The organism is Lentibacillus sp. L22 (assembly GCF_040812445.1).
Lineage (GTDB): Bacteria > Bacillota > Bacilli > Bacillales > Amphibacillaceae > Lentibacillus_C > Lentibacillus_C daqui.
Genome location: NZ_JBFNXI010000027.1, coordinates 1 through 43708, shown reverse-complemented (window position 1 = coordinate 43708; position 43708 = coordinate 1). Strand labels below are relative to the sequence as shown.

Sequence of the window (43708 nt, the reverse complement as noted above, 5' to 3'; positions counted from 1 at the left end):
ATAAAATGCAAGAATCCTGCTAAAAAGTAATTAATTTTAAATAATTTAGATTAAACTGTTTTGATACCCCGCTTTAGAAACTATCCTTCTATTTGCGCCACAAGATTCGCCATCTCAATTGCTGCCACAGCGGCATCTGCACCTTTATTACCAGCCTTGGTCCCGGCACGTTCAATCGCTTGCTCAATCGTGTCCGTAGTTAAAATTCCAAAGATAATCGGTTTGCCCGTTTCCAATGACACATTTGCAACTCCCTTAGCCGCTTCATTACAAACATAATCAAAATGGGCTGTTGACCCTCGGATGACCGCTCCTAAAGTAATGACCGTATCATAATAATTCGAATCTGCCATTTTTTTTGCAACAAGCGGGATTTCAAAGGCACCGGGTACCCAGGCAATATCCATGTTTTCTTCCAAAACGCCATGCCGCTTTAACGTGCCGATCGCTCCATCTAATAGATTACCCGTAATAAATTCGTTAAAACGTGCAATCACGATCCCAACTTTTAACTCCGTACCAACCAGACTTCCTTCGTATGTGTTACCCATTCGTTTCATCCCTTCTACATATGTTTGATACTGCATCGAGCCACTTTTTTTATCCATGCAGGCCCAATAAGTGACCCATCTTTTCCTGTTTTGTCTGCATGTATTTTTCATTTTCCACACGACGGCCGGCTTGCAACGGGATTCTTGCTTCTACCTGAACCCCATGTGCCGCTAAACACCCCATCTTCTCCGGATTATTGGTTAGTAACTCGACCCGATGCACACCCAAATCCAGTAATATTTGTGCACTTACATCATAGTCACGTAAATCGGGGGGGAATCCAAGCTGCTCATTCGCTTCCACTGTATCCATCCCATTTTCCTGCAGTTTATAGGCCCGAAGTTTATTAAGCAGACCGATGCCCCGGCCTTCTTGTCGCATATAAACCAGAACGCCTTGCCCTGCTTCATTGATTTTGTCCAGTGCTTCATGGAGCTGGTTTCCGCAATCACAGCGAAAGGAACCGAACACATCGCCAGTCAAACATTCGGAATGGATTCGCGTTAAGATTGGCTGATCGCCGGAAATTTCCCCTTTTACCAACGCGATATGTTCTTTATCATCAAGATCGTTCGAATAACCAATCACCCGAAATTCACCAAAGTCAGTCGGAAGTGTCGCTTCAACTTCCCGTTTTACATGTTTTTCATGTTTTTTTCGATAGGTTATCAGATCAGCAATAGTAATGATTTTTAATCGGTGTTGCTCAGAGACCTTCATTAAGTCTGGCACACGAGCCATCGTTCCATCCTCTTTAATTACCTCACAAATCACACACGATGGAAATGCTCCACTCAGTTCAGCCAAATCAACAGATGCTTCGGTATGCCCTGTTCGCACCAACACTCCACCCTCCTTGGCAATCAGTGGAAAAACATGACCAGGTTGCTTGAAATCGGCAGCACTTGCATCCGGATGCAGTAATGCTTGAATCGTTTGTGACCGTTCTACTGCGCTTATCCCTGTTCTTGTATCCTTATGGTCAATGCTCACGGTAAACGCAGTACCAAACGGGTCCGTGTTTTGTTTCGCCATCATGGAAAGACCCAGCTGTTTCGCTAAATTTTCCCTCATCGTTGTACAAACGAGCCCTTTCGCATGGGTAATCATAAAATTAATCATTTGCGGTGTGGCTTTTTCAGATAATGCAACCAGATCGCCTTCATTCTCCCGGTTTTCATCATCGACAACAATAATTGGTTTCCCTTGTTTTAAATCGGCAATTGCCTCATCAATGGAATGAAACATGCTTCTCGCCCTCTTTCTTTATTTGTTGATTCCATATGTTTTGTACATATTTCGCCAGCATATCGAATTCCAAATTAACACGATCGCCCGGCTCTTTATTACCCAAAACCGTTGCAGAGACGGTATGAGGAATCAATGATAAGGTAACTACTCCATCTTCTACCGCAAAAATGGTTAAGCTAATGCCATCAACAGCAATAGATCCTTTCACAAGTACATAAGTCTCGAATTCCTTTGGGATGGCAATATCATAGTAAATTGCGTTCGCTTGTCGTTGCTTTCCAATTATTTTTCCCGTACCATCCACATGTCCGGAAACGAAATGTCCGCCTATCCGGCCATTCGCTGGCAGGGAACGCTCCAAATTAACGTGTGATCCTGATTCAAGATGTTTGAGCGAAGTTGATTTGATCGTTTCCGGCATCACATCGACTTGAAAATCAGTAGTGGTAAAATTTGTTACAGTCAGGCAAATGCCATTAACGGCAATACTATCACCAACCTGCATATTAGCCGTCACTTTTTCCGCCCCAATTGTTAGTTGAACCGCCTGATCAGTCACACGATCCATTCGCTTGATCCAGCCTTTTTCTTCAACAATTCCGGTAAACATCGTCATCATCCTTTCGTGGAACAGCAGTAATTTTGATATCCTGACCAATCGTTTCTACCTGTTTAATTTCCAACTGCAATGCATCTTTTAGTCTTGCAAATCCCATCCCGGCAAATGATATTGGCGCATCTGCACCGCCAATAAGCTGGGGCGCCATGTACAAAATGAATTGATTGATCCGTTTTGCTGTTAAAAATGAGCCATTAACGGCAGCGCCACCTTCCACCAATACAGACGAGATTTGCCTTTCTCCCAAATACCGCAGTACATCGTCAATATGTACCTGTTCACTTTCCATCGTAATGACTGTCACTTGATCATGATTGGCAAATTGTCCTATTCGCTCGCTGGTTACATCGTTTCCGGTAAAAATAAGTGTTTCTGCTTGTTGATCGGTAACCACATTGGCATCTAAAGGAGTTTTTAATGTCGTGTCCAAGATGATACGGATGGGATTATTCCCATTATTGCCAATTCTTGTGGTAAGACTCGGGTTGTCCGCCAATACCGTGTTGACACCAACAAGAATGGCATCATGATTATTCCGATACAAGTGTCCATCCCGGCGTGCTTCTTTCCCGGTAATCCATTTACTGTTACCAGTGACGGTCGCGGTTTTTCCATCTAAACTCGTGGCTGTTTTTAAGGTTACATAGGGCATCCCCGTAGTTATATAATGAAAAAACACCTGATTCACCTGCTCTGCTTCAGCTTGTAATACACCAACATCAACAGTTATTCCGGCCCGGCGCAGTTTCTCAATCCCGCTGCCGGAAACCTGTTGATTTGGATCCGCCACGGCAATAACGGTCCGGCTGATTCCTTTTTCAATAATGTAATCTGCACATGGCGGCGTCTTGCCCGTATGACTGCACGGCTCCAGTGTGACATAAATCGTCGCACCGTTTGTTTTTTCCCCAGCCATATCCAGTGCGTGGACTTCCGCATGGGCTTCACCCGCTTTCAGATGGGCACCAAAACCAACAATCGCTCCATCGTTGACCACCACCGCACCAACAGGCGGATTCGGGCTCGTTTGTCCGGTTACTGCTTTAGCAAGTTGCAATGCAAATTCCATATAATCTTTATCCTGCAAAATAACGACCTCCCCTTTTTTCAAATACAAAAAAGCCTCTGAAATCAGCTTCAGAGGCGTGTTAGGGTGAATTTTAAATAAACAAGCACATGAATCTATCATGGTATGCAAAAAATGGCAAATAGAGATCACTGGATATACCAATAACCCGCTTGCAAGCATCAACCATTTTCAATCATGCTTGTTATCTAAATTCCTTCTCCCATCCAGACTTTAACTGTCGGTTCTGGAGTTGCACCAGATCCACCGTTTGGTTTTGACAACCGTACGGGTCACGGACTTAAAGCATACGACTGCTTCTTACCGTCGGTCGGGAATTACACCCTGCCCCGAAGGAACTCGCAATATGAACTTGTATGTTATTTATAACGCAAATTTAGAGAAACTGCAAGTATTTTATATGACTGGATTTGGGAGAGGTCTAACTGGAATCGAGAGGAAGAGAAAACATCCATTCACAGTGATGCGTGAGGGAGATATTCCACACGCCGCAAAGGTTCCGTGCATGGTGTTCGTTTGCGAAGATATCCGCTACCCATATAGCAGGAATGGACATAAAAAAACACCCTATCTTTCAGCAAAATAGGGTGTTTTTGTATCTTATAATCCAAGACTTAGGTTATTTCACATTACGGATTTTGTTCACTTCATCGGCAACAAATTGTACACTTGTTCCAACGATGACCTGGATACTGTGTTTTCCTACGACGTGAATTCCCGGAACACCTGTAGACTTGATTCTATCTTGATCCACCTTATCCATATCATTTACTTCAACCCTTAGGCGAGTTGTACAATAATCAACAGCATCCACATTTTCATCGCCGCCAAGTCCTTCATAAATTTTGGCAGCCATGACAGCGTATTTGTCATCTCCGTCTGTTGAGGCAACATCCTTTTCCTCCGCTTCCTCTGCATCATCTTCGCGCCCTGGCGTTTTCAGATTAAATTTTGTGATCAAGAAACGGAACAAGAAATAGTAAATAACTGCAAAGACGAGTCCTTGAACAATGAGCATATACGGCTTGTTGGCGATTGAGTTCATAAAACTTAATGTATAATCAACAAATCCAGCGCTGAACCCAAAGCCTGATGTCCAATGAAATGTAGCTGCAATAAACAACGATAGTCCTGTTAAAAGGGCATGGACAACATACAATGCTGGAGCAAGGAACATAAACGAGAATTCAACCGGTTCAGTAACCCCGGTAAAGAAAGCTGCAAACGCCCCTGCCATCATCAAAGATGCAGCTTGTTTCTTACGCTTGGTTTTCGCAGTATGGTACATAGCCAACGCTGCAGCAGGCACACCAAACATCATGATTGGATAAAATCCTGCCTGATACATACCGGTAATGCCTTTTGTTCCCTCACTAGCCAGGAACTTGCCGATATCATTAATTCCCGCAACATCAAACCAGAATACCGAATTCAACGCATGGTGCAGACCGGTTGGAATTAATAGACGGTTAAAGAAACCATACAGACCGGCACCAACTGCTCCCAAACTACTGATAGCTTTACCAAACGCAACAAGCCAGCCGAATACAACCGGCCAAACAAAGAATAAAACCGCAGCCACCACAACCATCGCGGCTGCCGTCATAATTGGCGGGAGTCTCTTTCCACTGAAGAACGCTAACGCATCTGGCAGCTTGACACCACTAAATCGATTATACATCATGGCAGCAATGACCCCGGTTAAAATACCGATGAACACATTATCATTTTGTTCAAAGGCCGGGTTGACGTCCGCTACATCTTTTCCTAATAAATCTGCAACAGAATCAGTTGAAATCAAATTGGTGACTACCAAAAAACCGACCAGACCACTCAATGCGGCGGCACCATGTTTATCTTTGGACAATCCAATGGCAATACCGACTGCAAAAAGCATACCCAGGTTGTCTAAAATGGATGTACCTGCGTTCGACAGGAATGTACCAATGACGTTACCTTCCCAAAAACCTAAAATCCAGTTCCCGAGTCCGGCTAAAATAGCAGCTGCTGGCAAAACGGCAACCGGCAGCATGATTGACCGGCCCAGGCTCTGTAAAGCTTTCATCATAACTGTTTCCCCCTTGGAATTTCAATATAATCGCTTTCAAAAAATATATGATGGTAGTGTACTTTACATTCGTTGCATTCGTTCGATATGAAGTGTAATATAGCCAAGTTCATCTTCTGGTAAATGAATATCATGCTTTGCAGCCAAAACATCAGCAACTTTTTTTGCACATTGATAGGCAACCGGAAATTTACTTGTGATCATCTTCAGCATGTCCGCATCCATGACATGATACTGTTCCCCTTTGCCACGGTCCAGTGCAAACCGCAAATGATAAATTAAACGTTCATAGGCAATATCATTGGATTCCACGTTAATCCCCAATGTTTGGTCGATTGTTTCAATCATTTCTTTTAATATCGATGTCTGCCTGACAAGTTCATGAAGATTGCCATCCTGAAGTTTCATCGAATGAATATGCAAAGCGATAAATGCGGCCTCGTCTGGTGGCATTTCCACTTGCAGTTTATTTTTAATATGATCGATCGCCCAAAGCCCAATATGAAATTCCTTCTTATACAAGACTTTGATCTCCGGAAGTAATTTATTTTTGATCCGGATCCCTTGTTTCTCCCGGTCAAGGGCAAAAGAAATATGGTCGGTTAATCCAATAAGCACATGTTCGTTTAATTTTGTTCCCAGATATTTTTCAGCATAGTCAATAATATCCTCCGAAATGAGAAAATGTTTCTCAGGGATACGCATCAGCAGTTCCTGTAGTTTCTTATTTTCTTTTAACACAAACAGCTTTTCAATTTTAGCGGTATTGACCATATCTTTTTTATGCTTGTTATATCCGACACCACCACCGATTGCGATTGTTTCTTCGTCCCCATCCATTACGACGACGGCATTATTGTTCAGGATTTGCTTTATCCGCATTACCCCACCTCCCTTGGCAAGTGTGGTAACAAGCTAAAATAATTTTAGCTTGTTATTTTTCGGTTGACGTGATGATGACTGTTTCTCCTGCCGTACCTGTTTTAGCATCGGTCATTTGATATTCCCTTCCACTGTCTTGACTATTGGTAATAATAACAGGCGTAACGATGTTGTCAGCATGTTCCCGGATATATTCCAAATCAACTTCAAGTACTAACTGGCCAGTGGAAACCTTATCCCCCTCCTTCACTTTTGCCGTAAATCCTTCTCCTTTCAATCCGACTGTTTCCAAACCAACATGAACAAGGATTTCACTGCCATCTTCCGCCTTGATGCCAATCGCATGTTTAGTATCAGGAAATTGAATCACTGTTCCTGTGACAGGAGACATAATTTTTCCGTCTGACGGAATCAAAGCAATCCCATCACCCATCATTTTTTGGCTAAATACTGGGTCTGGCACTTCTTCTATCGGTATAATTTCACCATTCACCGGTGCCTTGATTTCGACATTTTCTGCTTGTTTCTTTTTCTTGAATAGATTAAAAGCCATGATTTATCGCTCCTTGTCCTTTTTCATGGTAGTATTTGTCTTTTTACGTGATTTTACACAGCAAAAAAGGCATAGAGGTATGAAAGGCACATTATATTGTTCCTCATTTACCACTATGCCTTATCGGATAAGTAACATGTGATCATTATTCTATTGATAGTTTTATAGTACCACCAGAGAAATAGAAATGCAATAATTATACACGTATGCCTCATATCCATGATAACTAGCAAAGATGGAAGAAACTAGCGGATTTTCCAATTTGAAAAGAGATTGTATTCTCTCGTTAACATTTATGAAATATTTCTTTGTTATACTAGCCAATATTAGACATGAATCTACTTTTGTCTACATAGAATTTTAATTTAGGAGGATAAATCTTGGCTACAAAAAATCGTATGATAAAAAAGACACTCGTTTCTACTACTTTGATGACTTCATTGGCACTCTCTCCAATGATGACAGGTAACGTTTTTGCACATGGTGCCCCGGAGGCAGATGCAAATGCTCCCTCAGCCGAAGTAGGTTCCAGTGAAAGTACAGGCGTTGGTGTTGCCATTCTTTCGCAAGGTGATCAGGGTCAGGAGGTAACCGACTTACAACAGAAACTACAGGAACAGGGTTATGACATAAATACGGACGGAGTTTATGGACCAAATACGCAACAAAAGATAATTGAATTCCAATATGACCAAGGTTGGGATGCCGATGGAGTTGTAGATACTCCAACATTGAACGCATTGAATAATGGATCGGCAGCAGGAGGAAATGCTACTGGTAATAGTAATGCACAAGTTGCTGAACCAGTTAACGTATCGGTACAATCTCAAACGGTTAATGCATCCGGTGCAAATTCCGGAGACTCTGTTTCTATCGCACAAAGCTTGGTAGGTACTCCTTATGTCTGGGGTGGCACAGATCCTAGTGGTTTTGACAGCAGTGGTTTCATTAACTATGTGTTTAAACAACAAGGTATTTCACTCAGCAGAACGCATGCAGGTATGTGGGCAAATGACGGTGTACAAGTAGACAACCCACAACCGGGAGATGTTGTTTTCTTTGAAGGAACATATGGTAGTGGCGTTTCACACAGTGGTATCTATCTTGGAAATCACCAAATGATTCACGCTGGGACAGAAGCAACTGGTGTTGAGGTTACCTCATCTGATTCATGGGATTATTATTGGGGTAAACATTACATTGGTGCTAAACGGTTTTAACTAAGGTTTATAATAAGTCATTGTAAAACTATCACATGCTACTAAATATAATCGTAAGCTGCTCTAAAAAGTCTATCAATCTTTTTTAGAGCAGCTTTTTTTACACAAATCTTGTTCTTATTTGCAGATAACACCGTACAATTTTTTAGGTGAATTGTTTCGGTGCCTTTCCTGAATTTTGCTAGACTATAAGTAAATACATATAAAGGAGCACATACATAATGAATCTATCCAAAGGAAAATTCAATGGCATTACTGATGTCCAAGGAGTCAAAGTTGGCCATGTCACTTTATATGAAAAAATTGATGAACAAAATACTATTTGCACTGGGGTGACGGCCATTCTACCCCATGGTGGCAATCTATTTACCAAGAAAACCCGGGCGGCGAGTGCGGTGATTAATGGGTATGGCAAAACGGCCGGGCTTGTACAATTAGATGAACTCGGGTTACTGGAGTCACCAATTATGCTCACCAATACGTTTAGCGTTGGAGCTGTAATGCAAGGCACATTGCAATATATGCTGGAAACGAATAAGGAGATTGGCGATTCTACCAGTTCGATTAATATCGTTGTTGGAGAATGCAATGATAGCTATCTTAATTCAATGCGACTGCAAGCGGTGGAGCCAGAGCATGCAATTCAAGCGATTAAAGACGCGACAACAGGGCCAGTCGAACAAGGTGCGATCGGCGCCGGAAAAGGGATGGTTTGTTTTGGCTATAAAGGCGGAATTGGTACCGCATCAAGGATCGTCCGTGCTGGTGATGATAGCTATACTGTCGGCTGCCTGGTGCTCAGTAATTTTGGCAAACGGGAAGATGCCCTGTTCGCCAACTGGGATAACAAAAACATCGATACACCCGATGGTTCGATCATGATGATTATTGCTACTGATGCCCCACTTTATGATCGGCAATTAAAACGGTTGGCCAAACGCTGTGCCGCTGGACTGGGACGAACCGGCAGTATGATCGCTAATGGCAGCGGAGATATCGCGATTGCCTTTTCAACTGCCAATACATACATGCATGAAAGCGATCAGCATACAGAAACACTAACCCATATTCGCGATGACCATCCAGTGATGAATCACCTTTTTCAAGCAGTGGTAGAGGCAACCGAGGAAGCTGTGGTCCATTCGCTCAAATATGCAGAGACAACGGTAGGCAGAAAGGGGCGTGTGGTAGAGAAAGCTCCTTTTTAGTCAGATGAAAAGAGCAGCTATAAAAACATGCTGCTCTTTTTTGGATTGCTTATCGGTCTTTTTGTATAGTTCCCATCCATCACGTACGTCAGAATCAGTTAGAACCTGATATACTATATTAAACAGTCTCCTTCCACTTTCTTGAATTAACACATAGTTTTGTGTTTATTAGATAAAACGATGATATCTTAATGAAATATAATCCTCACTTTGAATGTTTCCATAACTCTCTTTTTCATATTTAAAGGTAAATCCTTTTGCTTCATAAAAGGGAATGCCTTTTTTGTTTCCTTTTGTTACAGAGACCCATTGCTCAGTGGCTCCCAAATCTTTTTGTTGCTTGGTAATAGCTTCAAGAATCATTGTGCCTATGCCTTCATTTCTTCGGTTGGGATTAAGATACAGTACAAATAGTTCACCAGTATTTTTTCCGATCATGCCACCTCCACCAGCCCCAATAACTTCTCCATCTTCCAAAGCCACTACGTAACCACCCCATTCTCGACCTGTACAGGTAATTTCATTTGTGATTCTTTCAATGTTATAAAACTCTTTAATAATCCTATTTATATATTCTTTTGGACGTAAATCAATATATGTTGCCCAATATCCATCTGTACATACTTTTGCAATTCCATCTATGTGTCGTTCATCTGCTTTTTTAACTTGAATTACTGATTCCATCACTTACCTCCGACCTTCAGAATTTTTATCAGTATTCTATACGCAATATCGCAATATTCTTTTACATGGCTTGATTAAGGAATATCTTTATTGCAAACAACTTTATTGTCACTTAACAAATGATTTGGCGGCATAGTCAGAGGAGTGTTCTTTCAAATAATTGTTTGTTTTGACTCCAGCCAACATAAACCCGCCGAAAATCATTGCTGAAAAGATATACCCACTAATTTTCCGATAGATCAACACCTGATCATATCCGTCCACACCAAATTTGTAAATCAGCCATGCCTTTAGTGTGTTTTGAAAGACCCCTTGAAGAACAAACAATAAGGTTACCAATTGATACCATTGGAAAAGTCCTTTTTTGGAAAATAAGGTCAAACTATCTTTGCGGCGAAACCCTTGCAAATAGGCCCAATCCACTGCAAAGTAAAGTCCCAGTGGCTTTCTTACCATCATTGACAATAGAAAAACAAATGCAAATCCATAGCCCAGATAGACTTGATTCCAAAGCATGTTTTCCGCGTTTCCCGATAAGAGATCAACAGTTGTTCCGATTAAAAGCGATCCAATAATGAATAGCCCTGCGATATTAAACTGCCGCTCCTTGGCAAAGCGGTAAACCGTATAGATGAATCCAGGAACTGTGGAAAGCAACATCGCCCAGTAATCACCAGTCAAATCACGGCCGTACCTCCAAATCAGAAACGGGATGGCCCCATAGCAAACTAAGTCAAGAATAATTAGTTTTTTATTCATAAATTCCCACCGCCGTTCTGTTCCTGGAATAAATGTTCACAGGCCTTGTTAATGAATGCCACCACTTCTTCATCAAAGTGATAGAATCCAAGGTTTTCTTCATCGTTCACCTGCCACACTTTATGGGCCAATTCCCGATCATCATCGAACATCTCATAGGCTAGATCCAGCCATCTTTTTGCCAGTTCCTGTGCCTTTGGAGATGCTGGGTCTGTGCCAAGAATGTTTCGAATGTCCTTCACGATATGGATCCATTTATTTATTTGTTCGATATCCTGTCCAACCTCTGGTAACCGTGCGATTTTATCCAGTTCTCCTTTTGTAAAATGACGATCCCATTTTTCGGCCATTTCTTGGGCGCTGACTTGGTTTGAGGAAACATAATCAACAAAATACTCCCAATCCTCCGTCCCTTCTAGTTCCATCATTTGAATTAAAAAATGGATTCTTTCTTTTGCCTTATCCAGACGCTGCTGCTCCAATTCAATTATATGCAAACGCATGGACAGCAAATCTTTCGGAGACTGCACTTGTTTTTCCATCATTTCATGGATTGTTTCCAGTGAAAAGCCAAGCTCCTTTAGCATAACGATAATCTGCAGTTTTGCCGCCGCTTCCGAGTTATAATAACGCTTACCAGCGCGATCCACACTATTTGGTGGCAGCAGCCCAATTTGATCGTAGTACCTCAACGTTCTGACCGTTATATCAGCCGTTTTTGCTAATTGACCAATTGAATACATACGACATCCCCCGTTACGTCTTTTCCTTTATTATACTGGATGACGTAACGTAAGGCGCAAGGGTTTTCTTAAATTTCTAATAGTTTTTTTGCCATTTTTAGAAAAGAGAACCTACAAGGCCGTAGATTCCTTTCCTTTACTTTACTTTCTTCCAAAACGACTTTGGCATTGCCGCTTCAAACCGCAGAAATTCCCCTGTCGATGGATGCCCAAACGCTAGTACTTTTGCATGCAGTCCCAGCCGTCCAATTGCATTTCCGGTTGACCCATATTTTTTATCGCCAACAACTGGATGGCTGATATCTTGCATATGCACGCGAATTTGATTTTTCCGTCCGGTTTCAAGCTGGACTTCCAGCAAAGAAAAATCCTTATTCGTCTTCATCACCTTGTAATGGGTTACTGCACGCTGTCCACCGTTTTTATTCGGACTGGAGTACATCAGGTGGGTACGGCTTTCCTTTAACCATGAGGTAATCGTCCCCTTAGGCTTTTCTACTTCCCCTTCCACCAGCGCAACATAAGTCCGTTCTTTGACACTATCCTTCCAGTTCGTTTGCAGGTTACGCTTTACCTTTTCACTTTTCGCAAACATCATCACACCAGATGTATCTTTATCCAAGCGGTGAACAACAAAAATACGATTCTGCGGATTATCTTGACGTACATAATCCATCAACTGATGATGTGCCGTTCGCGTCTTTTCCTTTTTGTCAGTGATCGACAGCAGCCCTGCATCCTTATTAATCACGATAATATCGTTATCCTCGTACAGAATCGACAAGCCAATGAATTCACTCTGTTTTACCGCCGTTTTATTTTTCAAGATCGTAACCGTTTGCCCTGATCGCAATGGATAGTTGTGTTTCGTTTCGACATGATCATTAACTGATACTTGTCCACGGGTGAGCATTGATTTCACGGAATTACGGCTGCGGTTGGATAACACTTTCAATAAAAATGGTAATAGCTCTGACTGTTCCTTGACCTTATATTCAAATGTTTTCTGTTCATTTTTACCATGCTTATGTTTAGGCTTCATGCTTTTCCCTCTAATCTTCATCTTTCACATCTATATCTTCCGGGATTGGTTCGCTTAGATATTCTTCAATCATCTTTTTGTACTTTTCCACTTGTTCAAAATAAGTCGTGAATTGGGTATTGTTAATCAGATATTGTTCGCCATCATGTACGGAATGAATCCGACCCTGTAAAACAAACGCCCTCACTCGCTGCTCATCAAGTGATAAATATTCTGCGGTTTCTTTTATGGTGAGATACACGGGAATGGTCCTTTCTGACTGGGTTTGTCGTTACCATTATAACCCGCTGTTCCCATTACAACCAGTGTGAAATACCATATATGATTTTCTGGCCGAATCCACCAAGTCCAGAAACACATTTGCGATTACTAAAGAATAGTGATCATGTCGTTCTGGCCATTGATGAACAACTGAATCAGGTTATTGGCTTTATTACTGCGATTAGCGACCATGTTCTTTCCGCCTATATTCCGCTACTTGAGGTGCTGCCTTCCTATCAAAGTCATGGGATCGGCAAGGAATTGGTTACACGAATACTAAATGAGCTGGATGACATTTGTATGATTGACCTGATGTGTGATGAGGATCTGCAACCATTTTATGAAAAAGTTAATATGATGAAATCGACTGGAATGATATTACGCAACTATCGGCAACAATCTGGTAAAGGATAAGGTTTGCCCGTGAAATGAGGAATATGCAACATTTATTGGAAAATGGATCGGGGCTGAGGTAAAAGTGAATCGCCGATAAAGTGCTGAAATCGCCGTAAAATAGTGAAAACCGCTGCCAAAAGCGCCGTTAAATTTCTACACTTTTTTAGCAGACAAGTGAACAAGGCACTGGCAGAAACAGCGATAGTTACTTTTAGTAGTCACGGAAATCGTTACCCTCCACTTAAATCGGTAAAGACCACGATAAAAAGTTCACCCGATCGGTTTCGTTCCTAACCCGATGATAGTCTGGCATCACTACACCACTCTATTTTTTTACTGTTCATACAGCACATCACGATAAGCCTGTGTATTCTTCAGCTTACCTTTCGCATAGGAACATTCAGGAATAAGTTTTTTATCTTCTTCCCTGGCATATTTCACCATTTGTTCAACCAATTGTTGCCCCACACCTTCCCCACGTAATTCATCGGAAACATAGGTGTAGTCAACAATCAGATTACCGTCATCAGCAGGCTTATAGGTGATTACTGCCAACGGATCTTTTTCATTTTCACCGACATAAAACTTGTTTTCCCCTTTTTTAATGGCAACCATCTTCATTCTCCTTTTTAAAAATCATAACCTTAGCTTTAACAACATGGCTTTTTGACATGCATGAAATGAAGTGAACCCTTCATACATACTTTCCACCAAAAAAACTTAATCTAAACAGGAAAGGAGTGAGATCAATGCCCAGAGAAACGGCAAATACCGGTGTAAATCCTGCACCCCATTTTGATGGCAGGCGGGAATCGGTTATTAACGATCAATCAGGTAGTGCACAAATGGGCGTGCGCGGTGACTTTGAAAATACTAAAAATGCCCATTATGTAAACAAGCTAAAGGATAAGGAAGAAGACAACACACAAAAAGGTTGATAAAAAACCAGGGGAAACGATATGCCTCCTCTGGTTTTTTGTTTCAATCCTATCTACGCCAGCTTTTACGATCCCGGAATGGTCACGACAATCATCAATAAAAACAGGATTGTTAAATAACTTAACGAGTAAATAAAATTTTTATGTGCCCATTGCCAGTCATCCTTGGCGGTAAACCCTCGGATCCCAAGGATAAGCCAGCCAATATTTAAAATCGAGGCAATAACCATAAAGATTGTCCCTAGCGATGCCAATAAAAATGGTAACGGTAATAGACAGGCAATATAGACAACCATCTGCCGTTTCGTAAACGCAAATCCGTGTACAACTGGTAACATCGCCACGTTGGCCGCTTTATATTCATCGTATTTTTTAATGGCAATCGAAAAGGTATGGGGAATTTGCCAAATAAATAAGACAAAAAATAGTACAATTGGGACAACATGGTATGCTGGTTCAATCGCTGCCCAGCCGATTAATGGCGTAACCGCACCGGAAACACTGCCGATCACCGTGTTTAATGTATATTTGCGTTTGGACCACATCGTATACAAAACTACATAGACGAACCAGCCAATAAATGCGTAAATGGCTGCTTCAAGCGTGGTAAACAACAAGATGACCATCCCAACGACTGACAATGCAATCCCCAATTTCAGTACGGCCTTTAGTGAAAAATTCCCTGTTACTGTCGGCCGGTTTTTCGTTCTGGCCATAACCGTATCAATATCCACGTCATACCAATTGTTCAGAACCAATGCGCCAGCCATCACAGCCATACTACCAACGATGGTCAGGATAAATACACCCCAGTTATCAGCAAACGATGCACCTGTAAAGTGTAGTGCCAGCCAAAATCCGGTAAATACCGGCAACACATTTGAAATTAACACAATGGCTTTAAACAACTCTTTTATGTCAGAAATGATTGATTTTGAATTCGTTAACCCTTTACTATTCACAGCCTTTTGTGATGAAAGGGTCCCCACTTTGTCCATTCCATTTCCTCCTTGAACGTGGAATTCATCCAAAAATTTTAGTGATATATTCCTATTGTAATGCTTTTAAGGAATTTATTTAAGTATAAAGAACTTGTGATAATAGTGGGAATATGGTGTATAGTTTGTGGCGTTTGCACGGAAGCATCGAAATCCCTTTACCTACCAGTGATTCATCTTGGTATCAAGATAATACATGAAAGCGTGCGTGAAAAATATGTTGTCCAGCCACTTCACCACAATTTCAACCGATAAGATGCATTATTTAACCGTTAAAGAAGTTGAAGCGATCAATCAATATATCATCTTAAAATATTCACCAAATGAACCAATCGGGTTGAAAGACCGTTCAATGCTCGAATCATCTGTTTACCGTCCTCAACAGTCGGCATTTGGAAAAGATGTATACCCAACGATTGAAACAAAGGCAGCTGCCCTTTTTGAATCATTGGCACAAAATCGTCCGTTTCACAATGCCAATAAGAAGACGGCATTTGCATCACTCACTCAATTTCTTTACTACAATGTTTTTGATTTTGAAATGCTGAATCAATGGGCACAAGCAGATTTTACCGTTGATGTCGTTAACCATAAAAACGATTTTGTGCAAATAGCTTCGACCATTAAGGAATATTCATTCCAGTTATAAATGGAAATCCTCGAAATTGGGGATTCTTTTTTATACGGATTTTATTTATTCAGAAGGTAGGACAACAAATTTCCGATTTCACCGATCATATTATTGCGTTTTTTTCATACTATTCACTCAAATGCTAATCGTCTAATAGATAATCGTCCAACCATAATTCTATTTCATCCATGTTCTCATCTTCTTCAAAATCATTGTTATCGATTTCCAATGTGTTTAGAAAGTCGACAAATGTTTCCGAAACAAGGTATATATTGTCCCAATATAAATCAATATTTTCTACACCGGCTACATCACCAATCATCAATCTGGCTTCAAGTTCATTTTCGTGATTCCAAAAATAAATCTTACCGTAGGATGTTCCATTTACGCCTATACAGATCAGGTTCCCTCCTGGACATTCGCCAACAGGAATTAAGTTGCCAGGAATTCGATTTTTATAATCATCTATTTGCTGATTTATATTGTTTTCACTCATTAATCCGTAAAACCCATCGAAATATTGATTACCGTCCTCTGTTGCTGTAGGTGGTGGCTCCAACGGTTTAAAAATTATATTCTTTTCAAAAAAGGTTTCACCGTACCACCTTAGAAACTGCTTATAATCATCCGGTATTATTATGTCGTATTTTTTTCAATAGTTATTAAACGTTCATTTTTTAATGCATCGGAATAAGATGTAGGTGAATCAACACCTAATTTTGATAAAGCTGTTTTTATTTGATTTCCATTGTTACTCAATTTAGTAACCTCCTCTTAGATCTGACGCGGATCCTATATGCGGTATTTTTGCCAACTGTCTTGGTGATTGTTCCCACAACTTTGTCCCAACCACCGATACGGCCACATTCCCCAACGCATATGTTACCCAATGCGAACGGCTCTCTGTATCACCATTGAACATATCACGTTTATATGACCCAGCTATAGCATGACTCAAGGATTTTGCGGTCATTTTTGGGTCAATCTCCATATTTGCCGTTGACTCGTCGGTGTCAAACGGTTGCATGACCGTGTTACCTAGACCAACTAACGTATCTTTTCCAAAATACCATTCGCCAATTACTACGTCTTTTCCCGCGTGGTATGGACATTTTCCAAACTTTACGGCGCCATCTTTTATCTTGATCCATATACCTGTTTCTTCTTCCCCTACAACAGGCTATCCGTACACTTCTTTTAAAATAACAGGAAGCGTTGTCAATTTTAGCGCCGATAACCCATTAAACGTTGTAATTGAATAATCGGAGGCAAAATTACTTGCCATCTCGTTTATGTATTGATTCAACAGCTCCAGGTTTTCTCCGACTTCACTTAATAACTTTGCTTTGTTCGTGATCCAGTTCATACAGCAATTCCAGATTGTTCTTCACTTTATTTTTCTCATATTTACTATGTCATGTTCGTATTAAAAACTATCTTCATCCTTGCGCGTAATAAGCCCTCTACATACCTTCTTTTAAAGGTGAAAAAACTGAAAGGCATTAGGCCAATCAGGGTTTTAATAATTGTTTACTCCATCCCGTTTAATTTTGTTGACCATAATTCTATAATCGTTTCAAGTTCATTTGTTTCAATGGTGCATTCTTCATCTTCTTCATCGCTATAATTATCAATTATTTTTGTAATGTGTCGTCGTATTTCTAACGTACAATTATTACCTGTACATTCTTCAAAATTCGAGTCACCATTTAGGACTTTGTGTATTAATTTCAACCAAGGTTGACTATTACTTTGAATATCACCCATTAATAGAATTGCAACAGGGGCAATGACATCTGGCACATCTACTTCTAAACCTCTGTCGCTCTCCTTAATAATAACTTCATATTTCATGTTTACACTCCTTAGTAGATTGGATATGCTGTTTTAATTTTATCATGAGGGTCCAGTCTCATTTGTATCTTCATGCCATTGGATAACGTACCTTCATATGGGAGATTAATTAAGTAATTCTTCTTCATGGCAGTTGCCCCGGAAAATCCCATCATCTATTTCCCTTTTCCGCCGAGATCATTAAAAACATCGGTCTTCGGTTCTCATCTTTCATTTCGGGATTACTTTTTAACATGTCTTCGGAAGGAAATGATTCCTTAACTGCATTTATCATGAAACCACTATTAATTAAGTCATTGATATATGTGGAAACTGTACGATGGTACTTGATAACAGACTCATTCAAGAATGTTGTTTCACGCAACCCCTCTATTTGATAGTTATCAACTGGCCAATGCAGGCGATTCCCCAGCTTGTCACAGTACCAATCTTGTTCATTGCGGGAGGTGAAAATTGGATGTTCAACGGAGAAAACGAAACTTCCACCCGGCTTTAAACAAGCATATACTTTTTCACAGATTGATGGAAACGATTGAATATAGTGAAAAGCCAACGAACTAATTACCACATCAAATTGCGAGTTTGCAAAATCGATGTCTTCAATCGGCGCTCTTATATAGGAAATGGAAGGATCATTCGTCATTTCGCAAGCCCTTTGAATCATTTTTTCGGATATATCTACACCTGTTACAGAGCTTGCTTGCTGCTCGCGGGCATATCGGCAATGCCAGCCAAAACCGCAACCCAGATCAAGTACAGTTTTATTTTTCAAATTCGGTATTAACGCTTTCAGTATATGCCATTCTCCAGCACCTTCCAGCCCTTTTACCGATCGTGGCATCTGTTCATACGCAGAAAAGAAATTTGGATCATCATATTTATTTTGTTTCAATTGTTAACACAACCCCTCACTAAAACAACCATCCTAAAATTAACATTAAAAAATCATGTAAACGTTAACCACTATTTCATACATTATAAAAGACCCTTTGAACAATGTGAAATTTAAACGTATTGCAATTTCATTTCAAAATCAAGAGTATAAAATGCGTGTATTTGAGCCCTATCACTCTATGCGTTATAATAATGTTCAGAATCAACATTTGATTTTTGATTTGGTTTGGTAATCCGGACTAATGATTAAATCAGAGGATACAATTTTACATAGAATACAAGGTTTACAACAAGATCAAACTTGAGGAGGTTTTTATATGAACCAACCAACAATCGCTGTAACTGGAATTGGGACAGTATCACCATATGGCGTTGGACTTTCAACATTTTGGGAAAATTTAATCGCCAATCATTCGGCGGTAAACAGGGTCGAGGATGACCAATTACGTAAATGGTCTCCAGTAGGGGCTCGTGTTCCTGATTTTGACCCATTGAATTTTCTCCCAAAAAGACTTGCCAAAAATACAGATCGTTTTACTCAACTTTCCCTTGTTGCGGCAAAAGAAGCATTAACAGATGCACAACTTTTAAAAAGTGATGGGGAGACGCTTGTACCTGAAGTTGATCCTGACCGAATCGGAACAGCAATTGGCACAGCATTTGGCGGTATTCAATCCCTTGAAGCTGGTTCTGAAAAATTAGCAACCGGAAGCGCCAAACGGGTTGGTCCACGGATGATTTCCAAGGCTATTCCCAATGCAGCATCGAGTACAATTTCTATGCAATATGGCTTCCACGGACCATCTGTGACCTACGTGACCGCCTGTGCAGCTTCGGCGAATTCTATTGGTGAGTCCACTTTCTGGTTCTTTCGTGATGACGTTGATTTCGTATTGGCGGGTGGGGCCGACAGTTTATGGTCAAATGTCTTCTTATCAGGATTGCGTGATGCTGGTGCATTAGCTACAAAAGGGCCGGATGATCCAACCACATGGTCACGCCCATTCGATGCCAATCGGACTGGGATGGTAATGGGGGAAGGATCGGCATTGTTTGTGCTTGAACCACTTGAACGTGCCAAAGCGCGTGGCGCACATATTTATGCCATTTTAAAAGGTTATGGCGCATCAAACGACGCCTATCATGATACTGCGCCAGATCCAGAAGGTTACAGTGCAGCATTAGCTATTAAACGGGCACTTCGCTCAGCACAATTAACAGCGGATGACATTAATTATGTAAATGCTCATGCAACCTCAACGCCTGCTGGTGATATTGCCGAAACAAAGGCATTACGATCCATATTTGGCGAAAAATTGGATACCATTCCTGTTAGCTCGATTAAAGGAGGCATCGGTCACTTACTTGGTGCTGCAGGTGCGATAGAAAGTGTCGCATCCATTAAAGCCCTGGAAACAGGAATTATTCCCGCTACATTACATTGTGAAACACGTGATGAGGAGGCGCCGCTTGATATTGTACCAAATACAAGCCGTAAACAGCGTATTACCACAGCAATGAGTAATTCGTTTGGATTTGGCGGCCAAAATGGAATTTTAATCTGGCAGGCTCCCTAATTTTTAGCGATGTTAGCTCTGATTGTTATCAATTACTGTCAAGGTGGAGGAAGATATGATGCAAAGAAATCAACAAACAACAATCCCTACCGTTCAGGAAAGACGGCAGGCTCTGGAATCGCAATTTCCTGTCTGGGAAAAACATACTATTGCCACCCATTTTAAAAGTCAATGTCAATTGTATCAGGAACGCCCGCTGATCATAATGCCGGATGATGTTGTTACTTATGGAGAAATGTGGAACCGGTCATTTTTATATGCTAAAGCATTCATGAAAGTGGGGGTCAAACGTGGGGATCATGTTGCTATCCTGATGGCCAATGACCCCGATTATATTGCTTTATTTATTGCGACTTCCATGGTTGGAGCGGTAGCAGTTCCATTAAACACACAGCTTCGGGATGAGGAACTAAACTACATGATTCGCCAATCAGATACGAATTGGCTTATTTTACATCAATCAGCAAGTAAACAAAACCATGCAGCAATCATAAGCAAGATTGTCGAAAACCTTAAAGCAGAGCCTGACAGTCGTTTGCAGCGTGCTATTTGTATACCAAATGCCAACGAACCCATTCCAAATGGCTTTATAGATTGGTCGAGTTTTATTTCTGAAGCGGACAAGGTTTCAGATGATGCAGTCCTTAAACGGTGGAAAGAAACAGATGACCCCGATGAATGCGCCGCGATTATTTATACATCAGGCTCAACAGGGTTGCCAAAAGGAGTTATGCTAACGGATGATATGATGTTACGTTCAGGGTTTGCTACTTGTTTGAGCCGGGCTTATGAAGATGGAAGACGTATTTTTGCCCCCTTACCTTTTTATCATGTCTATTTTCTCCAAGAGGGGCTTTTCGCTGTTTCGTTTGTTGGCGGGGCAATGGTTACCTGTCTAGGGTTCTCACCATTACAATCCTTTGAGTTGATGGAGAAGTATCGTGTCAACGACTTTCTCGCTGTTCCATCCATGCTTGTTGCCATGTTGAACCGACCCGAACGAAAAACGTTTCAACTCGAGTCTTTATTTGCCCTTTTATGTTGTGCCGCACCTTCACCGGTACCACTTTGGAAGCGTGCTGTCGAGGAATTGAAGGTCGAGGAAATTGGTACAGGATGTGGTGGAACTGAGGCTTCATCAACCACCATGCTAACTGAAATCGGTGATCCACTAGACATCATTTCAACCAAAGTCGGCAAAGTCAAATTGGCTGGTGTGGCAGGTCATCCAGAGTTTGGGGATGCAAGTGTGGAATATAAGGTGATTGACCCGGATACTGGAGCAGACTTACCAGCAGGATCAGTAGGTGAACTTGCAGTAAGAGGGAATGTTGTCACACATGGATACTACAAAAAGCCTGACGAAACCGCCTTTGCAATCGATCAGGATGGCTTTCTTCGTAGTGGGGATTTGGGTCAAATTGACGAACAAGGGTACATTCAGCTCTTGGGCAGGAGTAAGGATCTTTACAAAGTGTCTGGTGAAACGGTTGCTCCAAAAGAAATTGAAGATGTCATTTCGCTGCATGCTGCAGTTAACCAAGTATATATTGTTGGTGTCCCCGATCAACTTACAACAGAAACCGGTGCAGCCTTTATTGAATTGAAGCAGGGTGTTCCCTGTACAAAGCGGGAAATCAGAGAATGGTGCAGGAAACGCGTTGCCCGCTTTAAAGTCCCGCGTTATATTTGGTTTGTTACCGCAAATGACTGGCCGTTAACAGGAACAGGGAAGATTCAAAAATTCAAGCTGCAGGAGATTGCTGAGGAGAGATTGTCCAAACACGGTTAGGCCCGGGATTTTCATAAGGAATAAATCTCAATGAAAAGACTTTTAAAAGGTGATGTTTTAAAGCACATCACCTTTTATTGTTCGCAGAATGCCATATGCGCACCTATTGTTGAATGAAGAATTAACTCGTGCATGCTAGCGTTTCCTACTATAGGATGACGAGCTTGGGTATGCTTCCGGATCAACTTTATACCTGTCTCGATCAACTTTTATGTGTTCCTGATCAACTTTCCCCTCCGCTCGATCAACTTTTGCGTGTTCTCGATCAACTTTCCTCTACTCTCGATTAACTATGCATGGTAAATAGCACACTTTTAAAGCGGTCATTCCTACTTGTATTCTCTTGTAAACCTGGACTTCCATTTTAGCATATGAATGTAAAATGGGGAGGTGAGATGTTGAAAAAGGTGTTAACCGGACTTTTTTCATTTGTTTTTGTGTTCTTATTAGCAGGCTGTTTTAGTGATCCCATTCAGGACGACATACTTAGTTACTCAAATGAAGAAATGACTAAGGCACATGAGCTAGAAGATACTGCTGTTTCTGCCTACAACGAGGTTACCGGACAAAACTACACGGATGATGAGACGATGTATGCAACATTGGTCGATGATGTCATTCCTACTTACAATGAATTCATTAGTGAGTTAAACAATACACACGTTGAAACCGATGAACTTAGGGAGATCCATGAGCTCATTATTCAGGGAGCGGATACACAATACAATGCATTTGTCAAAATTGCGCATGCCCTGGAAGATCAGGATGCGGATGCGATTGAAGAGGCAAATGGCATGTTGGATGATGCCAAAAAGAATTTTCGCGACTACCAACATCAACTCGATAAACTGGCAAAAGAACATGATGTTGAATGGAAGGAAGAAAAATAATAACCTTTCCATCCCCACATTAAAACATTCTAATAAAACAAGTATGAGGCGGGAGTGCATATTACCACCTTCTGAGCCCTTGGTTTCCCCATGGTATAAAGAGCAATCAAACTAATAATTGTTTATCGAAAATAGGGTTCAGATTCTAGCACACTCCCCTACACACTTCTTCAAAAAATAATGTCATGCATGTCCATTCTGCTGCGCTGCTTTTCTCCTGTCCATCATTTTAAATATCAACTTCACCAATGGCGGGACAGCAAAATAAATAAAAAAAGTGCGAAACAGTTGATAGCCGGAAACCATCGACAAATCCGCATGAATCTCATGGGCAATGATTCCCATTTGATCCATACCCCCGGGAGCCAGGCTTAACAAGGCCGTTGCATTCGATACTGGATGAATTTTTGTTAATACGACACTCAAAACCAACGATCCCAGTAAAAGCATCAACCCGCTGCCAATCGCCAAACCAATTGTCCGCATTTTCCGCTGGATTTGATCGGTTTGCAGCATCAAGCCAACATGCATACCGATCATCAACTGTGACATATTAATAAGAACCGGTGGTAAATGCGGTCCCTCTATACCAAATGCCTGAAGAATGGCTGTACCAATTGCAGGCCCCAACAAGAAGGACGTTGGAAAGTGTATTTTATTTCCTACAAAAGTTAGTACAATACTTACTACTGCGAACAAAAGCAAACCGGGAAATAAACCGCTCCAACTCGCAGTCACTGTATTGACCGCAGTCGATGCGTTTCCTGCAGCTCCGTCGTTATACACTGGTAATGTAACCAGCAGCGGCATCATGATAATAATCATCATCAGCCGAATCACCTGTGTGACCGTCACCACTGCCAAGTTAATGCCTTCTGTTTCCTCTGCCAGCATAATTACCTGTGTCAGCCCACCCGGAATACTACCTAACAGCGTTGTATTATAGTCACTATCAGAAAGTTTCGATACGACATATGCAATCCCCGAACAAAAAAGTAACAAGATCACTGTCATACTCAGCATGGTAGGCAATTGAAGCGCCATGGCATGCAAAGCGACTGGTGTCATCGATAAACCGATCGTATAGCCAACAATCATCATACCTGCATCGCGAATACCAGTTGGCCAAAAATAATGTTGCTTCAATACATTGGTACCGATGAGCCCCGCCACCATTGGCCCAAGCAACCACGGAACCGGGATATGGAGCAATTTAAAAAGCGCACCGCCAATAACAGCGGTTATCAGCGTTAGGATGAAATGTTTTATTTTAATAGAATCATGATGTTGCATATGTTCCAACCTCCCTTTGGCAAAAAAATGATGCCGGCTGAACAACAAGCCCGCATATTGGGAGTTTTAAAAACCAATATATCCATTTTACCGCTGAGTGGTGGGAAGGACAAGGAAATCGTTTATCATTTCCGGTCTTGACAGCTCTTTTCAAACGCTGTATCCTAACATGCTGTATGCTAATTTAATGATATCTTTAAATCTCACATACAAACAAAACGCTACCGAATATAAAAAAGATGGGCAGTGTTTTGGGTTGTGAGATTTTTTTATTGTTTTATAGGATTACGATAAGCTGAAAACTAGGAGGATTAACTTTTGAAGAAATTAAGTAAGCATGATCAAGCAATGGATAAACCAGTATTATTTGTTAGTGGAGGTGCCTTGCTTGCTTTTGTGATTCTGGCATGGATCAATCAAGAGTTAGTAACGAATCTGGTGAACTATCTGTTTGACTTTTCCGCGAAATATTTTGGATCCATATACCAGGTGCTGATGATGGGAACATTTCTTATCGCCTTATTTTTGGGGTTTTCAAAATTTGGACGGATACGATTGGGAAAACTGGATCGACCGGAAATCGGCTATTTTAAATGGATTTCTATGATTATATGTACATTACTTGCAGCAGGTGGCGTATTTTGGGCTGCTGCTGAACCATTGAGTCACTTTATAACAGTACCACCTCATTTCTCTGGTATTGATGCTGGTAGTAAAGAAGCCGTCTCCCCAGCGTTGGCTTCCAGTTTTGTCGATTGGGGATTTCTTGCCTGGGCTATTCTTGGGACCCTTGGCACATTTGTCTTGATGTACGCCCACTATCACCGCGGGGCACCTTTAAAACCAAGAGCATTGCTTTATCCAATTTTCGGTGAAAAAATTATGCAAAAAAGCGCACTTGGAACGTTTATTGATGCCTTTTCCATTGTTTCCGTGGCTGCTGGAACGATCGGGCCAATCGGATTTCTAGGGTTGCAAGCAAGCTATGGATTGAGTACCTTGTTTGGAATGCCTAACAATATTTATATGCAAATGTTAATCATTGTTGTAGTCGTAGTGGCAGCCGGAGTATCTGCAGCAACCGGGATTCATAAAGGGATTCAAATTTTAAGTAGTTATAATGCTATTCTGGCAGTCATTCTTATGGCAGCAGTCCTGATATTAGGTCCGGCACTATTTATCTTTGATTCGTATCTGGAGTCATTCGGTCTATATATACAAAATTTTTTCCGACTGAATACCTTCCGCAGTGATGAAGCATGGCTTGGTAGCTGGACGGTCTTCTTCTTTGCCTGGTTTATTGGCTATGGGCCGATGATGGCCATGTTTGTTAGTCGGATCTCCCGTGGGCGGACCATCCGGGAAATCGTTACAGCAGTCGCAGTCATTGCCCCAATTATAACAACGTTTTGGTTCACTGTTGTTGGTGGAGCAGGAATTTTTGGAGAGATCACACACCCCGGTTCGATATCCGAAGCATTAAATAGTGATGGTCCACCTGCAGCAATGATAGCTATTGCAGATCAATTGCCGTTTGGAACCATACTAGGATTTTTATTCCTGTTAGCAACGATTGTCTTTGTCTTAACCACGACTGATTCCATCTCACTGACGATTTCAATGGCAATTACTGGAAACGGTGATCCTTCTAAAACGATGCGTGTATTTTGGGCACTGATTATGGGTCTTGTCGCAACTGTATTATTAACCATCGGCGAGGATAGTATTGACTCGCTGCAATCCTTTATTGTCGTGACGGCAGTGCCGGTATCCCTGTTAATGCTGACCACTTTCTGGACCGCCCCACATGTATGCCGGGAACTTGCCAAGGAACAGTTGGACACGGAAGAAGCGGAGAGTCATGCTGTTCACGAAAAGGCGCAATAGGATAAGCATCCCGTTTATTTCGGGAGCATTGAAAAAGCGGGGGCTCAATCCATTTGCGGATGCCCCCGGATAATTTTCACCCTTTCCTAAAACCGTTTAATCTTATATAATAGATTTAATAGAAGGTGGTGATAAATATGGAAGAATCAGGATTTCAAGAAATCATAAAAGCTCTGGAACTACACTCGGCACACATCGACAAAAAAATGGATCAGATGAAGACAGATTTGGAAAAACAAATGGATCAGATGAAAACAAATTTGGAAAAGAAAATGGATGACGGGTTTAAGCGTGTTGATAAACGCTTTGAACAAGTTGATAAACGCTTTGAACAAGTCGATAAACGCTTTGAGAACCTAGAAAAAAAGGTAGATGGTATAAGGGTTGATTTGACCGAAAACCAGGACACAACCGATCTCTTATCAACTAAGGTTCTCCAGCACGAAAAAAAACTTCGTAACTTGACCTTACAGCAATAAAAACTACCTCATGCTGTAAAATTTCCATGAAAGAAAAATAAGCCTCCACTTTCCTCGCAATGAGAACATAAGGAAAGTGAAGGCTTGATTTGTTTTATTTGGATTTGCTAGTTCCTGTTCCTTGTCATATATACCAGGGAACAGAAACAGAGGGCTTCTCCACCATCAAGGACCGTTCGACTGAATTCCTTGTGTTCAAAATTGATTTCGTTTCCAGCTTGAGCGGTTTTGCTCCATGCTCGAGCGATTTTCCTGTGCTCACGATCGATTTTATGCCCGGTTCGATCGGTTTTCCTCGTTCTCAATCGATTTCACGCCCCACTCGATCGAGTTTCCTGTTCAACCTAGCCTGTGCTATCCTAAATCATGACCTGTTACCAAAATATAAACAACGAGGAATACATTCAGTACGATAATCACTGCTGTACATATCCAGGCGAGTGTTTTTATCATGTTGCTGTTGGCAAACTGCCCCATTTTCTTTTTACTGCTGGTAAATAATACGAGCGGTACAACAGCAAATGGCAACTGCAGGCTGAGGACGACCTGACTCCACAGCAGCAAATCCGCTGTCCCGCGGGATCCGGCAATCCATGTGACGACAAAGGCCGGAACAACCGCAATCAATCTGGTAATCACCCGACGCAGCCATGGCGAGATCCGCATATGAACAAAACCTTCCATGACAATTTGCCCGGACAGTGTTCCGGTAATCGTGGAGTTTTGCCCTGATGCCAACAAAGCAACAGCGAATAATGTACTGGCAATCCCGATACCAACTGTTGGACTTAACAGCTTATAAGCCTCCTCGATTTCTGAAACCTGAATCCCGGTTCCGTGAAAGGCTGATGCGCCGAGAATAAGGATAGCCGAGTTAATTAAAAAGGCAATCGTCAAAGAAAAAATCGCATCGGCTACGGAAAATTTAATGGCTTCTTTCCTTCCTTTTTCCGTTCGTTTATATTGTCTCGTTTGCACAATCGATGAATGCAGGTAAAGGTTATGCGGCATCACTGTTGCACCCAAGATACCGAGTGAAATAAACAGCATATTAGGATTCACCACAATCTCGGGTTTTGGAATATAACCTCCAAGTAATGCCGAGATTTCCGGCTTGGATGCAATCACTTCAAATACAAAGATAAAAAAGATGGTGGCCATTAGTACAGTAACTATTGATTCAATAATCCGGAACCCTTTTCGCTGCAGTAACAGAAGCAATAAAACATCCAGTGTGGTAATCAAAATGCCCCATAATAATGGAATGCCAAACAATAAATTCAAAGCAATGGCCGACCCGATTACCTCCGCCAGATCTGTGGCAATAATCGCAAGTTCAGTTAACAGCCAAAGAATGGTCGCTGTTTTCTTGCCGGTTGCATCACGTGTCGCCTGGGCCAAGTCACGTCCAGTGACAATGCCAAGTTTAGCAGCCAGCGTTTGCAATAACATCGCCATTAAATTGGAAATTAAGATAATCGATAATAGTGTATAGCCAAATCGGGTTCCCCCGGCAATAGAAGTTGCCCAGTTCCCCGGATCAACATACCCGACAGCCACCAATGACCCCGGACCGGCAAACGCCAAGAATTTGCGCCAAAAGCCAGCATTTTCCGGAATAGAAACAGAATTATTAACTTCTTCCAAACTTATATTGGAACTGTGTTTTAACCATCCATGTTCATTAGACGAATTACGCGTTTTATCCATGTTAGTCACCTTTTAAAAACATGCCGTTAGTTAAGTAAGTTTACCAAGGGAAACAATTCACCAAAAAAATTATGATTCCTTTAAGTGCGTGTTCAAAAAGGAGGATAAAAAGGACCGAGAAGTTCTAGGCGGCGTAGCTTTGAGCACCGGAGTGTACATAAAAGGTACATGAGGAGCGGAAAAGCAAGCCAACGACGAAATTCGACGTGTCATTTTTACCGGACTTTTTGAACATCCTCTTTAAGAATCCTTACTATCCCCTATTTCCACAAACAAATGTATTCACCAACGATATGTTGAATGTAGAATTACACTTTCATTATTTTTTTATATTATACCCGGTAGCTGTTTTTTTTCAAGTATCTTACATTAGAAAGTTTTTTAGCTTATATTTTTATGAATACTCCATGATAAAAAGCCTCCGAAATTCCGGAGACTTATTCTTATCAAGTAAATTGAAATATAAAATTCAACAAAAATAAACCAGCAATGATATAGAACGCGGATGAAACTTTCCTTGCATGACCTGTTGCGAATTTTAAAACTGTATACATAATGAATCCAATGGCAATACCATCTGCAATGCTATACGTGAACGGGATCATGATCATAATGAAAATTGCAGGAAAGGCTTCTGTTAAATCACTAAAATCCAAATGCCTGATATTTTGCACCATTAAACCACCTATAATGATTAAAATCGGTGCAATCGCATTAGCAGGAACCATATGAATGTATGGAATGAAAAAAGTAGTGACTAAAAATAAAATACCTGTAGTGATTGTCGTTAGCCCTGTCCGTCCTCCCGCTGCAATGGCTGCAGTAGATTCAGCAGTTGATACCGTTGGACTGGTTCCGAAAATACCCGAAAGCATGACAGAAATACCATTTGCTTGAAATGCCTTTTTAAATTTCCGTGGCTGCTTAGCCAAAGCCAAATGCCCCGAAATGGTACCAATATTCTCGAACATCACAACCATCGTTATCGAAAAAACGGCAATGAGAAATGGTAATGATGCCTAATTTGCCAATGAAAAAGATCCAAATACTTCACGGTAGCCCCGCAGTGAAAAGGACCCATTCGACCCCGAAGGTATAATCCCAAACAAGGCTGCAATAATGATGCCAACAAAAATAGTCCAAAGAAAGTTTCCCTTCACATTCCGAATGAACAAAACCAAAGCAATGACTAATGTTAATATAGTCGCCAACACTTGAGGATCGCTAAAGTCACCCAGGGCAATGATGGATGTGCTACCCCGTTCAATGAGACGGCCATTTTCGAGACCAATAAACATTAGAAAAAATCCGATCCCAATATTAATTGCCTCTTTCAATGCATCCGGTATCGCATCACTAATCACTGTGGTCAATGAAGAAAATGAGATTAATATAAAAATCAGACCGGAGATGACGGTTACTCCCAGTGCTTCTTGCCAGGAAAGCCCCATAGATTCGACAAGTGTATAGGTAAACATGGCATTAATTCCCATTCCAGGAACGACCAGGATCGGTGCATTGGCCCATAAACCCATGATTAAGCATCCGGTAAAAGAGGTGAGAATGGTAGCCAACATCGCCCCTTTCAATGGAATGCCCGCCTCCGATAATATCAGCGAATTAACGACAATAATATAAACAATGGTGAAAAAGCCAATTAACCCAGCTGTTACTTCCTGTTTTACACTTGTCTCATGTTGCTTTAATTGAAACAGGTCTCCCTTCATGTTTATTCCTTCTATTCAGTTTTCCCTCGCCCGCCCCGCTCCTTATACGATTGGAGCCACATATAATCTATATTTTAGTAAAGAAAAACGTTTTGTCAATAGGTAAGTTTTTGTTTCTATTTGGAAAACCTTTATCACTGTTTCACTTTAAAAATCCAAACAAGGCGTAAACCCTATTCTTCCCGTTCAGGAAAAATCATCGTCAAATCAATCATCAGGTTATCCAAAACATGCACGGAAATGGAATCCTCTCTATTATATACGCTTTTTATCCTCCTTTTTGAACAAGCACTTGTAAGATTATTATATAACAAATTACCAGCCTATTCATGATGCTTTTACAAAGTCAACGGCCACATTTGATTATTTATAAAAAAACCGTGATGGCGCCATTGACCTGGCAAAAATCATCACAGTTTTTCTACCGTTTTATTATATTTTTTCAGCAGTTCTCCAAATGCAGCGCTTTCTTCGTCAGACCAACCTTCAAGCACCTTGCTGATGTGGTCTGATCTCGTTTTCTGATTTTCAACCAAAGCAATGGAACCTTGATCACTAATTTGGTAAAAATAAGATCTGCCATCAGACGGATTGGGCAATTTGGTGACAAGTCCCTTTTTTTCCATTCCCGCAGCTTGCCTGCTAACAGTGGAAACATCCAATTTCAAATCATCCGCTAATGTCTTAACACTGGATGGTCCCCGCTCTTGTAATAAACCAAGTAATATATATGTCGATCGATCCAACTCGTTATTACGTTTTTCCGATAAAACAATCCGGTGAACAAAAGTTGCAATCTCCCGCTGAATAATGTTAAATGTTTTTTCGTCCATGGACACACCCCTTAGCCCATGATACCCAGATTGGAGATGTTTCGCAAGTGTTTATTTCGTGTAACTCCAGGTATCTAGTTAGTGGACATTGTTTTCCCAATTGATGTTGTTCTCTTCCGAAAAGTATGTTGTTCCATCCCAACTTCCTGTCGCTTTCTTCCAATCTCATATGGTTTCCCCTCCGTCAATTCCTGCTTCTCCAGTCATCAAGCATCGTTCAATACTTCCCTTTCAAAATTCACACAATGGAAATTACACACCTTACAAATTTCTAAACTAATTGCACTATACAATTATTTAGTTGTATGTTACAATCAATTTTGTCACTTTTAATTTAACATAAGGAGTATGATTTATGTCAACAGCAACACAACAAGCAACGTTGGAAAAGGTCCCGGATATCGGTATCCAGGATGATCCTAGTCTTTTAAAACAGCCAAAAGCGGTTTGGGCTGTATTCTTTTCTTGTATTATTGCCTTTATGGGGCTTGGTCTTGTGGATCCGATTCTGCCCGCAATTGCCACACAGCTTGATGCATCAACCAGTCAAGTCACCTTGTTATTTACCAGCTATAATGCTGTGATGGCGGTGGCTATGCTTGTTACGGGCAGCCTGACATCGCGTATTGGCATGAAGCGTACATTACTTCTGGGTATTGTAATTATTGCGCTGTTCTCTGCACTTGGCGGAGCTTCAAGCGGTGTTTGGGAAGTCATCGGAATGCGTGGTGGCTGGGGACTTGGCAATGCCTTGTTTGTCGCAACGGCATTAACAGCTATTACTACTCTATCAAACAGTGGAAATGCTAAAGCGGTCATTTTGTATGAAGCCGCTATTGGACTTGGCATTTCGATTGGGCCGTTACTAGGTGGCTGGCTTGGTGCGATGTCCTGGCGCGGGCCATTTTTCGGTGTAGCTGTTTTGATGGTGTTTGCCTTCATTTTTTTGATAACCGTGATGCCCAAAACGCAACCAGCAACATCTAAGGGGCCGGCTAAAAAAACATCGCTTGCTGATCCGTTTCGGGCCTTGAAACATCGTTCATTGCTCGTATTTGGCACATCGGCTGCATTATATAACTTTGGCTTTTTCACATTATTGGCATATGCCCCATTCGTCCTTGGATTGGATGAACATGGATTAGGCTTTGTATTCCTGGGATGGGGTATTTTATTGGCGATCACCTCTGTATTCACGGCGCCAAAATTGGAACAGCATGTCGGTACAGTCAAATCATTGTCCCTCGTGCTTCTACTTTTCGGTGTTTTGCTTGCGGTAATGGGAATATTCACATCGACGCAATGGCTGTTAATCACATGTGTCATCATCGCTGGTGCTTTGTTGGGAAACAATAACACATTGATCACAACAGCTGTTATGAATGCAACGGATGTAGAGCGTTCAACTGCATCAGCCGCATACAGCTTCCTGCGTTTTTTGGGTGGTGCGGTTGCTCCGTTTTTAGCAGGAAAACTTTCCGAGATTTTCAATCCACATGTACCATTTATTGTTGGTTCTGTGTTTGTATTTTTATCTGTGTTGGTTATTGTATGTAATTATAAGCATATTAAGCATGTGGATGATGTGGAAGGTGCGCATTAATCTAAAAAAAAAGCAGTGAACTTCTTGTTGGAAGTCCACTGCTTTTTTAAACCTGTTTAACCACTCCTTCAAAGTTCATAGGTATTCCTGGATTTAGTAACGCTCAATAAACCAAATTCCTCCCCAAATCCAAATGCTCAATTCCATGCTCTGTTTTCCCATCAATCACAAGATCAGCAGCAATCGAGCCAATAACAGGAGACATCTTAAAACCATGCCCTGAAAAACCGCTCACTAAAAACGTATGATTCATCCCCGGCACTTCTCCTATGACCGAATGATCATCCACTGTGTAACCATCCATATAGACACTTGCTCGCACGGGGTCAGGAATAAGACCCGGTATTAGTTCCTTCACGTATTCACTAACTTCTTTTAATTCATCCAGTGAAACATCTCGATCCAATTGACCCGGATCTGGCACATTGGCTGGATTCTTGGTGTTCGAAGCCTTGACCATTGTCCCATCCAGTGTTGGGGCACCTGTTAATCGAAAATCTTTTCTCATTCTAGCAAAAATCGGGAAATTTTCCGGTTTAAATTGATCGATATTTTTAGCAGGAAACCACGTTAATACGAGACGCCTTGCCTCTATTTTTGTGTTCCATTTCGGCATCAATTTTTTGGTCCAGGCTCCGGTGGTTACTAATACCTTTCCGACACGGTATGACTGACCATTAGCCACAACCGTAACCCCAGTGTTATCTGGAATAATTTCCTCCACTTTTGCATATCTGTGAATGACTGCTCCGTTTGTTTCGGCTTGACGAGTGGCTGAAATAACGGCTAATTCCGGTCTGATGAATCCAGCTTTTTTATCCAGGATCATCACTTCCTCTGGAAACAACCTATATTGCGGGTATCTTTTCGTCGCTTCTTCTCCCTGAATGATTTCATGTTCTAATTGAAATGCCTCGATCGATTGTAATACATTTTTTAGCGCATCTGTATTTGGATCGCCAATCATTAAACCACCATTCAGCGTTAACAACGTATTTCCCGTTTCCTGCTCTAATTGTCTCCATAGTCGTCTGGCTTCTTGTAATAACGGAACATATTGCTTGCCCTCCATGTATGCCGTTCGAAACAGCCGTGATTCGCCTCCAGCTGCTGAACGATCATTGCCAATGCCAAATTGTTCAAATCCCAGAACAGACACACCTCTGTTAGCAAGCTGCCAAAGTGCCATGCTCCCCATTGCACCTACACCAATTACCGCTACATCTGCATCCATCATACACACCCCATTTTCATTTTATTCAGACTATTAAATTTGTACCTCTTTTTCTTCAACAGAACGTTCCAGCTTATCTTTATTAGGAAATACATAAGTGAATAGAATAAAACCGACTAAAGAACCCGCTATACCAAAAGCGACATAAGGCACATCTGTATCAACCACTTGTGCAATCGCTGAACACAAGACCCCCAAAAACATGCTTACTATCGCACTTTTCGCACGCAATCGATTGGTTTTTCTTAAAAGGAACCCGCCAAAAATCGGTACTAACAAGCCTGAGGCAGAATAGGCATATGTTGCAACAAGCCAGCCTAATGCTTTTGGATAGTATAATGCCAATAAAACTGCCAAAACAACGACAGCAACCGACAGTAGCCGTGATAGCACCAATAACTTGCGATCGCTTGCATTGGGATTAATGTAAGACTGATAGATATCAGTAGTCAGGTTCACTACAACAGATTGCACAGCACTACTCACCGTTGACATAATGGTTGCGATAATAAATGCCCCATAAAGTGCCATAAACCAAAGTGGGATCTGGGTCAGGAACCACCCCGAAGCCATTTCCGGATCACTTAAATCTGGATTCATCGAATAAACAGCAATTCCCATAAATGATGCCCAAATACCACTGACCACCCCTACGATTGCGGCAATAATGAATCCTTTCTTGGCGACACTGGGACTACTAGCCGCGTAGATCCGCTGATAAGACATTTGGTTGGTCAATGCACCGGGGAATATTGCGAGTATCCAAAAAATGATTGTTGTTGTTCCGACAGCACCAAGTCCTTCTGGGAAATTCACCATATTTCCCGGTACTTTCGAGGTAATTTCAGACCAGCCGCCAGCAAGATCAAGCATATAAAATCCACTTACCACTGTCATCACAAGCATAACACAACCAAATATAAAATCCGTCCAGGCAACAGAAGATAGTCCACCAGGTAGCACAAACAACAAACTGATCGCTGCAAAGAATACGATCAACAATGTGAAATTAATACCTGTGATTTCCGCAAACAAGCTTCCAAAGGCAACCAATTGTGTGCACAACCACCCAAATGGCACAACAACGGCCAGGAAAGTAACAATGCTCATCATGATTGTATGCTCGCCATATAACTTTTTGAAAATTTCCGGCATCGTAGTGAATTTTTGTTCTTTTAACCAATTAGCCAAGAGCACCAGGATGATAATACCGATAGAATACAAGATATTATAGGTTACGGCTGACCAGCCAGCACTATAACCGATTCCTATATGGGCGACTAACACCCCACCCCCAACACCAGTAGCAAATTGGGTTCCTGCTACAACATATATCGGTAATGACCTTCCTCCAACTGCCCAATTTTCATTGCTTTTCGTTCTCCTTCCGATCCAAAGAGAAAAAATTGCTGCACCTGATAAGACCACAATCGAGCTTAACAAAATGACTAACGTTGCGTTCATTTTTTGCCTCCTTAATTTTGATTTTTATTTGTCAAAGCTGTGGAAAATCATGCTGTTTCATCTGTTATACAAATGATTTAAATTCATTAAAACGATCAAGCTGCAAATTTTTTAAGTCAATGGATGTTTCCCCATCTGTCAGAAGTTCTGTCATCAATGTTCCAACAAGAGGTGACAAGGTAATCCCACTATGCATCACCGCAATATAAGCGTTATCGATGGTCGGGATCGGACCCACTATAGGATAGCCATCATTGGGAATCACACGGACGCCTGCAAAACAGCGGACAATGTTTGCTTTTGCCAGGGCCGGTATATAATCAACAGCCATTTTTGCCGTATCCTGGATGACGTCTAATGTTGTCCTCCTGTCATAGCCAACCTCTTCTTTGGAATAGCCAATCAATATTTCACCATTATCGGCCTGGCGCATCCCGGCAATGGTATATTTGATTAAGGGTGCCAATGGTTCTGTAACCAGTATTTGACCCCGAACCTGTTTTACCGGTATATCCACTCCTAATAGTTTGCCAACCTCCCTGGTCCACGGTCCGGTTGCTAAAACGATTTGCTTTGCAATAAAAACATCTTTTTCGGTGGTTATTTCAAACATCCCATTGTTTCGCTTTATATCCATAACAGGGTTGTAAAAAGAAAACTGGACATGATTCTTTTTTGCCGCTTTTATATATAACTCAACTAGACGAAATGGATTTACATTCCCATCAATTTTACTAAAGGTTGCTCCGGCAATATTTGCGGACAAAGCAGGTTCTTTCTCCAGTACTTGTTCACGTGTCAATACGTCAATATCTATTCCGACCTCTGCTTGTTTTTCCGCAAGCCGTCGTGCACTTTCCCGATCCGCTTCATTAAAAAATGGAGCAATTCCGCCTGTACGCTTATATTCCACATCGCCAATTTTTCTCTCCAAAAAGGGATATAACTCTGCACTTAACATACTCAATTCTCCATACCATGCCGGTGTTTTATTATGGACCCAAACCCATGCCTGTGTAGATCCTGATGTTCCGGATAATGGATAGGATTGATCAAGAACCAATATCTCCTTATCTTTCTTCTCTGATAAATGGTATGCAATACTGCTGCCTACTACACCGCTTCCAATGACAACAACATCATATTTGTTTGTCATGATTCCTCATCACCTGCTTTTGGAGCCGTTTCGTCAAATAAGGAAATAACACTCGAAGAATCCTCTTGACCAGCTAAAGCAGCAATTCTTGTCGGCTTTAACGGCATTCGCATTCTTGGCAAACTAATTTTCCCAATAGGTTTATGTAGTGATTCACGAAGGACTTGTCGGACCAAATTGGAACACACTTTTGCCTGGCACGGTCCCATTCCACATCTAGTTAGTCGTTTAATATCATCAAAGGTATGCGCACCAGATTGAATGGCCTGTTCAATTTCCGCGACGTTGATTTCCTCACATTTACAAATAATGGTTGAATCATCCATTTAAATCCCTCCCCCAGACATATCAAAAAGCTGTGCCAATTGTGTATCCATTTCACCTTGAGATGCCTTTATCATATGAATTCTCGCTTTACATGTACTTGTAGATTCCAGATGACAAAGTTGCTGCCAAAGTTGTTCTCTCCTCGAGACTGCTGCTTCCTCGTCTAATCCACCCAATGACTCGATGACACCGACAGATGCAATTTCAGCTGTTAATAGAATCGCCCCCATATCGGTTATCCCAGCTGCATTACCTGCCACATAAACAGATGATTGACTCGTTTCCATTGTCAAATGATATTGTGGCACCCAGCCTCCCAAGTCCTGTTCATAGGTGAAATCGCAGCCCAATATTTCCATTGGCTCTAAAATTGGTGTTACCCCTTTTCCAATACAAACCAGGTCAATGTCCATTTCTTTGTTTGCTTCTTGGTGGCTGATGATAACCTTCTCTACTTCCCCATTACCAGATGCTTGGATGATGGAGCTATTTAAATAAATGGGTACACCAGCTGCTTCAAGAAATTGTACCGTTTCTTTGTTACTGGCCTTCAACCGATCCTTTGCTTCTACAATTCCTTGTAAAAACACACCATTTTCAACAAGTTGTTTTGCTACTTCCAAAGCAAAATCATTGGAACCGATGACAATCGCATTTTTTCCGGGTTTGACATGTTCACGGTTCATTAATATTTGCGCGGCACCGACCGTCATGACACCTGGCAATGTCCATCCCGGAAAAGCAAATGCTTCCTCCGCTGCACCGGTTGTGACAAGCACTTTTTTGGCAGCTATGGGAATCGTGTTTTCTCCATTGGATACACCAACTCTTCCGTCTTTATACGCTCCAATCATGGTGTGTTTTAATAAAATAGTGACATCCAAATTTCCGAGTCTTTTTGTTAAAGTCTCTGCCAGCGCTATCCCCGTCTGACTTTCAAGTGGATCAGGAAGATGATTGATTTGTTGTGTTTGCTGTCTTAGCTGCCCTCCCAAGGAAAATGATTCATCGACAATAACTGTTTTGCTACCGTGTAAGGCAGCGACATAAGCAGCATGTAATCCCGCCGGCCCACCACCTATGATTAGTAAATCAGTCTCCATATAATTCTCTCCTTACATCCGGATCCCCATCGTTGGAGTGAATGATTGCTCCTTCTTCTATCAACGTCATACAACTAAGGACGTGATCTAAATCATTGACCGAAACAAAGCAACTGCAGCACCTGCCATTAGCACAAAACAACCCCCTTGGCTGCTGCAGCTTCCGACTGATTCCGAATTTTTTTATACCATTTGCCATTAAGGCGGCTGCAATTGTTTGCCCTTGTCTCGCTTTTAACATTTTTCCGTTAAAATAAAAGAATATTTCCTTCTCCTCATTTCTATTCGTAATCGAACAAGTCGAAGTTTCCATATAATCTCCTCCCTGATTAATATAATGTTATAATATTATAATCTCTATGTTAGCAATCTTCTTAGGATGTCTACTAATCCAATGGAGTGCCACATCCATCCTTATTCGCGCTCAGGCCAATATGCATTTAGATCGACTGCTATATCTTCTCCTGAGGCAAGTGAAGCAGCCAGTATTCCCACATACGGTCCCATCGTTAAACCGGAAGCGCCTAAACCGGTTGCTATGACTACATGTTGCACATGATCCAGTGTGCCGAGCAAAGGTAGAATATCAGGACCCATTGGCCGAAATCCAATTCTCACTTCCTCCATTGTTCCATTATTTAACCCCGGAGCAACCGCTAATGCATTGGTTAACACCTCATGCATTCCTCCAGCCGTTGTTTGATAGTCAAAACCGGAACCCGTCTCTCTGGTCGCCCCGGCAACGATACGTGAATCATCAAATGCCAGCATATAGTGGCTGCTTTCCGGCAAGATGACCGGCCAATCAGAAGTATCTGTGTTCGGCAGCTTGATATGTGCAATTTGCCCGCGTTGTGGTTCGACTTTCAGATTAACACCAAACGGCTTCACCAACGCAGGTGTCCACGCCCCCGCCGCAATCAGGACAGTATCCGCATGGATGATTTCGTTATTCAACCGAACCCCAGTCACCGTATCCTGTTCGTGTACTAGTGACGCTTCACCGTACAGAATTTTTGCTCCATGCTTTTTTGCAGCTCGTACCATGGCATCCCGGAGTAATCGTCCATCCACCCGGGCTGCCCCAGGAACAAAAACAGCCTCCAATTTCTCCTGTAAAGCCGGGAATAATTCTCTTGCTTCGTTCGCTGTTAACCGTTGAATATCGCCCATTTCCGGCGCACTGCCATATTTATCTCTTAATTCCGTTTCAATGGTATGTAATGTTTCTCGGTTTTCACTTACACATAGTGCACCTACTTTTTTATAACCCGTTTCTTCTTCCCCATCTTGCCTTAATTGTTCGATTAATTGAGGATATAATCGTGCACTTTCCTTGGCAATTCGATACCAATCGACATTCTTTTCCTTCTCGCTGGATACCCATGGACAAACAATCCCTGCCCCAGCAGCGGTTGCAGCCCCTTCATGCTGTTTATCAATGAGAGTGACTTCATGATTATTTCTTGCTAAATGGTAAGCTGCACTAGCACCGACAATCCCAGCACCTATTACAACGATTTTCATATTATCTTAGACCTCCCTATATTTGCATAGATTTTTTTATATTCTTTATTGCTTGATGTGGCTATATGACAGACAATCCTTTTACACCAGCTACAGTTGAATTTCAAGAAAGAACCGAGATTGATCCTGTTTTACGATAAATCTGGAATATTCAACGATGTTATCATGCTTATCCGATGTATACCGTTCAAAGACAAATAATTGTTCCCCTTTTGGAATGTTCAGGATACTCGCTTCATACGCATCCGCTAAAATGGTGGAAAAGTAAACTTTCGCCTTATTCAATTTCATGTTGTATTTCTTTTGCATCATGTTATACAGCAAATCATTTTCAAGATCCGACTGATGCAAATCAGGAAACAAAAGTTGCGGAATAAAGGAATATTCAATGGCAACCGCTTTATTTTGTTGTAATTTGACACGGTGTATTTGATATACAAGATCCGCTTTATTTATTTTTAATGACTTTGCAATCTTACTCCCGGCCATCTTTTTTTTGAAACTTAATGTTTTATGCGGATGATCATGCGTTTCCCACGCCTCATTTTTTATAGAAACAAATTTCGAGATATCCTTTTCATCTTCCTGGGCAACAAAGGTACCCCGGCCACTTTGCCGATAGAGTTTTCCATTATCAACTAATTCAAGCACTGCACGTTTAACCGTAATATTACTAACACCAAATTGAGCAGCCAGTTCTTTTTCCGATGGTAACTGATACCCCACCTCCCATTCGCCAGAGGTAATTTTATCATGCAGATATTGTTTAACCTGTTGATATAAAGGTATAGATAGCGCTTTATCGACTTTCATGTTGTTCTCCTTTTAATAGCATTTCATATAATATTATAACCTTTAAAATAGTTGTTTAATTTAGAACAGTATATACCTGGAATGGAGGAAAAGTCAATAAGGGATTTTGTAAAAAGGCTCCTGTTATAACTAAAATACGCCATTAATACATCTTTTCAGACACTTTCCTCCAAAGCAGTCACACCCCTTGTTCTATTTGAAACTTCGCCTTTAATTTATACTTCTCCACTTTGTTTGTAGCTGTTCTTGGTAAATCTGGAATCGAACAAATGAATTTCGGCCACATAAATTTCGGCATAGTTTGCTTGATCCACTCATCTAATGCTTCCATATCGATTTCGTCTGTTTGGGGAACAACATAAACGACAATATCGTCTTCATCCCCCTCTGCTGCAGGAACAGGAAATGCCGCACAAACCTCGACATGCTCATGTTGATTAATCATATCTTCTATTTGATAGGAAGAAATATTTTCACCCTTATGCCGAATCACATCTTTCATCCGATCCACAAAATAAAAGGTGTTATCTTCCCCTTTATAGCCAACATCACCGGTATGAAACCATAGATTCTTCACTACCTCTAATGTAGCTGATGGGGCATTAAAATACTCTTTGAACAATACCTGTGGGAAACGTGGTCGTAATGCAAGTTGCCCTGTTTCACCAACACTACATTCCTCATCGCGTTCATTAAGAATTATCCCTTCATAAAACGGACTGGTGTGACCCATATAACCTTTTGGTAAATCCTCCTGTCCTTTTTTAGTGGAATGTTTAATTCTTCCGCGATGGCAATACTTTCTTCTTTAGTATATCCTTTGTAAAGTTCTTTTGGTGTTCCTTCTCCCTTCGCCAACTCATCAATGATTCCAACAAACCCGTTTCCCGACTCGGTTTGGCCGAATCCTGCAGAAACAAAATCAATACCAAACCGTTTGGCCACCTCGTGATGATGTTTTGGCAGCGGCTGCATGTGCACACGATTTAATGTGTTATACCTATCATTTTCCGTTGGTTTCTGATTCATCAGCCATGGAATCATCACATCTAGCAAAATGGCGTTAGAGGCCCTACTAATTTCAATTCGTTTCCAAAAATCAGTAGGACTGAATTTATCCCAAAGGGCAACCGTACAACCAAGAAAAGCGCCCCTAGCGACTAATGCAAACGCCCCGCCTACGTGGTACATGGGCAAATCATTATAAATGACGTCTTCCTGTTTATTAAAAACCCGGAACATATACGTATACCCATGGATCCAACGATATGATTGCACCACACCTTTCGCAGGCCCGGTTGTCCCAGATGTATAAATGATGTTTGCCGTATCATCGTAACTGATTTCTATATCGGGGTTATCCAAATTTCCTTTTAGAAACTCTGTAAAAGAAATGGCGGAAAAAGTTCTATCTAGTTCTACATTGGCCAGATCCTCCTTATAGTCATGATCATTTACCTTTGGATCATGAAGAATCACTGGCAGTGGCGATAATTCCGATACTATTTCGTTAAGCAGCGGTACCATTTGTCTTTCTGAAATTAACATTTTTGGTTTAGTATCATGAAGCTGATGGGATAACAGCTTTCCTTTATAGTTGAAATTAATTGGACAGTAAACAGCACCTGCTTTCCAGATCCCAAACATTGCAATCGTTGTGATCAATGGGTTTTTTAAAAATAAACTAATTCGATCACCCTTTTGGATTCCCTTATCAATAAGCTGATTCGCGAAACTATTAGCCAGTTGATTAAACCGTTTATAAGTGATTGATTTGTTCGCTTCTCCATAAAAAATAAACGTTTTATCCCCTATTTCACTTGCCCATTGCTCCAATTTCTTGGGTACCAGTTCCTCATTCGTTCCTAGTGTTTCGTGAAAATGCATCACCATTATTTTCTTTTCCCCTTTCATTCCATTATCCGGCTACGGACGCATCGTGTGGCTGGATGTCCCTAAATGCTGCGGCAAAATCGCATATGCATCATCAATCCACTCGCATAACAGTGGTCTTGTATCGCGTGGGTCAATTATTTCTTCTATACCAAACGCTTCAGCCGTTCGTAATGGCGACCGAACTCCTTCCATTCGGGTTGTTAATTCATCGAGTAATGCTTGTGGGTTTTCACTAGCCTCTAATTCCCGTCGATATGCAACCTGGATTCCTCCTTCAATTGGCAGAGATCCCCAGTCCCCGGACGGCCATGCATAACGCAGATGCAACCCATGTCCATTAATCATCCCGGCACCACCGACGCCAAAAACCCTCCGAAGAATAATTTCAATCATGGGTACGGTTACCTGATAGATAGCCGCAATAGCACGGACACCTTTGCGAATTGTCCCTTTCTTTTCTGCTTGCATTCCAATTACAAGTCCTGGCTGATCAACGAAATTAACGATGGGGAGATGAAAGGTTTCACACAGATCCACAAATCGTTCAATCTTCTCACTGCTCTCTACTGTGAGACCACCACCACCGACAAATGGATCATTAGCCAAAAATCCGACCGGGTGACCATCCAGACGTGCAAATCCGGTGACTGTACCTCCACCGTAATAGCGTCCCATTTCAAAAATGGTGCCCTGATCAAAAATCATTTCCAGTATTGGACGAATTTTATAGGGTCTTCGCCGGTTTTTCGGAATGACCGAAATGAGTGCTTCTTCTTTACGGTTACGATCATCAGTAGCGCTTGAAGTCGGCGGAAGTTGCCATACATTACTGGGAAGATAGGATAAAAATTTCCGGATATGTGCAAAGGCTTCCTCCTCAGACTTGACAACATTATCAATTGCCCCACTTGAACGATGAACCTGGGCACCACCAAGTTCTTCTTTGGTTAAATGCTGCCCAACGCCATAGTTAACAATCTGTGGTCCAGCCACAAACAACTGAGAAATTTCTTCAACCATGATCGAAAAATGGGAAGCTGCGACCCGCGCTGCACCTAATCCAGCAACAGAACCCAAACAAGCAGCAACAACCGGGACCCTTCCCATATTCTTCACTACATAGTCCCATGCTGGATTAACCGGCACATAGGTTCGTTCCTCCGTATCGAGAAACTTGACACTGCCACCACCGCCTGTCCCATCTACAAGCCGGACAATCGGTAACTGCAAATCATGCGCCATCTGTTCCGAATAAATTTGTTTCCCAATAATTGCCCCATCCGCTGCACCACCACGAACGGTAAAATCATCTGCACCAATAACTACTTTTCTATCCTCTATTTTTCCAGTGCCAAGCAAAAAATTGGCTGGTTTAAAGTCCACTGGTTTCCCATCTTTATAAGTTGTCTTACCTGCAATAGTACCCTTCTCATGAAAACTTCCATCGTCAAGCAAACGGTCAATCCGCTCACGTGCCGTCAATTTTCCTCGTGAACGATGCTTTTCCACATTTTCTTTTCCACCCATTTCATAGGCTAACTGCTCTTTTTCCCGTAGCTCGTCTATTTCCGGTTGCCATGACATTTTCATAACCCTCCATGTGTGCGTTTACTTACCAAGTGGATAGTATTTTTGTAGTTTTATATATATGCAATAATTGGAATAGAAATGACTGGAACGTTAGGAAGGGGTTTCAAAACAGTTTAATCTAAATTATTTAAAATTAATTACTTTTTAGCAGGATTCTTGCATTTTAT

At 41.5% G+C, this 43708-nt stretch carries 45 protein-coding genes, 1 pseudogene and 1 riboswitch; of the genes and pseudogenes, 11 read left to right on the top strand and 35 right to left on the bottom strand.

The window, feature by feature from the left end; translation table 11 throughout:
• Positions 1–80 precede the first annotated feature (80 nt).
• From ribH to ABRT01_RS12210, 7 genes are all read right to left on the bottom strand, one after another.
• Positions 81–551 carry a 6,7-dimethyl-8-ribityllumazine synthase gene (ribH, locus tag ABRT01_RS12240; RefSeq protein ID WP_269412603.1) on the bottom strand — a complete coding sequence of 157 codons (471 nt, stop codon included), beginning with the start codon at positions 549–551 and terminating at the stop codon, positions 81–83.
• 49 nt (positions 552–600) lie between these two features.
• Positions 601–1800 carry a bifunctional 3,4-dihydroxy-2-butanone-4-phosphate synthase/GTP cyclohydrolase II gene (locus ABRT01_RS12235; protein WP_269410143.1) on the bottom strand — a complete coding sequence of 400 codons (1200 nt, stop codon included), beginning with the start codon at positions 1798–1800 and terminating at the stop codon, positions 601–603.
• Entirely contained in the window at positions 1784–2413 is a 630-nt protein-coding gene (ribE, locus tag ABRT01_RS12230) for a riboflavin synthase (RefSeq protein ID WP_367747483.1), read from the bottom strand. Before ribE ends, ABRT01_RS12235 begins: the two co-directional genes overlap by 17 nt.
• Positions 2394–3509 (bottom strand): bifunctional diaminohydroxyphosphoribosylaminopyrimidine deaminase/5-amino-6-(5-phosphoribosylamino)uracil reductase RibD, encoded by a 1116-nt coding sequence (ribD, locus tag ABRT01_RS12225; RefSeq protein ID WP_269410144.1) that lies wholly within the window; start codon positions 3507–3509, stop codon positions 2394–2396. The genes ribE and ribD overlap by 20 nt, the downstream gene beginning before the upstream one ends.
• Positions 3510–3699: 190 nt before the next feature.
• Positions 3700–3850: riboswitch (FMN riboswitch) on the bottom strand.
• Positions 3851–4128: 278 nt separating this feature from the next.
• Positions 4129–5577: an N-acetylglucosamine-specific PTS transporter subunit IIBC gene (gene nagE / locus ABRT01_RS12220; protein WP_269410145.1), complete on the bottom strand. Its 1449-nt coding sequence runs from the start codon at positions 5575–5577 to the stop codon at positions 4129–4131.
• Between the two features lie 63 nt (positions 5578–5640).
• Positions 5641–6459 (bottom strand): PRD domain-containing protein, encoded by an 819-nt coding sequence (locus tag ABRT01_RS12215; protein WP_269410146.1) that lies wholly within the window; start codon positions 6457–6459, stop codon positions 5641–5643.
• Between the two features lie 52 nt (positions 6460–6511).
• Positions 6512–7012, bottom strand: a complete 501-nt coding sequence (locus tag ABRT01_RS12210) for a PTS sugar transporter subunit IIA (RefSeq protein WP_269410147.1) — start codon at positions 7010–7012, stop codon at positions 6512–6514.
• A 380-nt stretch (positions 7013–7392) separates the two neighbouring features.
• Here ABRT01_RS12210 and ABRT01_RS12205 point away from each other — a divergent pair, with 380 nt between their 5' ends.
• Positions 7393–8232, top strand: coding sequence for a C40 family peptidase (locus ABRT01_RS12205; RefSeq protein ID WP_269410148.1), 840 nt, complete (start codon positions 7393–7395; stop codon positions 8230–8232).
• 221 nt (positions 8233–8453) lie between these two features.
• Positions 8454–9440 carry a DmpA family aminopeptidase gene (locus tag ABRT01_RS12200; protein ID WP_269410149.1) on the top strand — a complete coding sequence of 329 codons (987 nt, stop codon included), beginning with the start codon at positions 8454–8456 and terminating at the stop codon, positions 9438–9440.
• A gap of 168 nt (positions 9441–9608) precedes the next feature.
• Here ABRT01_RS12200 and ABRT01_RS12195 read toward each other — a convergent pair whose 3' ends face one another.
• The 5 genes from ABRT01_RS12195 to ABRT01_RS12175 form a co-directional block, all read right to left on the bottom strand.
• Positions 9609–10124: a GNAT family N-acetyltransferase gene (locus ABRT01_RS12195; protein WP_269410150.1), complete on the bottom strand. Its 516-nt coding sequence runs from the start codon at positions 10122–10124 to the stop codon at positions 9609–9611.
• A 108-nt stretch (positions 10125–10232) separates the two neighbouring features.
• Positions 10233–10883 (bottom strand): VC0807 family protein, encoded by a 651-nt coding sequence (locus ABRT01_RS12190; RefSeq protein ID WP_269410151.1) that lies wholly within the window; start codon positions 10881–10883, stop codon positions 10233–10235.
• On the bottom strand, positions 10880–11626 hold the full coding sequence (locus tag ABRT01_RS12185) for a MerR family transcriptional regulator (protein ID WP_269410152.1): 747 nt from the start codon (positions 11624–11626) through the stop codon (positions 10880–10882). The genes ABRT01_RS12190 and ABRT01_RS12185 overlap by 4 nt, the downstream gene beginning before the upstream one ends.
• A 136-nt stretch (positions 11627–11762) precedes the next feature.
• Complete coding sequence (locus ABRT01_RS12180; RefSeq protein WP_269410153.1) at positions 11763–12668, bottom strand: RluA family pseudouridine synthase; 906 nt, start codon at positions 12666–12668, stop codon at positions 11763–11765.
• Positions 12669–12678: 10 nt separating this feature from the next.
• Positions 12679–12909, bottom strand: a complete 231-nt coding sequence (locus tag ABRT01_RS12175; RefSeq protein WP_269410154.1) for a helix-turn-helix domain-containing protein — start codon at positions 12907–12909, stop codon at positions 12679–12681.
• 80 nt (positions 12910–12989) lie between these two features.
• Between ABRT01_RS12175 and ABRT01_RS12170 the strand changes: the two genes are divergently transcribed.
• Positions 12990–13343 (top strand): GNAT family N-acetyltransferase, encoded by a 354-nt coding sequence (locus tag ABRT01_RS12170; RefSeq protein ID WP_269410155.1) that lies wholly within the window; start codon positions 12990–12992, stop codon positions 13341–13343.
• A gap of 315 nt (positions 13344–13658) precedes the next feature.
• On the opposite strand, the gene ABRT01_RS12165 is transcribed toward ABRT01_RS12170, so the two are convergent.
• The gene (locus ABRT01_RS12165; protein WP_269410156.1) at positions 13659–13940 is read right to left on the bottom strand and encodes a GNAT family N-acetyltransferase; all 282 of its coding nucleotides are present in this window, start codon (positions 13938–13940) and stop codon (positions 13659–13661) included.
• 134 nt (positions 13941–14074) lie between these two features.
• Between ABRT01_RS12165 and ABRT01_RS12160 the strand changes: the two genes are divergently transcribed.
• Complete coding sequence (locus tag ABRT01_RS12160; RefSeq protein ID WP_269410157.1) at positions 14075–14263, top strand: hypothetical protein; 189 nt, start codon at positions 14075–14077, stop codon at positions 14261–14263.
• Between the two features lie 65 nt (positions 14264–14328).
• Here ABRT01_RS12160 and cyoE read toward each other — a convergent pair whose 3' ends face one another.
• A complete protein-coding gene (gene cyoE, locus ABRT01_RS12155) occupies positions 14329–15261 on the bottom strand; it encodes a heme o synthase (RefSeq protein WP_269410158.1) in 933 nt (310 codons plus the stop codon).
• Between the two features lie 256 nt (positions 15262–15517).
• Here cyoE and ABRT01_RS12150 point away from each other — a divergent pair, with 256 nt between their 5' ends.
• The gene (locus tag ABRT01_RS12150) at positions 15518–15910 is read left to right on the top strand and encodes a type II toxin-antitoxin system death-on-curing family toxin (protein WP_269410159.1); all 393 of its coding nucleotides are present in this window, start codon (positions 15518–15520) and stop codon (positions 15908–15910) included.
• Positions 15911–16034: 124 nt separating this feature from the next.
• On the opposite strand, the gene ABRT01_RS12145 is transcribed toward ABRT01_RS12150, so the two are convergent.
• The 6 genes from ABRT01_RS12145 to ABRT01_RS12120 all read right to left on the bottom strand — a co-directional run bounded on the left by ABRT01_RS12145 (position 16035) and on the right by ABRT01_RS12120 (position 18638).
• Complete coding sequence (locus ABRT01_RS12145) at positions 16035–16526, bottom strand: SMI1/KNR4 family protein (protein ID WP_367747491.1); 492 nt, start codon at positions 16524–16526, stop codon at positions 16035–16037.
• Positions 16527–16528: 2 nt separating this feature from the next.
• Positions 16529–16651, bottom strand: coding sequence for a hypothetical protein (locus ABRT01_RS12140; RefSeq protein ID WP_269410160.1), 123 nt, complete (start codon positions 16649–16651; stop codon positions 16529–16531).
• A 1-nt stretch (position 16652) separates the two neighbouring features.
• Complete coding sequence (locus tag ABRT01_RS12135; protein ID WP_367747469.1) at positions 16653–16919, bottom strand: hypothetical protein; 267 nt, start codon at positions 16917–16919, stop codon at positions 16653–16655.
• 153 nt (positions 16920–17072) lie between these two features.
• Positions 17073–17258 (bottom strand): hypothetical protein, encoded by a 186-nt coding sequence (locus ABRT01_RS12130; protein ID WP_367747466.1) that lies wholly within the window; start codon positions 17256–17258, stop codon positions 17073–17075.
• 164 nt (positions 17259–17422) lie between these two features.
• Entirely contained in the window at positions 17423–17746 is a 324-nt protein-coding gene (locus ABRT01_RS12125; protein ID WP_269410162.1) for a hypothetical protein, read from the bottom strand.
• A gap of 151 nt (positions 17747–17897) precedes the next feature.
• Complete coding sequence (locus ABRT01_RS12120; RefSeq protein WP_367747463.1) at positions 17898–18638, bottom strand: class I SAM-dependent methyltransferase; 741 nt, start codon at positions 18636–18638, stop codon at positions 17898–17900.
• A gap of 319 nt (positions 18639–18957) precedes the next feature.
• On the opposite strand from ABRT01_RS12120, the gene ABRT01_RS12115 reads away from it, so the two are divergent.
• The 3 genes from ABRT01_RS12115 to ABRT01_RS12105 all read left to right on the top strand — a co-directional run bounded on the left by ABRT01_RS12115 (position 18958) and on the right by ABRT01_RS12105 (position 22899).
• A complete protein-coding gene (locus tag ABRT01_RS12115; RefSeq protein WP_367747460.1) occupies positions 18958–20217 on the top strand; it encodes a beta-ketoacyl-[acyl-carrier-protein] synthase family protein in 1260 nt (419 codons plus the stop codon).
• Between the two features lie 58 nt (positions 20218–20275).
• The gene (locus ABRT01_RS12110) at positions 20276–22009 is read left to right on the top strand and encodes a class I adenylate-forming enzyme family protein (RefSeq protein ID WP_367747457.1); all 1734 of its coding nucleotides are present in this window, start codon (positions 20276–20278) and stop codon (positions 22007–22009) included.
• Positions 22010–22404: 395 nt separating this feature from the next.
• On the top strand, positions 22405–22899 hold the full coding sequence (locus ABRT01_RS12105; protein ID WP_483308155.1) for a hypothetical protein: 495 nt from the start codon (positions 22405–22407) through the stop codon (positions 22897–22899).
• 183 nt (positions 22900–23082) lie between these two features.
• Here the strand turns inward: ABRT01_RS12105 and ABRT01_RS12100 are convergent, their stop codons facing one another.
• Entirely contained in the window at positions 23083–24192 is a 1110-nt protein-coding gene (locus ABRT01_RS12100) for an AbrB family transcriptional regulator (protein ID WP_367747455.1), read from the bottom strand.
• Positions 24193–24540: 348 nt separating this feature from the next.
• On the opposite strand from ABRT01_RS12100, the gene ABRT01_RS12095 reads away from it, so the two are divergent.
• Together ABRT01_RS12095 and ABRT01_RS12090 are read left to right on the top strand one after the other, a co-directional pair.
• Positions 24541–26079, top strand: a complete 1539-nt coding sequence (locus ABRT01_RS12095; protein WP_483308156.1) for a BCCT family transporter — start codon at positions 24541–24543, stop codon at positions 26077–26079.
• Positions 26080–26216: 137 nt separating this feature from the next.
• Positions 26217–26558 carry a hypothetical protein gene (locus ABRT01_RS12090; protein ID WP_367747450.1) on the top strand — a complete coding sequence of 114 codons (342 nt, stop codon included), beginning with the start codon at positions 26217–26219 and terminating at the stop codon, positions 26556–26558.
• Between the two features lie 354 nt (positions 26559–26912).
• Here ABRT01_RS12090 and ABRT01_RS12085 read toward each other — a convergent pair whose 3' ends face one another.
• The 3 genes and pseudogenes from ABRT01_RS12085 to ABRT01_RS12075 all read right to left on the bottom strand — a co-directional run bounded on the left by ABRT01_RS12085 (position 26913) and on the right by ABRT01_RS12075 (position 30828).
• Positions 26913–28268 (bottom strand): Nramp family divalent metal transporter, encoded by a 1356-nt coding sequence (locus ABRT01_RS12085; RefSeq protein WP_367747447.1) that lies wholly within the window; start codon positions 28266–28268, stop codon positions 26913–26915.
• A gap of 446 nt (positions 28269–28714) precedes the next feature.
• Positions 28715–29995 (bottom strand): annotated as a pseudogene (locus ABRT01_RS12080) (NCS2 family permease).
• Between the two features lie 410 nt (positions 29996–30405).
• A complete protein-coding gene (locus tag ABRT01_RS12075) occupies positions 30406–30828 on the bottom strand; it encodes a MarR family winged helix-turn-helix transcriptional regulator (protein WP_269410172.1) in 423 nt (140 codons plus the stop codon).
• Between the two features lie 355 nt (positions 30829–31183).
• Here ABRT01_RS12075 and ABRT01_RS12070 point away from each other — a divergent pair, with 355 nt between their 5' ends.
• Entirely contained in the window at positions 31184–32431 is a 1248-nt protein-coding gene (locus ABRT01_RS12070) for an MFS transporter (RefSeq protein ID WP_367747444.1), read from the top strand.
• Between the two features lie 103 nt (positions 32432–32534).
• Here the strand turns inward: ABRT01_RS12070 and solA are convergent, their stop codons facing one another.
• The 11 genes from solA to ABRT01_RS12015 form a co-directional block, all read right to left on the bottom strand.
• The gene (solA, locus tag ABRT01_RS12065) at positions 32535–33665 is read right to left on the bottom strand and encodes an N-methyl-L-tryptophan oxidase (protein ID WP_367747441.1); all 1131 of its coding nucleotides are present in this window, start codon (positions 33663–33665) and stop codon (positions 32535–32537) included.
• A 33-nt stretch (positions 33666–33698) separates the two neighbouring features.
• Positions 33699–35129 carry a sodium:solute symporter family protein gene (locus ABRT01_RS12060; RefSeq protein WP_367747438.1) on the bottom strand — a complete coding sequence of 477 codons (1431 nt, stop codon included), beginning with the start codon at positions 35127–35129 and terminating at the stop codon, positions 33699–33701.
• Between the two features lie 64 nt (positions 35130–35193).
• Positions 35194–36285, bottom strand: coding sequence for an NAD(P)/FAD-dependent oxidoreductase (locus ABRT01_RS12055; RefSeq protein ID WP_269410176.1), 1092 nt, complete (start codon positions 36283–36285; stop codon positions 35194–35196).
• Positions 36282–36611, bottom strand: a complete 330-nt coding sequence (locus ABRT01_RS12050) for a (2Fe-2S)-binding protein (protein WP_367747434.1) — start codon at positions 36609–36611, stop codon at positions 36282–36284. Before ABRT01_RS12050 ends, ABRT01_RS12055 begins: the two co-directional genes overlap by 4 nt.
• Positions 36612–37715: an NAD(P)/FAD-dependent oxidoreductase gene (locus ABRT01_RS12045; RefSeq protein ID WP_367747431.1), complete on the bottom strand. Its 1104-nt coding sequence runs from the start codon at positions 37713–37715 to the stop codon at positions 36612–36614.
• The gene (locus ABRT01_RS12040) at positions 37705–38028 is read right to left on the bottom strand and encodes a (2Fe-2S)-binding protein (RefSeq protein WP_367747428.1); all 324 of its coding nucleotides are present in this window, start codon (positions 38026–38028) and stop codon (positions 37705–37707) included. Before ABRT01_RS12040 ends, ABRT01_RS12045 begins: the two co-directional genes overlap by 11 nt.
• 101 nt (positions 38029–38129) lie before the next feature.
• Complete coding sequence (locus ABRT01_RS12035) at positions 38130–39242, bottom strand: NAD(P)/FAD-dependent oxidoreductase (RefSeq protein ID WP_367747425.1); 1113 nt, start codon at positions 39240–39242, stop codon at positions 38130–38132.
• Positions 39243–39332: 90 nt separating this feature from the next.
• Complete coding sequence (locus ABRT01_RS12030; protein WP_367747422.1) at positions 39333–40055, bottom strand: GntR family transcriptional regulator; 723 nt, start codon at positions 40053–40055, stop codon at positions 39333–39335.
• Between the two features lie 178 nt (positions 40056–40233).
• The gene (locus ABRT01_RS12025) at positions 40234–40788 is read right to left on the bottom strand and encodes an AMP-binding enzyme (protein ID WP_367747419.1); all 555 of its coding nucleotides are present in this window, start codon (positions 40786–40788) and stop codon (positions 40234–40236) included.
• Positions 40755–41948, bottom strand: coding sequence for a class I adenylate-forming enzyme family protein (locus ABRT01_RS12020; protein ID WP_367747416.1), 1194 nt, complete (start codon positions 41946–41948; stop codon positions 40755–40757). Before ABRT01_RS12020 ends, ABRT01_RS12025 begins: the two co-directional genes overlap by 34 nt.
• A 33-nt stretch (positions 41949–41981) precedes the next feature.
• Positions 41982–43535, bottom strand: a complete 1554-nt coding sequence (locus tag ABRT01_RS12015; protein WP_367747413.1) for an acyl-CoA carboxylase subunit beta — start codon at positions 43533–43535, stop codon at positions 41982–41984.
• Positions 43536–43708: the final 173 nt, after the last annotated feature.

Bases quoted from the DNA above. Each gene is read 5' to 3' on its own strand.
- cyoE (WP_269410158.1), bottom strand. From the start codon at position 15,261: ATGGACAAAGTGGGGACCCTTTCATCACAAAAGGCTGTGAATAGTAAA.
- ribH (WP_269412603.1), bottom strand. From the start codon at position 551: ATGGGTAACACATACGAAGGAAGTCTGGTTGGTACGGAGTTAAAAGTT.
- ABRT01_RS12045 (WP_367747431.1), bottom strand. From the start codon at position 37,715: ATGGAGACTGATTTACTAATCATAGGTGGTGGGCCGGCGGGATTACAT.
- ABRT01_RS12215 (WP_269410146.1), bottom strand. From the start codon at position 6,459: ATGCGGATAAAGCAAATCCTGAACAATAATGCCGTCGTCGTAATGGAT.
- ABRT01_RS12160 (WP_269410157.1), top strand. From the start codon at position 14,075: ATGCCCAGAGAAACGGCAAATACCGGTGTAAATCCTGCACCCCATTTT.
- ABRT01_RS12110 (WP_367747457.1), top strand. From the start codon at position 20,276: ATGCAAAGAAATCAACAAACAACAATCCCTACCGTTCAGGAAAGACGG.
- ABRT01_RS12190 (WP_269410151.1), bottom strand. From the start codon at position 10,883: ATGAATAAAAAACTAATTATTCTTGACTTAGTTTGCTATGGGGCCATC.
- ABRT01_RS12035 (WP_367747425.1), bottom strand. From the start codon at position 39,242: ATGAAAATCGTTGTAATAGGTGCTGGGATTGTCGGTGCTAGTGCAGCT.
- ABRT01_RS12130 (WP_367747466.1), bottom strand. From the start codon at position 17,258: ATGAACTGGATCACGAACAAAGCAAAGTTATTAAGTGAAGTCGGAGAA.
- ABRT01_RS12165 (WP_269410156.1), bottom strand. From the start codon at position 13,940: ATGGTTGCCATTAAAAAAGGGGAAAACAAGTTTTATGTCGGTGAAAAT.
- ABRT01_RS12235 (WP_269410143.1), bottom strand. From the start codon at position 1,800: ATGTTTCATTCCATTGATGAGGCAATTGCCGATTTAAAACAAGGGAAA.
- ABRT01_RS12170 (WP_269410155.1), top strand. From the start codon at position 12,990: ATGATTTTCTGGCCGAATCCACCAAGTCCAGAAACACATTTGCGATTA.
- ABRT01_RS12105 (WP_483308155.1), top strand. From the start codon at position 22,405: ATGTTGAAAAAGGTGTTAACCGGACTTTTTTCATTTGTTTTTGTGTTC.
- ABRT01_RS12070 (WP_367747444.1), top strand. From the start codon at position 31,184: ATGTCAACAGCAACACAACAAGCAACGTTGGAAAAGGTCCCGGATATC.
- ABRT01_RS12200 (WP_269410149.1), top strand. From the start codon at position 8,454: ATGAATCTATCCAAAGGAAAATTCAATGGCATTACTGATGTCCAAGGA.
- solA (WP_367747441.1), bottom strand. From the start codon at position 33,665: ATGGATGCAGATGTAGCGGTAATTGGTGTAGGTGCAATGGGGAGCATG.
- nagE (WP_269410145.1), bottom strand. From the start codon at position 5,577: ATGATGAAAGCTTTACAGAGCCTGGGCCGGTCAATCATGCTGCCGGTT.
- ABRT01_RS12060 (WP_367747438.1), bottom strand. From the start codon at position 35,129: ATGAACGCAACGTTAGTCATTTTGTTAAGCTCGATTGTGGTCTTATCA.
- ABRT01_RS12040 (WP_367747428.1), bottom strand. From the start codon at position 38,028: ATGGAAACTTCGACTTGTTCGATTACGAATAGAAATGAGGAGAAGGAA.
- ABRT01_RS12100 (WP_367747455.1), bottom strand. From the start codon at position 24,192: ATGCAACATCATGATTCTATTAAAATAAAACATTTCATCCTAACGCTG.
- ABRT01_RS12055 (WP_269410176.1), bottom strand. From the start codon at position 36,285: ATGACAAACAAATATGATGTTGTTGTCATTGGAAGCGGTGTAGTAGGC.
- ABRT01_RS12020 (WP_367747416.1), bottom strand. From the start codon at position 41,948: ATGGTGATGCATTTTCACGAAACACTAGGAACGAATGAGGAACTGGTA.
- ABRT01_RS12135 (WP_367747469.1), bottom strand. From the start codon at position 16,919: ATGCAACCGTTTGACACCGACGAGTCAACGGCAAATATGGAGATTGAC.
- ABRT01_RS12025 (WP_367747419.1), bottom strand. From the start codon at position 40,788: ATGGGTCACACCAGTCCGTTTTATGAAGGGATAATTCTTAATGAACGC.
- ABRT01_RS12115 (WP_367747460.1), top strand. From the start codon at position 18,958: ATGAACCAACCAACAATCGCTGTAACTGGAATTGGGACAGTATCACCA.
- ABRT01_RS12210 (WP_269410147.1), bottom strand. From the start codon at position 7,012: ATGGCTTTTAATCTATTCAAGAAAAAGAAACAAGCAGAAAATGTCGAA.
- ABRT01_RS12085 (WP_367747447.1), bottom strand. From the start codon at position 28,268: ATGGATAAAACGCGTAATTCGTCTAATGAACATGGATGGTTAAAACAC.
- ABRT01_RS12095 (WP_483308156.1), top strand. From the start codon at position 24,541: ATGGATAAACCAGTATTATTTGTTAGTGGAGGTGCCTTGCTTGCTTTT.
- ABRT01_RS12195 (WP_269410150.1), bottom strand. From the start codon at position 10,124: ATGGAATCAGTAATTCAAGTTAAAAAAGCAGATGAACGACACATAGAT.
- ABRT01_RS12030 (WP_367747422.1), bottom strand. From the start codon at position 40,055: ATGAAAGTCGATAAAGCGCTATCTATACCTTTATATCAACAGGTTAAA.
- ABRT01_RS12090 (WP_367747450.1), top strand. From the start codon at position 26,217: ATGGAAGAATCAGGATTTCAAGAAATCATAAAAGCTCTGGAACTACAC.
- ABRT01_RS12180 (WP_269410153.1), bottom strand. From the start codon at position 12,668: ATGAAGCCTAAACATAAGCATGGTAAAAATGAACAGAAAACATTTGAA.
- ABRT01_RS12185 (WP_269410152.1), bottom strand. From the start codon at position 11,626: ATGTATTCAATTGGTCAATTAGCAAAAACGGCTGATATAACGGTCAGA.
- ABRT01_RS12150 (WP_269410159.1), top strand. From the start codon at position 15,518: ATGCATTATTTAACCGTTAAAGAAGTTGAAGCGATCAATCAATATATC.
- ribE (WP_367747483.1), bottom strand. From the start codon at position 2,413: ATGTTTACCGGAATTGTTGAAGAAAAAGGCTGGATCAAGCGAATGGAT.
- ABRT01_RS12125 (WP_269410162.1), bottom strand. From the start codon at position 17,746: ATGAAATATGAAGTTATTATTAAGGAGAGCGACAGAGGTTTAGAAGTA.
- ABRT01_RS12015 (WP_367747413.1), bottom strand. From the start codon at position 43,535: ATGTCATGGCAACCGGAAATAGACGAGCTACGGGAAAAAGAGCAGTTA.
- ABRT01_RS12075 (WP_269410172.1), bottom strand. From the start codon at position 30,828: ATGGACGAAAAAACATTTAACATTATTCAGCGGGAGATTGCAACTTTT.
- ABRT01_RS12050 (WP_367747434.1), bottom strand. From the start codon at position 36,611: ATGGATGATTCAACCATTATTTGTAAATGTGAGGAAATCAACGTCGCG.